The following is a 57,671-nucleotide window of genomic DNA, read 5'->3' as shown; positions in this document are numbered from 1 at the left end:
GATTGCTGTAAACTGACAGGCTGAATAATTTCCGGATGAAAGGCAACCTTAACGGACTGCGTGGCGTAATTTACCTCTGCCTTTTCAACGCCTTTTTGCGCGCCGATCATAGATTCTACACTGGAGGCGCAAGCGGCGCAGGTCATGCCGGTAACGGGAAAAGTAAGGGTTTGTAATTGTAGTGCTGCCATGTCTTTTGTTTAACAGCACAAATTTACGGACGGTTTAGACTTTGAATTTTACAGGATTCGAGAGAATATTTATATAATTTGGTGGACTTATCGCTTTTTCTCGATCAAGCTGAACTAACGATTAGCACTACTAAATTTACGCATCATTCAAGGCCTATCTAAAGAACAGGCATAGTGTCGTCTCTGGTCAGCTTTCTGCATAGTTGCTTCAGGCTAGATGAACAACCTATTTAAAGCAGCTCAGGTATCCCGGCAGGATTTTTTACAACAAGCTTTGGTGTTCGATAACAAAATTTACGCATCATTTTCGTGTAAAGCTGCAATAAATGAATTTTTGAATGATTTGGAATGGTGTAAGATGGGTGGTGTGAAAACATTGCTGCTTTTCAAAATACATGCTGAATAACTCGCCCAAGCCTTTTTCGGAATATGGCCGGACAGCTAAGCCGCTACACTTTTCCGGACCATCTTCGGCGAAGGTAGCGATCACCGCAAAAGTGCCGGTTTTCAGCGACAGGTTTACTTTGTCCAGATAGCTTCGCACATCTTTAGTGTCAGTGAGGAAATGGAAAGCCGCCCGGTCATGCCACAGATCATAGACTTTTGCAGGTTTGAAATCTAATACATCGCTAACGATCCATTCAACCTGTTGTGCTTTGTTCGCCAACCGGAGTTTGGCTCTTTCGATCGCTTTGGCAGAAATATCAAGTACGGAAATATTGGTATATCCCAGTGCTAATAAATGATCCACCAAAAAACTGTCACCGCCGCCAATATCGATTATCGCTGAATTTTTTGGTAAATTCAAGTCTGCGATAAGGTTTAGGGACGCTTCAGGTCTTTCTTCATACCAGCTTACTTCTGTAAGTAGTTTCTGTTCATAAACGTTTTCCCAGTGTTCTTTCTTTGCTATCATAGGATCAGTTGTTGGCTGCTAGCATTGTCAAGTAATTTATAAATTTTGAATTGGTATAATCAGCGGCACCCTCATGATGAAAAACCAACCGTCCTTCCTTATCCAATATCACCGTTGTCGGGAGCGAGCCGTTGTATATACTAGCCGGAACGTTACTGGTGGCGGCATAAACAGAAAGGCCATATTGATGCTTCTCCATAAATGGTACAGACTTATTAAAGGCATGGTCTGCGTCTACCATTAGAAAAATAATGTTTTGATCCGCTTTGAACTGTTGGTGTAAATCATTGATCGATGTCATTTCCGCTATGCATGGCGGGCACCAAGTGGCCCAGAAATTAATAAAAACCACTTTCCCTTTTAGCGTGGAAAGACTGATCGTTTTGCCTTTACTATCTATAAAGCTGATATCGGGTACTGCTGGATTCCTGGTGGTAGTTACCCCCGGCTGGAACAGTCCAATCTTCATCAAACCTCGTATCACCAGCACCTTTGCTGCCGGATTAAAAAGCACCAGTAACAGCGCAGTAAAAAACAACCCGTTGAGTAAGTTACGAACCGTCAACCAATTTTTCATGCTGCTAAATATTGAAGATTTGCTCATGCTAGTATAAATTGCCTGATGGACTCTCCCAGGTCATACACCTTGGTTTTAAACCGCAATGCGTTTCCAATGATGCTGCTGCCAGCCGCGCTGCGGTAACCGCCGGCACAATGTACTACAATTGGTTTATTAAATGGGATTTCCAATATGCGCTCCCTAAGTTCAGGTAATGGTATATTAATCGCTTCAGTAAAAACAGGCTGCGCTTGAACTTCAGATGCGTTTCGGATATCGACTACAGTGTATTGAGTTGAGGCCGACATGAAGTTGCCCAAATCTAACGGCTCTGTTTGTTCACTACCTGCTTCAATAACAAAAGCTGCTTCTATAAATATTTCATAACCGATCTTGGCCGCTTTACTGACCAGTTGCTTCAACATTTCATCACTTGCAGCGACAAGGTAAAACGCTTCCTCGGGACCGATAATACTTCCGAGCCACGTTTCAAACTTACCGTCGCTCTGGATATTAATCGAGCCGGGCAAGTGGCCTTTCTTAAAATCCTGCTCAGGACGAGTGTCGACGATAAAAAGCTGGCCATTGATCTTAGCCGGTTTCCCTATGGGAACGTTCGCTAATGAGCCTTGCAGCGCGGCTGCACCACGTTTGTTTACGGCGACATCATATTCAAAATATTTTGGCATGAAAGGTTGATCTTCCAATAAGGCCTGAATGAATTGCACTTCGCTCATTTCCTGTAAAGACCAATTGCTCACCCGTTCAGCACCTATGGTGCTGCGGCTGGCGTCACTTAGGGCCTTACCGCACAAAGTACCTGCGCCATGCGCCGGATAAACCGATACTTCGTTAGCTAATACCAGTAGCTTTTCACGTAGCGAATAATACATTTGCCTGGCCAGTTCCTCGCGCTTGGAGGTAATGTTACCTGCCTGTTCCCGAAGGTCCGGTCTGCCGCAATCACCGATAAATAAGGTATCACCTGTAAACACCGCTTTGTCCACTCCTTTATGCTCCAGTACGATACATATACTATCCGGTGAATGACCTGGTGTGTTTAAGGCTTTAAGCTTGATCTTACCGAATTCCAATACCTCTCCATCATCAAATGTTTGATGCGGATATTCAGCACCTAATAGTTTAGAGCAATAAATGATAGCCCTGGTAGTTTGATGCAGCTCCAAATGGCCGCTTACAAAATCGGCATGAGGATGTGTTTCGATCACGCCAATGATTGTAGCTTCATTTTTTTCAGCATAAGAAAGATAGGGCGCAATATCTCTCGCCGGGTCGATCAGTACTATTTTACTTTCGCATTCGCTCAGGATCGCATACGAATAATGCGCCAGTCCTTTGTCTTCAAATTGTTCTATTTTCATAACTCAATGAGGTAGTCTTTCACGTAATAAACCATATACCCATGTTCCAGCGATGGCACTAAATAGGGTGACGATAATCACCAAAAATCCGCCGCCGATCTGTGCAAATAAGGGGCCGGGACAAGCCCCGGTAATGGCCCAGCCTAATCCAAAGATCAACCCGCCGTATACATTGCCCCAATGGAATTTTTTTTTGGGGATCACAATAGGTTCCTGGCTGATTGTTTTAAGTCCGAAACGTTTGATCAGCCAAACGGAGATCATCCCGACAATGATAGCGCTGCCAATCACCCCATACATATGAAATGCCTGTAAGCGAAACATCTCCTGGATGCGAAACCAGGAAACCACCTGAGACTTGACCAGCACGATACCGAATAAAAGGCCGACGATCAAAAATTTAATATTCTTCATAACTGTAATAGATAAGGTAAGATAAGCCAGGTCATGATAAAGCCCCCGATCATAAAACAACAGGTGGCTACTAATGATGGCCATTGCAGCGAGGATATACCCATAATGGCATGGCCGGATGTACAACCACCGGCATAGCGGGTGCCAAAACCTATCAGGAAGCCACCTAGTACGATAAACACAAACCCCCTTAAGGTAAATAACTGACTAAAGCTGAAAATATCGCCCGGCAACAAGCCGCTAAAATCTTTCACGCCTTGATGTTGTAAGGTGGCAACGGTTTGTGGGTTGAGGTTGACTGAACCTGGTACTGATAATAAGTATGTTGCTATAAAACCACCTGCTATAATGCCAGCTGCAAAAAACAAGTTCCAGCTTTCTTTTTTCCAGTTGTATTTAAAAAAGGAAATATTTGCAGGAACACATGCCGCGCAAATGTGGCGAAGCGAAGAAGATATACCGAACGCTTTATTCCCTAATATTAGCAAGGCAGGGACTACCAGTCCAATCAGCGGGCCTGCGATATACCAGGGCCAGGGTTGTTTAATGATTTCCATATTATTTAGTCAAAGTGCTTACCAGTACAAAAATTCCCATGATCAGTACGAACCAACCAAAAGCAGGCTTTAGTTTAGCATCATTTATATATTTAGTGAGATAGCTTCCTGCAATGATCCCACCAACAGCAAAGGCAGAAAACAGTATTAAGAACGAATAATCGATAGCAGCATGCCTTGATACATCGCCCAGAACGCCTAATAGTGAACTGATCGTCATCACCATCAGTGAAGTACCCATTGCTTTTTTCATTGGCAGCCCTGCAAATAATACTAAAGATGGGATGATGAGAAATCCGCCGCCTACACCAACAAATCCGGTAACGATGCCTACTACTAAGCTTTGAAGGACTAATTTTAAGTAATTTGTGTGATGCTGGCAGTCAGGTGCTGTTTTTTTCTTACGGATCATCGATATTGATGCACAAAGCATTAAAGCGGCAAATACCAGCATCAACAAAACACTTTTCGTCAATTCAAAATGCCCTATTGTTAATATATGGTGTGGCATGGCAGGCATAACCCATTTACGCATGACAAATACCGCGATTAATGACGGAAGACCAAATACCAAGGCAATTTTAGTATCTACATTTCCTTTTTGATAATGGCTGATGGCACCTACAGAACTAGTTAGCCCGACAACAAACAAAGAATAGGTGGTGGCAAGTACAGGATCAATAACAAAAAAATAAACTAAAATAGGAACTGTTAAAATAGAACCGCCACCACCTATCAAGCCTAATGACAAACCAATTAAAACTGAAGCTGCGTATCCTACTATTTCCAAAACATTACTATTATGGAACAAATGTACCGATGCACGAACCGAAAGTTGGTGACCTATGTTACAGAGCGGAATTTAAAGTGATTTTATTCCGGGACAAGGTCACCATTTGTTGTTTCTCCATCTGTTTTAATAGCCTGGAGATCACTTCCCGGGTCGTGCCTAATTCTTCAGCAAGTTGCTGATGGGTAATACTGAGTTCGTTGGATTGGTAAACGCTCGCCTTTCTCTTCAACAAGCTAACGATGCGGTCGTCTAATTTCTGGAATGCAACGGCATTAATCACATCAAGTAATTCTTCAAAACGTTTATGATAAAGTTTAAAGATAAAGTCAGCCCATTCCGGATAAACTTTCACCCATTCGCTGGCCTTTGCTACCGGGATCATCAACACTTCTGAATCCTCCTCAACAACTAATTTTACTTTACTTGTATCTTCATGTATCCCTGCTAAGAATGACATAATACAGCTTTCTCCGGGTTTAATATAATAAAGCAAAACCTCCCGGCCGTCGTCATCTTCCCGCATCACCCGCATACTGCCCGAGAGCACTACCGGAATGGAACGGACGTAACTATTGGATTGCATCATCACCGTTCCCGCAAGCAGCATTTTTCGCTGGCTGTTGGATTGTACTTCTTGTTCAAGAATATTACCGAATAAATTCATATACCAAAGATAATTGTATTAAGCCTAAATACGATAGTTGGTATTTTCAAAGTTGCTGACGATGGCTTCGGAAGCAACGGCTGCACTACCGATGTGCCAATACTGATATCACCTCCACCCTACTGTACCTTTACTTATTTGCTATTATTTAGTTATTATTTTAGTTGATATAAGGCTTTTAATTTAAAAAGAAGTGGTGTATATTTGACTTAACAATTAGAGTAAACTTGCTATTTGCGTCATTCGTAGAGTAAGGAACTTTTTAAAATGTAACCTACTGACAATTAGCATATAAGAGCCATGGTTCTGAACCCTAGCTCTCCGCTGATGACATTAACAAAAAGGTCAAAAGCCCCTTAATTGCGAAATTAAGGGGCTTTTTCTTTTACACGCTGCCAAAACCGCAAATAATCGCAAAACTCTATAGCGTCATTCGTACCAAAACCCACCTAAGTCAATGTGGCCGGTTACTGTTCGGTTTATGGGACGGCGGGCACTCATCATAGTTGATTCTGTATTTCCACTACCCTTAAATGTGCCGATAAAAAAATCTAAGTCATCCATTTTTGTTGATGGCATTGATACGCTACTTTCAATAGTTTCCATAGCTATAGTAAATTATCGAATCGTTTGGTTACCCTTAATTGGGGATTACACTGAAATGAATTGCAAGTAACTTCCAGCCTTTAGCGTGTTTTGTTAAAACCTCAATATAAGACAGGTGCAGACTCATTTTATTACCGGAGATAGTGACAGCAAATTTTCCTTTGCCAACAACGGTAGCTGTGCCATTTTCGACGGTAGCTGCACTTTCTTCAATGTCAATACTATTATGTACAAAGCCTCCGCTTCTTAAAGTTGTAAGAAATTGCTCTTTCTTTTGAATATCGCCTGTAACACTGACCACCATAAATTTTTGATCATAGATGTTAGCAAGTGAGTCGACCTGGTTTGCAATATCCCATTTGAAAATGGTCTTCGATAATTCGAGAACTTGTACTTCTTGTTTTGATTGGGCAGAAACAGCCCCTGTAATTAATAGCAGCAATGTTGTTATAATAATTTTCATAATGACTTGATTTAATGATTATTGTAAAAAATATAATAAGCTGACCTTTAGCCAGTTGGACGATCCTCAGCGAAATGAGCGACATCACCAATTGCTGTCCTGGTGCATCTCATAATAATATCCTGAAGGTCCGCGCCTGAACTATGCAACGGGTCAATGGCTTTAACTAATTTTGTCCGTAAGGTAAAAAGCTCCTCCCTGTTGAATTTAGTTGACTCTTTAACCAATTCCAGTTTCATTCGCTCTTCCAGTTGATCTTGTTTGGGGTTGAAAATGCCATTCAATTGGCTGCACTGATCGCAAACACCATTTTTGTTCACCAAAGCACATCTGTTGTCAAAAACAGTGGTCAATGTATCTCTGGATGAGTTCAGCAAGTGTTTTACAACACTTTCTGTCTTCTCCAGAATGAGGCAAATTTCTTTGGTTTGAAAATCGTAAATATCTTTTAAGATCAGCGCTACCTGGTTTTCTATGGGTAAGGTTTTTGAGATACATGTGAAACAAAAATCGATATGCTCCTTCATTTCATAGGCCCCGGCATTAGAGGTCTGGCTAACAATTCCAAAGGCTTGTTGGATGTCTGTAGAACCAATCGCTAGCGCCCCGCCCTGGTCCTGAGCATCGGCCGGCCATCTTTTCAGCTTTCTTAAACGGTCGTAGGCCAGGTTGGTCGCTATTTTAAAAACCCAGGTTTTGAGCGAAGACTCCTGATTGAAGGTGGACATCTTATCAAATGCCCTGATAAAAGTATCGTGTGTTAGATCATCCACTTCATTCCGATCGGCGAATAACCTGTAAAGGTAAGTTTTCAATTGGTTTTGAAATTCGGCAAATAGTGTTTGAAACGAATTAATATCGCCAGCCAAAGCATTTTTAAGTATTCCTTCTCTTTCCATTTAATCAATTTTATATTAGTTAATAAAGCGGATTGCAGACATCAAAAAAGCCACAATCCAATAAATATATTATAATAAGTTCAGTTTGCCGTTGTCAACATCAACAACATGACTATTGAATACTACCCCGTTTTCCGAAACCAAAAAGGCAGCCGTCTCGCCTAATTGTTTCAATGTAGGCCCTGATTTAAGAATATCAAATCTTGTGTAGTTCTTAGCCATTTCTTCACGGGGAATACCTGCGAATCAGAAAAATCATTGATCATTCCCTGAATTTTTCTGGTTTCCATTATAGCGCCCGAGCAAATGCAGATCGCCTTGATGCCATGCTGGCCAAACTCTGCAGCTATTACTCTCGTTAACCCTTCTACGGCCGCGCAGGCGGATGCGAACCCTGCCATATTAGGGGTCTTAGTCCTGCTCATAGATGCTGTTAATAGTAAAATGGTGCCTTCAGATCCGGATTGGATCATATACCTGGCGGCGACCCTCGAGGTAAGGAACTGCGAGCCACAGATCCTTTGTAAAGGATTCATAAATTGCTCGAAAGTGGCCATTGTCGTCGGTGTGCCGCTACCCGCATCTCTGTAATAACTACCGATACCATTAAATACCATATCCAGTTTCCCGTTCTCAGCAACCACCATTTTTAAATAGTTGTCAATCTCCCTTTCGTTCAAAGCGTCAACTTTTCCCGCTTCGGCACGTCCACCGTTGGCTTCGATCTCCTTAGCCAATGCTTTTACTGAATTTAGGTTAATTGCCGTTATGTAAACCTTTGCCCCGTGTTGAGCGAATGATCTGCCTACTGCTCCGGCAATTTCGCCAGATGCAGCAAATACAACCGCAATTTTGTCTTTTAAACTTTCCATTTTTATCCGTTTTTTATCTTTTGACGAATGAGCGTCGCAAAACGATCGGGATTTTGTAATAATTTAAAAAGATTCAGTAATCCGCGAAAATTATCTTGTTTTAATATTTCGCAACATTTACACTCTCTCTAAGCACGTTTGGACGGGGGGAGACCAATTAAGCTAACAGTTATGATATAAAACCACGGATTTCCATATCTTTAAATAGAACGATTTACAGTTATAGGGAGGTGGCTGCTGCTGCAAAATGATAATTGCTATTATAGACAGGTGGAGTAAATGTTTTGATTATTACCGTTTTTTATTGCCGTGGCAACAGCGTGGCAATGAAATTTAAAACATGATAACTAATTGATTTACAAAACCTAATTTAGTATGGTTCGAATCCATCGCTCTCCGCTTAAATAAAAAGGCTACCTTAATAAGGTAGCCTTTTTCTGTTTTAACGGCATTATGACATTGACTAATATAAGTCCTCAATAAACCCACCCTTACATCAACGAGAAGTTGCAGGTCTAAAATGAATGTGCTGACAACTGCCGCGAAAGCATCTCTAGCAACTGCGCGCCTTTTAAAAAGCCAGTATGTTTTACCGGCTCGTCAGTAATTTTGTTCGCAATAAAATTATCTAAGTTATTTAGTGCACTGGTTATATTTTCCGTATCTAAAAGCCGCCCGGATAAAAAAAGCGAAATTATTACCGCGTTTATTCTGTAATTGAGCACTTGAATATGCAGCAAACGGCTCAGGTCGCCTTTGGTGGGTTCCAGGCCCGCAAATCCCAAACCCTCAGACAAATGTGCTAGCTTTACATGCGCATTTTTGCGCGCTAACCAAACTTCATTAACCGGCCTTTGCTTTGACACTGTCTGCAAAAAGTCTCTATTGGCCTTTACCGCTTGTACGACCAAAGCTTCCAAACCCGCATGGCTCCATATCGGAAATACAAAAACACCCAGTACCGCCAGCGCACAACCCCATAAAGAATACCATACCCTGGCCGATATCAGTAATAACACCTCGCCCCTGTAAACACTTAGGCTTAGCAGCACGCAGACGGTTATTGCGGATACGCTCCAGCCGTAACGCGGCCTATTCCACGCAAAAAAGCCAAATAATCCTAAAGCGGCTAACGCCAGCAGGGCCACAGTATTTGGCAGCCACCAAAGTGCTAATCCCGCTATTAACACGCCGATAAACGTGCCGATAAGCCTTTCTTTGTTGCGCTGCCAGGTTACCGCCAACCGAGGACGCGCAACGATAACAACGGTGAGCAATAACCAATAACTATAATTATCGTCAGCAAATAGATGTACTGCTGCGTACCCAATAGCTAATAACACGGAAATTCGCATTGCAAAGCGTAACACCGGCGAGCTAAAACGCAGTTGAGATTTCAGTTTCTCCCGGTAATTTCCGCTATCAGGCAAAAAAGCCTCAGCATCCTGTGGTACATTCACTGCTTGCCTAACGCCAGTATTGCCTATTTGGTCGAGGGTTAAATTTATAGCCGTCACATTTTTTGCAATACCACGAATTATTGGTGCATCTTGTTTACCCATGTTATCAGCTTGCTGTTCAAGCTGCATTAAAAGCGCCGAAAATTTGTTATCAGCTATAGCGTCGCCCTTAGCTTTTTTTGACAGATAGACAATTAATTCTCCGCTAATGTCTAAGGCGCCGGTACTGCCAAGCCGTTCACGTACTACTGCATAATCATAATGCATTGCCGTAACCTGCTCATATAATGACATTACGAGCATTGCCCGGCTGCTTAAAGTCTCTATCTTGGTTCCGCCTTTACGTATGGCTACCTTATCGCTGATCAATAACTGGCGCACCAATTCCTGTTTCTCGGACACCCGTAAATGCAGCGCAATCGTTCTGCTGTAGCCTTCATCCAATGGCACTTTTATATCATAACAAGCTGCCTTGGCCTCTAAAAAACGGCCTATGGCGAATAATGCTTCGCGTAATGCCTGTCGCAATGACCGGAACGGAAACAAAAACACCTGCACTAAAACTACTCCGTAAAACCACAAACCACCCAGCATAATGTATGCGCTAAATGCCCACGGTTCTGCCGGGCGCAGACCTAACAAAAAAACCATCAATGCCACCCCCATCATTCCGGCAGCTGTCGACCGCCCCCCTAAAGCCGATAGCATAGATAAAATAAATGTAAGCGCTACTAAGACAATACCTGTTAACACTGTGCTATGTAAACTGGCCGAGAAAACCAGGGTCACCAAAAAGAAAATAGATATACATTGCAGGGCACTGCGTGTTTTCGCTCTGCGGTTACCCGGCAAATCAGTCAAACTAATCAACAAAGCGCCCACAGACATACCAACTGCCATTTGCGGCAACTTACTATAAAGCAACAACAGCGGCAGCAATACAGTTAACGTATTGCGAAGAGCGTCTGCAGTGTTTTCTGATAATTTCATGTCAGGCACAATTTAAGGATATTAGATGGGGCTTAAGCATATTTTTAATAATTGCCCATATATAATAGTCAGTTTTGTCTATTCAAAGCCATATCCGTTTCAAAGCGCCACGCCTTACTTATCCAGCAAGGTTAGTTAGTATCTTTGCACCTATATCTCTAACTAATAACTTATGAAAAAGATAGGTTTTCTATCATTCGGTCATTGGTCTGATCATCCCGCTTATAAAACCCGCACCGCGGCTGATACGCTGCTGCAATCTATTGACCTGGCTGTTGCTGCCGAAGAAATAGGGGTTGACGGCGCATACTTTAGAGTGCACCATTTTGCCGCTCAATTGGCGTCGCCTTTTCCTTTGCTAGCGGCAATAGGCGCTAAAACAAGTAAGATAGAAATTGGCACCGGCGTAATTGATATGCGGTACGAAAACCCGCTATATATGGTTGAGGATGCCGGGGCAGCCGACCTCATATCGGGTGGGCGATTGCAACTGGGTATCAGTAGAGGATCACCCGAACAAGTGATAGAAGGCTGGCGCCACTTTGGCTACGAACCGGGCGAAGGTGAAACTGACGCTGAAATGGGCCGTAACAAAGCGATGCAATTTTTAGAAAGGTTAAACGGTGAAGGATTTGCCACGCCTAACCCCTATCCAATGTTCCCTAATCCGCCGGGTTTGTTACGTTTAGAACCTTATGCTAAAGGCCTGCGCGATAGAATATGGTGGGGCGCAGCATCTAACGCTACAGCAGTTTGGGCTGCAGAAAACGGCATGCATCTGCAAAGCTCTACGCTGAAGTTTGACGAAAGCGGCAAACCGTTCCACGTACAGCAGGCCGAACAAATCAGACTATACAAGGAGGCATGGAAAAAAGCCGGGCATCAGCGCGAACCGCGGGTTTCTGTAAGCCGGTCCATCTTTGCCTTAGTTAATGATGAAGACCGGTATTTATTTGGACAACAAGCTAACGGATCTGATAAGTTTGGTTACATAGAGGCTGACAAACGCGCCGTCTTTGGCAAAAGTTATGCAGCAGAACCAGACCAACTTATAAAAGAGTTAGCTAATGATGAAGCTATACAAGAAGCAGACACCATACTTTTAACCATACCCAATACCTTAGGGGTTGATTACAACATACACGTACTATCTTCTATTTTAACCCACGTTGCTCCCGGGCTGGATTGGCGATAGTGTTTAAGTACTTACCACCAAACTTTTGCCCGATTGCAATAACTCGCGGGTGATCTCGCGGGTATAGCTTTTAATCTCTTCCTGAAACTCAGTCACAGAGGCGCCGGAACGTATTTGTTCCAGGCGTTTTTCCCAGTTCCCGGTAAGTTCTGCCTGGGCTATCCGTTGGTGTTTTACAATTTCATAGACAGCCAGGCCTGTTTCAGTTGGTACAAGGTTTTTTTTCTCGCGGAGGATATATTTCCGCGTAAGCAGCGTCTCTATGATATTGGCACGGGTTGCGGGTGTACCCAGGCCGCTTTCTTTCATTGCTTCGCGCAACTCCTCATCCTCTATCTCTTTACCGGCGGTTTCAAGTGCTTTCAGCAAACTAGCTTCGTTGTATAGTGGTTTGGGCTTCGTTTGTTTTTCTAACACGCCGCTGCTACTAATTACCAAATCTTCACCTGCTGTCACCTTGGGGAGCGTAGCGTTTTCTTCGTCCTTTTTCTCTTCATCTTTATCGTTAAATACCGCGCGCCAACCCGGTGTTTGTATAACAGTACCGCTGGCGGTAAATTTTGAGCCCGATGTAAGTACGATCCTGGTAACCTCTTTTAAACAATCGACGTGGAAAGCTTCCAACATTCGGCCTGCAACCATGTCATAAATAGCTTGCTGATCCGGCCCCAATTGGTACGGTTTTTCACCGGTTGTCAGTATCGCATGGTGATCGGTCACCTTTTTGGCATTAACACTCCGCTTATTTAATTTAGCCGCGCTCAATACAGTGGCTTGCTTGCCGAAATCAGGGTGTTCTTTAAGTTTACTGATCAGGCCGGGCACCTCTGCAAATACGTCATCGCCAATATAACGGCTGCCTGTACGCGGATAGGTTACCAATTTACCTTCGTATAAATTTTGCAATAGACCAAGCGTTTGGTCGGCCGTAAAGCCTTTGCGTTTATTGGCTTCCTGCTGTAAGCTACTCAGATCATGCAGCAATGGTGGCGGTTCTTTACGGGGTTTAGCTTCAACAGATGCAACCTTGGCGGTGGTTGTTACCAAAGCAAGTATTGCCTCTGCTTCCTCGCGGGTTTTATAGTTCTTTTCGGATACGGCTTTAAATGCCTGTTCATCTTTCACAGGCTGGATAACCACCTGGTAAAATAGCTGCGGCACAAAGTTCTTATTTTCGAGATAGCGTGCACAGATCATTGCCAAAGTGGGGGTCTGAACGCGCCCTAATGACAACACGCCTTTGTTACCCGAGGCAAGGCTTAAAGCTTGTGTAGCGTTCATCCCCACCAGCCAGTCACTTTGTGAGCGGCAATGTGCCGAATTGAATAAAGTATCGTAATCGGTCCCAGGCTTAAGGTTGCGGAATCCGTCCTTAATAGCGGAATCTGTTTGAGACGAGATCCAAAGCCTTTTGAAAGGCTTTTTACATTTGAGAAAATAATAAATATAGCGAAATATCAATTCACCCTCCCGCCCGGCATCTGTTGCAACTACAATCTCCGTAGCTTCATCAAAAAGCTTAGCAATAACATCCAACTGTTTGCGAGCGCCAGCATCTTCTTTTCCGTTTGATTTGCGTACCGACAGTTTGAACTTAGCGGGCAACATAGGCAAATTCTGTACGTTCCAACCGTAATAACCATACTCTTGCGGAGCAGCCAACTGCAAAAGGTGGCCAAAAGCCCAGGTAAAGGTGTATCCTTTACCTTCAATATACCCATCATGTTTAGTTGTAGCGCCAAATACCTTAGCAATCTCGCGGCCTACCGATGGTTTTTCTGCGATAATTACTTTCATAGCACAAACGGGGTTTAAATAGCCCCTAAAAATAGGGCATTGACAATCGCCTGCAAAAAGAAGTTTTGCACACTACCAGGATGGCCGCCCGAAAAAACGGCCTTTTCTATTAATCTGACTAATGTCTTTTTATTGCAACATTGTTGCAATAAAAAGACAGATCGTTATATTTGTCGAATAAATACGATCTATGAATAACATAAAAAAAGCTGAGGTAATAATTATCGGCGGTAGTTATGCGGGTTTGTCCGCAGCGATGGCATTGGGCCGTTCCTTACGGACTGTGTTGATCATCGACAGTGGTCTGCCGTGCAACAGGCAAACCCCACAATCGCATAATTTCATCACCCACGATGGTTCTGCGCCTGCTGAAATTGCCCGTCAGGCCAAAGCGCAGGTACTAAAATATCCAACCATAACATTTGTGACTGATTTGGTCATTACCGGACGCGAAACCGGTAACGGATTTGAAGTTATTACACAATCGGGCCAAAGTTACGAAGGCCAGAAATTAATCTTTGCTACCGGTATAGCCGACCAAATGCCCGACATTACGGGTTTCGCAGCGTGCTGGGGCATTACCGCTATACATTGCCCGTATTGCCATGGGTTTGAATTTAAACAACAGGAAACCGCAATTATGGCTAATGGTGAGCGTGCCATACACTTGGCCGGTTTAATTAATAACCTTACCCCTAACCTTAGCATTATAACATCCGGCACGTCAGAGTTTAACGATGAGCAATGGCAAAAGTTGCGCGATCATAGTATAACGGTGATAGAAAAACCGGTAAAGGAAGTGGTGCACACAAAGGGGCAGATCAGCCGAGTTATCTTTGCTGATGGAAGCACTATAAAGGTTACAGCTCTTTATGCCGCATTACCGTTTAAACAGCATACGGACATACCAGAAACATTAGGTTGCGAGCTTACAGAACAGGGCTATATAAAAATCGATCAGTTTCAAAAGACTACGGTTAAAGGCATTTTTGCCTGCGGCGATAACTCAGCGATGATGCGGTCTGTGGCTAACGCTGTCTACACCGGTAATTTAACCGGCGCTATTGTTAACAAAGAATTAGTTGATGATTCTTTTTAAAAGATATCGGTATATGCTCAACTAACTGCGGTTACCAAACCAATAACCCAAAAGTAGTCCGACTAGGATCGCTGCGCTTAAAATGTATATTAAAACCTGTTTTTTCTCGACAGCTTTCTTTAAATCTAATAGTTCTGTTTGGTAAGCCAGTTTCTCGTTTTGCAAGCGCATGTTTTGCTGCTGTAATTTGGCAAGGGTGCCCCCTACTTGTTGTGGTTTCGATTGTTCACTTAGGTAACGCTTTGCAAAGCCGCCTTCTTTTAAAAACTTTTCGCCTTTAGGTTTCAGTACCAACTTGTCGGGCAACTCGTAATGGCCGGGCTTACCTGCTTCGGCAACCAGGCCTTCGCGGGCAAGTGCTTGCACCATGGCATAAGCCATAGCTTCGTCATTGTCGAATAACTGTAGTAGTTGCAAGCGGGTTAGACTATCAGGTACGCCAAACGCTTCCAGCACAGCATCCAGCATTTCGCACTCATATTCGTTCAAATCAGTCATGCCTGCAAATTTGGGATAAAATCTTTATCATATATGGCGTTTATGCTAAATTTTAAATAAAAATTATAAACAAGAAGGGCGGCTCTTTATGGAGCCGCCCTTTTTTATAAAATTCAGTTGCTTATTCAGCAACAGCTTGCTCGTTAATCGCTGTTTCTGCCAGCTCAGTAAGCGCAACATCTGTCGCCTTTTCGTTTTCTAAAGTTTGAGACAGTAAGTCAGCAACTTCTGCGTGGCCCATATTAGCGGCAAACACACGCAAAGTACCGTAAGTAGCTATCTCATAATGCTCTACCTTCTGAGCAGCCAATATTAATCCGGCATCGCGAATCATGGTGCCTTTTTCGGTATCGGTTATAATACCATCAGCTTCTGCTAATAAGCCTTCCATAGCATCGCACTTTTTAGCAACTGCTTTCTCTTCAAGCAATTCAAATACTTTTTCAAGTGTTTCGATGTGCATTTGAGTCTCTGCAGTATGCTTGTCAAAAGCAGCTGCCAGTTCGGGACTTGTTGCGGCCTTTTTCATTTTCGGCAACGCTTTCACCAAGTGTTTTTCTGCCCAATAGATATCCTTTAATTCGTCTACAAAGAATTCATGAAATTCAGAGTTTTCCATTTTACCGGTCTTTGCCGGTTTTGCTGTTTTAGTTGCCATTGTTTGTTATGTTTAATATAAGTAAATAGATAATTGTTGCTTGTTGTTATGGGTTACCAGCACCGCCCGATGCGCCATAAACCTGCCCTGTTGCATAACTTGCAGCAGGATCGGCCAATTGAACGTAAATAGAAGCCAACTCAACCGGCTGGCCCGGCCTGCCCATGGGCGTTTGGGCGCCAAACTGTTTTAATTTTTCCATGGTGGCGCCCCCGCTTACCTGTAATGGCGTCCATATCGGTCCGGGTGCTACACCGTTTACCCGTATACCTTTAGACGCTAACTGCTTGGCTAAAGATTTTACGTAACTTGTCGTAGCCGCTTTTGTTTGCGCATAATCATACAAATCGGGCGATGGATCATACGCCTGTTCTGATGTAGTTCCAATGATAACCGAGCCTGGCTTTAAGTGCGGCAGCGCGGCTTTTATTGTCCAAAACGGGGCATAAATATTCGTCTTCATTGTTTGGTCAAACTGTTCATTAGTAACATCCAATATTGACTTTTGTGTGGCTTGTTTGGCAGCGTTATTAATTAAAATATCCAATCCGCCCAATTGCCTCACTGCCTCGGCAACCATTTTCTGACAGAATGCCTCTTCGCGCAAATCACCCGGAATAGCAACGGCTTTTACGCCTTCTTTTTTCATCAAAGCGATAACTTCCTCCGCATCCGATTCCTCGGCAGGTAAGTAGTTAATTGCGACATCGGCCCCTTCCCGGGCATACGCAATTGCAGCGGCACGGCCCATGCCAGAGTCGCCGCCGGTTATTAACGCTTTACGTCCCTTTAGTCGGCCCGAGCCTTTATAGCTGGTCTCGCCATGATCTGGGCGCGGGTCCATTTTTCCAGCCAACCCCGGCCACGGTTGCATTTGCTCTTTAAATGGCGGCCTTGCATATTTTGTTGTTGGATCTTCTAACGGTTGTGCTTCCATATTATGTTGTTTTACAGCGCCCAACGCAGGGGCCGCTACTGCAGCAACCAGCGTAGTGCCCAGACCGGCAACTACCTGCCGGCGACTTAATTTTTTATTATCTTCCATATCGGCTTCTGTTTGCAAATACTTTACTGGTCTACAGGTTTTTGCTGTTCGTACATGGTATGGGCTACGGCGCTATCAGGCATCAAGTTGGCTGCCCCGACCTGTAATTTATTTTTTAAACCCGATACTATCCTGTCTTCGCCGGTCATCAAAGCTTCGTAACCGTCTTTCGCTACATCAGCCGGATCAGACATGGCCTCCTTGTCCTGAACAATTTTGCTGTCATTCATATCAGCCTTATTAAAAAAGTCAGTATCGGTGGGGCCAGGCATCAAAGCTGTAAACGTAACGCCGCTATCTTTTAACTCTTCGCGAATAGCAGTTGTAAACGAAAGCACGAATGCCTTGGTAGCATGGTATACCGCCTGCCACGGTCCTGGTAGCTTACCTGCTACCGACCCAACATTAAGCACCCTTCCAAAACCGCGCTCCACCATTTTTTTAACAAAATGCTTAGTTAATATAACGGTTGCACCGATATTGAGATTAATAATATCAAGCTCGCGCTGCAAGTTATTATCTGTAAATAATCCGTACACACCCTGCCCTGCATCATTCACCAATATTTCTATAGGCACAGTAACTTCCTGACAGAGTGCCTGTACATCTTCAGTTATTGAAAGGTCTTTAGATATCGTAATCACTTCAATACCGGTAGTCCTTAGTTCAGTAGCTGTTTGGTCTAATTCAACCTGATTGCGGGCTACGATGACAAGATTATACTGATCTTTTGCAAATAGTTTGGCTAACTCTTTACCTATACCGGCGGTACCGCCGGTAATTAAAGCCCATTTATTATTGTTTTCCATGATATGATGTTTATGGTTTAAGCACTACTTTTACGCAGTCGTCCTCTTTTTCGTCAAATATCTTATAAGCATTTGTCACCTCACTTAATGGCATTGTGTGGCTTATAATATCGTCAAGCACCACTTTTTCCTCGGTTACCAAATCAATTAAATGATCTATGTAGTTAAGCACCGGCGCCTGACCCATTTTAAGGGTGATACCTTTATCAAAAATGCGGTGCAACGGAAAGTTGTCATAAGTGGATCCGTATACACCCACTATGGTGACGGTACCATTACGCCGAACCGCTTTAAATGCCATTTCGAGTACTTTCATGCTCCCTTTTTCAAAGTTGATAGTTGCCTTCAGCTTATCAAAAAAGCTACGCTCGGGCTCAAACCCTACCGCGTCAACGCATACATCAGCACCACGGCCGTTGGTCATTGCCCGGATAGCTTCAACTACATCAACCTCATTGGGATTTAGTGTATCAGCTTTGTTCACCATTCTCGCTTTATCCAGGCGATAGTTTAATGGGTCAATAGCGATAACCCTGCTGGCACCGTTTAGCCAGGCAGCTTTTTGCGCCATAAGCCCAACCGGGCCCGAACCAAATATGGCAACTACCTCGCCGCCCTTCATTTGTGCCCAATCAATAGCCGACCATCCCGTTGGGAAAATATCAGTAAGGAACAACACTTGCTCATCAGTCAAATTATCAGGCACTTTACGGGGGCTTACATCCCCGTAAGGCACCCTTACATATTCGGCCTGACCACCAGAATAACCACCGTACAAATCGGTATAACCAAATAGCGCCGCGCCTTTGTTATCCAATAGGTCGCCATCCGGCCCATAATGTTCATAATTTGAATTTTCGCAAGCCGGCGATGCGCCGTGCTGACAAAAAAAGCATTGTCCGCAGGCAATCGGAAACGGAACCACAACGCGGTCGCCCTTTTTAAGATTTTTAACCTCGCTGCCCACCTCCTCAACAATGCCCATAAACTCGTGGCCCATAATCATAGGCTCCGCTTGTGGCACGCCACCGCTAAGGACGTGAAGATCTGACCCGCAAATAGCAGTCGAGGTTACCCGCAGGATAACGTCTGTTGCCAGTTCAATCTTAGGGTCGGGCATAGTGTCATACCTGATATCGCCCGGTTTGTGAAATACTGCTGCTTTCATGTCTGTAGATATAATTTCTGTTATAAATGTTAAAAACCAAAACCCGACAGCAAGGCAAAAACCAGCCTTTAACACATATTGCTATGGGAATTATTCGGATCGAGAAATTTTTAGAGCGGCAAATAGGCCAGGTAAACTGGCATGGATCGATTGTTATTTAGTTATAAAGCAATAAATTTCGTTATTGTTTAAACTAAAGTAAAAATTATTGCATTTATAGGCCAGGGGGCCTCAGCTACTTACCTGATTAACGCGGTACCGAGAAATCGGGCTATGTTATCCGCAGAGATTAAAATTGTACTCGTACGGCTCAACCTGGCAATATTAATGCCGACAAAATTGCCGTCAATATCAAAGACAGGACCGCCGCACTCCTGAGCTTTAATGGTAGCATCCTGAATAAGTACGTGGTCGAAGCCATCACGCCTTATACTTTTGCCGCCTGCAAAATGGTCGCCGGGTGATTACTTAATTTTTGTGGGGGATATTTTAAAACAGTAAGTTTACTAAAGCTATTGCCATTGCGCGAACCCTTTATAGCAACAGTATCCCCTGCAGAAAGCTTGCGCAAGGACTTTACTAAATCAAGCTCATCTTCTACTCTAACGTCAGCCACTGCGTCAATTAGGTCGTTGGTTTTCATTCCGGAAATGTCAGCGGCTCCACCCGGCAATCTTTGGTTAACTACCAGTTTATCATCCTTTAAAGCCGTTGTAGCCCCAATGAACCCGACGCCACTTTTGTTAGGCAGGTTTACATAATTAGCTGATAAAACACCGGTGCGCGGCAAGGTATCAACCATTGCTGATATCAAAAAGGTTCCTAACGTGCCTAACTGCGGATTGACAGCGCCCAACTTAACTCCCTTCCCAACGCTTTCGCGAGGCCCAGTATAACCAGATCATCTTTACGGCTTTGGGCAATTATGGTGCATTTAATAAACTGTCCATTAGCAGTAACAATTACAGGGTTTTCGCCTACCATTGAGCTTTTGCTTATAACAATTTGTTTAGAGGAGAGCCTCATCTTTAGCTTCGGGTCATCAGTAGCTATTATTGTACCTATGATGGTTTGCTCTTTTCCGTCAACAATGCTTTTTATTTTTAAACAGCTGCCACTTAATTTTTGACCCATTTTATTCAGCATTGTTTTTTGGACACCGACAGCAGTCTCGGTTATCTGCCCGGCACCCGTATCTTCGGTTACAAGGTCGGTATCAACGGGCATAGCCTTATAGTTTTCGGCTTTGTTTAGTGCCGACCAATATTTACGATAAGTATCTACAGGCACTTCATAGTTAACATCTTCGGGCGCCTGGATGCCGCTATGGATACCTATTACCCGTCCATACAGGTCAAACAAAGGACCTCCTGAGTCGCCAGGTTCCATGATACAACTTGATTCTACAAATCCGTATTGGTTTTTGAGTATGGTGATTTTCCCAAACCTTACGTTAGGCTTTCGTTGCTCAACACTTTCTGGATAAGCTATGCTGATACAGGGCCATGAGCGCGGAACCGTGTCAAGCGGATATGGCAGCGACTTTGCCAAATAATTAAAGCTGATTCCGTTAGTCGTTGCAGAAACTTGAGTGACGTTGCAATTTTCTGCTTTTAAAACTCTTCTATCTGGCCCGTATATGCTGATATCTGCTATTTTACCAGCCAATCCCTGCGCTTTCAAAAACAAATAAGCCATCACTAAATGGCCGTCATTATCCGGATGGGTCTTGTCGTTCGGCGTTAAACTATAGGTGGAGTCGTTTGCTTGCTCGCGTTTGTTTATGGCCTCCATCGGATGGTAAAAATCTACAAAACCCCGTTATTTACTTTGGCAGAGTTTGCTGATGAGCTATGATCGTCGAGAAAAAGGCACTCTTGCCGGGGTAGCTATTTTGTTTATTAAATCTTGTAGTTTCATCATAAGGCGAACCGCCAATAAGTATTTTACGGATTGATGGTAAGGCTTTTAGCTTACTTTCAAGCCCCGTATAGGTCTCATAACTTTTTGCTATGCGTTTATCCATAAAGTCTTGCGAATCCTTACGAAACCATTCAAAATAACCAGAGTCGTTCATACCCAGGTAAGCGTGACTAAATTTGGTTTCTTCGCTAACACATCATCATCAAACCTATCCACTATATTGCTTATTGCATCGCCCCCTATACCTGCATTAAAACAAGTAATCCGCATGGCAGGAAAACGCGTCATGTAATACAACCATATGTAAGAGTGGTAATGCCCGCCATCGGTTCTGCTGTTACCAACAAAAGCTACTCTATCTCCCGCTTTAAAGGGGGCTATATTTTGAGATAACGTTATTATTACCGAGACCCAACGCTATTGAAACTATAAATATTATCCTTCTAAATATCGATTTCATATTCTAGTTTAATGGGGTTATTTCAAATTGATGAATCACTGGTTTGTTAATGATATACATTTCTCTGGTAAGCATATCAATGTCTTTTTGCCAGGCATCGCGTACGCTTTTAAACCTGGCTTTACGATAAGTTGGCAAAGTAGCTCCCACGAAGAAATCTCGTCGGGCATATTTTTCAAGCGAGTCTACAGTCGCGTCGCTATCATTAAACAGCAGGCCCTTAGGCTTCAATATGGAGTAATGTACCCAATAATATTCTCGCAGCCTACGTTCTACCTCCCAGCGCTCTTCGTTAAGCTGCATTACTGCCAAAGCCTGTTGATATTGTGGTGTAATATTGATGACCGCCAGGTTGATGCCCCTTTCTAAATCGCCCGCTTTAAAACTACCTATTGCTTTACCGTCAATTTTTAAGGCATAATTGCCTGATCTTAGCCCTTTAACCACCAGCACCTCTTGGTTAAATTCTTCTGTAAGCGGAATGACCTTTAAGGCGTCGCGTTGTGACTTTTTTGGGTTGCCCCAACCTGTAGGAATGGTATCTGTGGGATAAGGCAATGATTTAGCCAGGTAGCTAAATTTAATGCTTGTCGGCGCGAACGTCGTATTTGAAACAGTACAATTATCAGCCAACTCGATAGCCTTGGTTGCAGTATTTACAACCATTTTTGCTACATTTTTATTAGCCAGTCCCTGCGCCTTTAAAAACAGGTAGGCCATAACCATTTGCCCGTCATTAGTGGGATGAATCCGGTCGCCGTTTTGGAAGCTAAACGCAGAATCTCGCTGCTGCTCGTGCCTTGCAATTTGCACCATTGGATTGTTGAGATCTAAAAAAGCCCATTTATGCGCTGTTGCCGCTCTTTTTTGATCATCGGCAATTTTGAGCATGGCATCATTCTTCCCTGCAAAAACAATGTTTTTCAGTTTAGATGTTTCGTCATACGGCGACGACGCAATCATGATTTTTTTTACTTCCGGATGCTGATTAAGCTTATTTTCAATCAACTTAAAACTTGCCAATGATACCGCCACGCGCGCTTTATAAACCGAGTCGGCTTTTGCGCCTTTCAGGTTTTGGTAGCCGGTATCATTCATTCCAAAGGTCAGCGTCACAATATTGGGTTGGTGTCCAAAAATGTCCGTATCTAAACGCTCATACATCTGCTGCGCGACATCGCCACCAATACCTGCATTAAATATGCTGATATTTCTTTCAGGGTAATGCGTTAAATAATATAACCAGATGTACGAATGATAATGCCCACCATCGGTAATACTGTTACCGGTAAACACAATTCTGTCGCCTTGTTTAAATGGCGCGATATTTTGAGTCTGTGCAAACACGGTAATACTGCAGCCCAGGAGGAATAATAATAATAATAGCTTCATAAATGGTAATACGACACGCTAAATTGGTTTAGCAAATAAAGCTTAATAATCACTAATATCCAAAATCTGCTCAAATAAATATAGCGACGTTGTTAATTGAATTTTGCCTCCCAATTTTATATATTCGCGTAATTATTAACGATTATCCTAAACCTTAAAATGAAATCAATTCTCTACTCACTGGCCTTTATGGCCTTGCTGCTAACATCTTGCTCAAAAAAGAAGGAAGAAGCCCCGGCTCCTTATCTAATAAATACCGAAAGCAAAGCACTGCACTACGACGAAACTCACCAGTTTACTGTTAGCCAAGGTGGCATTGAAGTAAATGCGAAAACTATTACATGGTCGACCACAGACGTAAACATAGTAAATGTCGATCCTAACGGGCTGGCGGGCGGAAGAAAGATCGGTACGACAACCCTTACCGCAACCATCGCTGGTAAATTCAGTATTAAAAGCACTATTACTGTAATACCTTACAGTACACTATGCAAAGAGCCCTTTTTTGAGGATGGCGCAAGCGTGGCAACAACCAAAGGCAAAGAATTCAGAGCGTTGGAAAACGAGTCGGCGACAGCATTGTACTTTACCGGCGAAAATGCGAAGCTTAGATACTCGGCTTATATATTTAAAGATGGTAAAATGACCTCGGCCGCACTGCTATTTGCCAACAGCCAGGCTGTTGTTAGCGAAGCGCAAAAATTTTACAACGAAAGATATACCGCTTTAGGCACTGAAAATAATGTAATTTTCTATGGCGATGGCAACAGTTTGCTGATTGGTATATCTGTAGATGCCAATATTGGTTTTAACGCCATTTATTTTAAAGGCAACGGCAAAACGCTGAGCGTAACTGATCAAACAGTGTTGCAGTTTAATAATGTTAAAGCTAACTTATTAAAGCAAAAAGCAATATTATAATCCTTTTATGTCACAATATTTAAAGCCTAAAATCTCCGTCGGGATTTTAGGCTTTTTTGTTTTCACATTAATAAAACCCGAAGGCTTAAAACTGGTTTACTGTATAACTTAATAATCCACACAACGAGGTGCTTTGCATTTATTTTTTACATATTTGATCATAAATTAAAACCTACTACACAATGCAGGAATTAGATCCATCCATATTAGCAAAAGCCAACGCCTGGCTTGAGGGAAATTATGACGCTGATACCAAGGCCGAAATTAAACGTCTTATTGATACTAACGCAGTTACAGAATTAACCGACTCGTTTTACCGTAACCTTGAGTTTGGTACCGGCGGATTGAGAGGTATTATGGGTCCCGGTTCAAACCGAGTTAACAAATACACCATAGGTTCTGCAACGCAGGGCTTGGCTAACTTCTTGAAAAAGACCTACCCCAACGAAAAGGTTAGCGTAGCTATCGCTCATGATAGCCGTAATAACTCAGACGTGTTGGCCAATATTACCGCTGATGTGTTTTCTGCAAACGGTATACATGTTTACTTTTTTAGCGCGCTGCGCCCTACGCCCGAACTATCATACGCTGTGCGTAAATTAGGATGCAAGAGCGGTGTAATGCTTACCGCGTCGCATAACCCTAAAGAGTATAATGGCTACAAAGCCTATGGCGACGATGGTGGCCAGTTTGTATCCCCTTATGATACAGCTGTAATGGACGAGGTTGCGGCTATATCAAGTATTGACGAGGTGAAGTTTGACCGCATCGCTGCTAATTTCGAGCTACTTGGCGAGGACATTGACCATGAGTATATAGAAAAAATAACTGCGTTGTCGGTGTCTCCCGACGCAATTAGGCGCCAGAAAGATCTGAGTATTGTGTTCTCTCCTATCCATGGCACGGGTATTACGCTTGTACCGCCGGCGTTAAAGAGCTTCGGCTTCGAGAATGTCACTGTGGTTGAAGAACAGGCTACGCCAGATGGCAACTTCCCGACGGTAGTATATCCAAATCCGGAGGAAAAGGACGCGTTATCGCTGGCAATCAAAAAAGCTACCGAAATTGATGCCGACCTTGTATTGGCTACAGACCCCGATGCCGACCGCGTAGGTATTGCGGTTAAAAACACCGATAACGAGTTTGTGTTGCTTAACGGCAACCAAACCGGTTGCTTATTGATCAATTACCTGTTGACTGCGTGGGAAGAGAAGGGTAAGCTTACCGGTAAAGAGTACATTGTTAAAACCATTGTAACTTCAAATCTTATTGAAGCTATCGCTAAGGCTAAGAATGTTACTTACTACAACACCCTTACCGGCTTTAAGTACATTGGCGAGCTGATGACCAAGCTTGAAGGCAAACAAACCTTTATAGGCGGTGGCGAAGAAAGCTACGGTTATTTAATTGGTGAATTGGTTAGGGATAAAGATGCAGTAGTATCTGCCGCTTTTATTGCTGAGATGACCGCGTTTTATAAAGATAAAGGGTCCAGCCTGTTCGAGGCTATGATAGACATGTATGTTGAATACGGTTTCTATAAAGAGAAGCTGATCTCTATCACCAAAAAAGGCAAGTCAGGTGCCGAGGAGATCAAGGCAATGATGGAGACCTTCCGTACTAACCCGCCGGCAACTTTGGGTGGCTCGAGTGTTGTTACGGTTAAGGATTACGAGCGCCAGATTGAGACCGACATTGCATCTAAAACAAGTTTAGTTATTGAATTACCTAAGTCAGACGTGTTGCAATTTATCACCGAGGATGGCAGCATCATATCTGCAAGGCCATCGGGCACCGAGCCTAAAATTAAGTTTTACTGCAGCGTTAATGGAAAACTGGCCAGCAAAGAGGCTTATAAAACAACTGAATCAGCTTTGGATGCTAAGATCGATGGCATTATAAAAGACCTGGGCGTTTAATATAGCCTATGCATAAAATAAATCCCGGCACTTGTAATAAAGGCCGGGATTTTATGTTTTACAAAAATTACTTAATCAGTCGTACTGCCCTGTACATGTTATCTGTTAATTGCAGAATTTTGGCTTTAAGCTTGGGGTTATAGTTGGGATTATTGTTTAAGAAGCTACTTACAACAGCTGCTGCCGCAGGTGTTTGATACCAGGCAAATGTAGCCTGCAGCCATGCCTGCGGAAAAAAGATATCTCCGGTGCGCTGAATGTCTGCCAGCCAGTCTAAGCTTTCTGGCAGATATTTTTCTGATTGCGCCAGCCGCAACGGGTGATGCATATTGCCCAGCGCTGTTGCCACCCACGACTCTTTAGCCCTATTGGCTCTATCTTTTAAAGACGCAAAAAAAGCGTCGCGCACCGCAACATCATTGGATAGAGATGCCATTAAAAACTGTAATCGATCCTTACGGTCGGCGTTCTGTATGCGGGCTAATTGCTCATTTAGGATGTCCTGATAATTAGTGTAATTTCTGATCGCCAAACCGGTAGCCAGCGATGTGTATTCATCTTCTGCCAGGGTAACGCCGGCTGGGCCTCTTTTATCTCTCCAAACTTGATATACTTTATCCTGCGCACCTTTAGACAAGGCAATACCAGTATAAGCCTTAAACAATAGCTTTTTCGTATTAGCGGTGCCTGCTCTTTCCATAGCCTGCCACAAGGTGCTTTCTATATCCGCAGCTAAACCCGGGCGTTTATCCGCAGGAATAAATCGCCAAAAAATAGCGTTTATATAATCGGCTAGTATGTTCAGGTTCAGTTCTTCTTTTTCTTTTAGGATAGCAGCCCGAACAATATTTAACAAGCGCTGCGGTGTCATCCCCTGCCCGCTCAACATGTTTTCGTATAAGTTTATGTAAGCCGACGCCCTGGTGACCGGATCTTTTATAGAAATAATTTCGGCATTAACATCTACAGGGAACACGCCATACCCCTCGCCCGATGAATTGAAGATGATTACATCAGGTTTAGCTTTACCAACCGCAACAGTTATTGTCGCCTGCTTCATATTAACAGGTATGGTTTCTACATGATCATTATAAATAAAAGCCATTTCAAAATACTGCGGCCAAAAACGTTTGTTCCCGTCTTCACCTAGCTGGCTTATCATCAGGGCAGTTATTTTACCATTATCAGTTTTGAGCTGATGAGTAAACTTTGGCCGCCCGGCCTCATTTCCCCAAACCTTGTTCCAGGCCAACAGATCAACTGGTGTGCGGGCATCCAAAATACTGATCAGATCCGGCCAGGTGGCGTTACCGTAGGCGTATCTTTTCAGGTATTGGCGCAGGCCCTCCTGAAAAGCTTTCTCGCCCATCAGGCGTTCCAATTGGCGCATCATAATTGGCGCTTTGTGGTAAATAATATTGCCATACATGGAGCCAGCGTCCTGCAAGTTACCCAGTTGCTGGCGTATAGCGTTGGCTCCCGGCGTGCGGTCTACGCCATAAGCTAAAGGATAATGATCTGTTAAAAATTTCAGCGTATAGTTATTATCCTTTAGCGTGATGTTGCTAATTCTATCTGCCATAAAATTGGCAAATACTTCTTTCATCCACACATCGTTAAACCAGCGCATGGTAACCAAATCACCAAACCACTGGTGCGCGGTTTCGTGGGCTAAAACATTGGCCCGTGCTATCAACTGATCGCGTGTGGCGCTGGCATCTAAAAACAAAGCCGCTGCCTTGTACTGTATAGCCCCCACATGCTCCATACCGCCATACTGAAAATCAGGAATAGCAATGCAATCAAACTTTTTAAAGGGATATTTAATAGCCGTATAATCCTCCATAAATTTCAAGGCATCAGCCTGGATATCAAATATCGGGTCGATGCTCGCCTTCAGTTTAGCCGTATCCGTTTCGCGATGGTAAAGGTTAATGTTGCCCTTGCTAACCTTATAAAATTTGCCCGCCACAAAGGAGAAAAGATAAGTACTCACTAAGTCCGATCGGGTAAATCTAACCGTTTTAACACCCTTATTAACTACAAAATCCTTAACCGGCGCATTACCTACCGCCTGCCAGTCTTTAGGCACGTTTAAAGTAAGCGTGTACATTGCTTTCAGATCGGGTTGATCAAAACAAGGAAATACCGTGCGCGCCCTGTCCGGCACCAGCAAAGTGTACATGTAGTCGCGGTTGCGGTTCATGGATGAGCTTGCTGTGGTGTAGCTTAATTTAATTCGGTTACTACCTCTTATCAGGCTCTTTGCGCCGATAATTAAATGTTCATTTATAAAGTTGGGTTTAATGGCTTTACCGTTTACGTTAACCTGAGTTATGGTATTCGTTTTAAAATCGATTTGGAGCGTTTGCGCTATGCTGCTTAATTTAAAATCCAGTACTTCGGTAGCTAGCACCGGGGCTTTCTGATCGGCCGGGATGGTAAAGTTTAACGCATAGTGGATGTTGGATATCGTTTTAGCTCTATGCTCGGCCAACTTAGCCGACACACCCGGTTGAACCGGCAAACCTAAAGCAAACAGTACAGTAGTAAGTATATTCATTGCGCTGTAAGATAGCCAATATCTTAAAATATGTTAAAATATCCGGTAATTTGAAATTAAGAATTAACTTGCTTACAGTAATTATAACCTTTAAACCTACACAATGAAATACGCGTTCAGTATCATAGCTATGTTGCTTACTATAAGCACATTGGCCCAAAAACCTAAGATAAAAGCAGTTACAAAGGTGCCGGCTGCTAAACCCGCCATACAGCCTGCAAAATCCACCGGCTTCGCGCTTATTAAAGGGCACATCAACAATAATGACGGCGACTTTCTAGACTATGGCTTAGAAAAACTGCTGGGCTATACCGTTGGCTCCATCCCTGTAGACAAAAATGGCAACTTTGAAAGGTTGATCCCCATAGATGAAAAATATAGCCAGATCCATTTTAGAACCAGCGGCATGGGCGTAATTTTATGGCTGGCTGATAAAGATACCGTTACCGTTAACTGGGATTACAGAGATCTGCAAAACACTTTAAGTATAATAGCATCTAAGCCGGGCCGTACAGAAGAGTTGGTTAAAATAGATGCTCACCGCAAAAAGTTTATGCAGCCTGATTATGACATGCAGGTTGCATTGAATGATGAGGCAATGCCCGACTCTGTAAAGTTTGCCCGCATAAACGCCATGTATAATCAAGAGATCCAGTCGCTGTTGTCGGGCCCGGTTTATGAGGTGTCTTTAAGAAAGGCTATAGATGTTTACTTTCATTATGCTAACACCATGTCAAGTTACAGGCTATTAGGCAAGTACGACCTTTATATAACCAACCTCACTACCGAAACCAAAATGGTGCCTGTAGTTAATGAGAAATTGGCGTATAAAACAGAATCAATGGAGTATTATAAAGCCAGTTCAGAATACCGTGACTTTGTTTTTAATTATCTACGGTTCACCACGCCATTTACCAGCACGGTAACGGCTACCAATGGTGTCGATTACAAGACCTTACCGTTTTCGCCGGGATGGAAAGACTATTACGCGGGTTTAGCAGCTATCAGACTCACCGAACTACGCGATTGGTTTATTACTAAGTCTATCATGACCGATTTTTCGTTCTATTCGTTCGATGATGCAAGCGCCATTTATAAAGACTTTATGGGCAAAGTACAAACACCATTTTTTGCCGACACATTAGCTACCTATTACGATAATGTAAAGCGTCTTAAGCCCGGCAGCCCTGCCCCCATGTTTAACTTAAAGGACGAGAACGGCAAAATGGTGTCGCTTAGCGCTTTTAAAGGTAAAACCGTTTACATTGATTTTTGGGGTGTAGGTTGCGGACCGTGCATTTATGCCATAAAAAACTACGTGCCCCAATTGCATGAAAAATATAAAGACAAAAACATTGTGTTTATAAACATTTGTGTTGACAGCGACGAAGCCACCTGGAAAAGAAGTCTGGCCGACTTAAACCTGCATGGCATAAACCTTATTGCCGAAGGTTGGACGAAAAATGCTACCAACATAGCCTACAACATAAACGCCATACCGCATTACTATTTAATTGACGGCGAGGGCAAAATAGTGAATAACAATGCTAACGGGCCGGGTAAGGGTGTGTATCCTGATTTAGATAAATTGATAAAGTAACGCATCATCACAACAACAAAACTTACATTTATAAATAAGCTTAAGTTGCTTACTGTTATAAGAACCTTTAAACCTACACAATGAAATACGCATTTAGTATCATAGCCATGTTGCTTGCCATAAGCACATCGGCACAAAAAGCTAAGGTAAAACCGGGTATAAAAGCGCCGGCTTTAAAATCCATTGTAAAACCCGGGAAACCTGTAGGCTTCGCTGTAATAAAGGGCCATATAACAAATAACACCAATGAGCTATTAGATTACAATTGGGAAGCCTATCTAGGCTATAAACAAGGTTCGTTAAAGATTGATAAGAACGGCGATTTTATCCAAACAATAAAATTAGACGGCGACATGATGGAGGTTTACCTTGTTGTAAACGACAACGACTACCTTATATTACTACTTTCGGCTAAAGACACAGTTACCTTAACCTGGGACGCTAAAGATTATAAAAAAACATGGGCCATAACAGCTAACAAGCCAGGGCTGGCAGCTGGCATAAAAAAGTGCGACACTCACCGTACGCTTTTTAATGGCGAGATAAGGAAAATGCGACAAGCAATTGCTGACCGAAAAATGCCCGACTCGGTTAAATTTGGAAAGATCAATGCGTTGTATAATAAGCAAATCCAATCACTATTATCCGGTGATGTGTATACGGTTACCATGCAGTTAGCAGCTGATATCTATTTTGAGAACTGCAAATTATTATTATCAAACAACTTGCTGCCGAAGTATGAGCTTTCTTTAAGCAATCCTACTAAAGAGACCGGCTATGTGTCTGTATTAAATGACGTTAAGGCTTATCGGCGTGAATATGAAGAATACTACCGAAATAGTGCAAAATACCGCGACTTCATGTTTGACTATGTTAGGTTTTCGCAACCATTTAGTTATTGGGGCCCTATTGGCGAAACTACAAAAGAAAATTCTTTACCCTTTGCACCGGCCTGGAGGGATTACTATTCAGGCTTGGCCGCATTTCATATTATTGAACTGCGCGATTGGTATTTGACAAAATCTATTATGGAAGACTTTAGCTACTATTCATTTACTGATGCTTCCGATGTTTACAAAGATTTCATCCCGAAGGTAAAAACAACTTTTTATGCTGACACTTTAAAAACTTACTATTCAAACGTACAGCGTTTAAAACCCGGCGGCCCGGCCCCGCAGTTTACGCTGAAAGATGAAAACGGCAAAACAGTAACGTTAGACTCCTTTAAGGGCAAAACGGTTTACATAGATTTTTGGGGTGTATACTGCGGCCCCTGTATTTATGATATTACCAACAATGTACCCGCCCTGCACGAAAAATATAAGGACAAAAACATTATGTTTATTAATATCTGCGTGGATGTAAATGAGAAAGAATGGAAAGAAAGCCTTAAAAAACTAAACTTGCACGGTGTTAATTTATTAGCCGAAGGTTGGACCAAAAATCCTGTAAACAAAGCGTATGGTATTAGCGCAATACCCCATTATTACCTGATAGATACCGAGGGAAAAATTGTAAACAACAATGCTAACGGCCCGGGTGAGGAATTATATCGTGATTTGGATAAATTGATTAAGTAAATTGCCTGGATAATAATGAGGTATACTCTGCTTTTTATTACTTTGATGTTTGCCCCAACCGTGGCAGCTCAAAAAAAAGTTAACCCGGTAGTAAGCAAAAAACCGGCGGCCTTTGCTATTGTAAACATCCATATCGATAAAAACACAAAGCAAACTCTTGATTATTATTGGTTTGATTTGATTGGCTATACTACCGCTGCGGCCCGTTTAAATAAAACCGGCGATTTTGTTTTAAGGTTGAAGATTGAGAACCAGGTTAAAGAAGCTGTTATTGACTGGGGTGACAATGATATTAAATTAGACTTGATAGCTAAAGACACGATAAAACTGAGCTGGGAAGCCAATAACTTTGACAGAACACTGGTAATAAAAGCCACCAAACCAGAGCGCACGACTGAGTTGTACAAAGCCAACGAGCATTATCATAATATCAAAAAAGATGATGTCATGTTGCGCTCTGCTCCTCTAAATAACTTGACTTACAAGGCCTTGTACACAAAGATCAATGCACTGTATAACAAGGCGATTAAGTCATTACTGCACGGCGGCGTTACGCCCGGCGTAAAAAAGACAGCTGTAGATCTTTACTTCAATTATGTAAACCTACTTTCTGGATACGGCCTTTTGCCTAAGCATGACCTGCATCTTATTAACCCTACCAATGAAAGTAGATCTGTACCTATTTTGAACACGCCCTGGGCTTATAAAACCGAACAAACAGGCTATTATAAAATAAGCCGCAGCTATCGCGACTTTATTTTTAACTATGTACGGCTCAATACCCTAACTTTTAATCTATGGAAGACACGTCGGCTTAAATCAGCTGATTACGAGAAATCTTTTGCTTGGAAAGAGTGTTACGCTGGTTTAGACGCATTTAACGTCACAGAAATGCGCGATTGGTATGTAACACGGTGTATTATTGGCGAGGCATTTCAATTCAGAACGTTTGAGGATGCCAACACCGTTTACCGCGAATTTGCCCCACAGGTAAAAACAGCGCGATATTCTGATACGCTGAAGAAATTTTACGCCGCCATCAAACGGCTTAAACCGGGCGGCCCGGCCCCGATATTTACCTTGAAAGATGAAAACGGCAAGCAGGTTTCACTAGCCGACTTTAAAGGCAGGGTAGTTTATATAGATTTTTGGGGTGTTTATTGCGGGCCTTGCATTGGTGCCATCAAAGAGTCGGTACCCGCCCTTCATCAAAAATATAAAGGTAAGCAAGTAGTGTTTATCAACATTTGCATTGACACCGACGAAAAAAACTGGAAGGCTAACCTTAAAAAACTAAATCTTGACGGCGTTAATTTGATTGCGCCCGGCAGCAGCAGAAACCCGGTGGCGAAGGCATACAATATTGACGGTATTCCCCACTATTACCTTATAGACCAGGACGGTAAGATAGTAGACAACAATGCGGCCGATCCTTTTGAAAAGCGACTAAGTCAGCAATTGGATGAGCTACTTAAGATATAATAGATCCGATTAAAGCCGCGGACCACCATGTTAGTCCGGATTTGAATAACGTTAATCAGAATTTGTAATCCCGGACTAAAATAGTCGCGGATTTGCAATCCGCTTACGCACATTTAAAGGTAATACCCCATCTGAAGATTTGGATATCGCGATTACAAATTCCCTGACGAAGTATAAGTGATCCGTCCTCTTCAGCCCTTATTGGTGTTCGGCGCGTTGGCCGTTGTCGTGTCTTATGATAACAACTGAAGCGTGAATCCACTGCCCGAAGTATTCCGCTGTCCGAATGTCGCTGACTGCGTATGACTATACTAAGCGAGCGAAAATGCACGCTCGATTTTGGTGAACTAGTAGCGCCCGCGGCAGAATACAGGTATCGCGAAACATTTTTACACTTACGGATTCCACTTTACTGATAACGGAAACTCCAGCGTAAATTCTGAACCAACGTTTACCTTGCTTTTAACGCTAATGGTACCGCCCAGGCTTTCTACCTGCATTTTTACCATAAACAGACCCACGCCTTTGCCCTCTACACTCCAATCGAAACGTTTGTACAGGCCAAACAGGTGGCTGCCGTATTTTTCAAGATCAATGCCGCGGCCGTTATCCTTAAAACAGATCAGCATCTTATCCGCTGTAAGCTTTGCACTCACCGTAATAATCGGGTCGATGTCTGCACGACGATATTTAATGCCATTGATTACCAAATTTTGAAAGATGCTGTACAAGTAGCTCTTTAAAGTATAAAGCTCATTTAAAGCCTCAAAATCGCCTATTAGGGTCGCTTTATTTTTCTCAATCATTTGGCTTATGCCGGTACGGATCTCGTCTAACATTTCTGGCAGCGATACCCGTTCAATCTGATCATTTACCTGGCTGCGCACCTGCAAAATTTGATTCAGGTCAAGTATCACTTTGTCCAAATTATTAACAGATACCGATAAGGCGTCAAGCGTGGTCATACTTTCAGGCTCTCCCGGCTGCAAGTCGCCCAATAAACCGGCTAAACCCTGTATGTTGGCTACAGGCGCCCGCAGGTTATGCGATATGATATAGGTAAACTGTTCAAGGTCCTTATTACGCTGGGCAAGGTCGGCCGTCATCCGTTCACGTTCCGATTCTATATTTTTCTTCTCCGTAATATTTTTAAAGGTCAGTATCACCCCTACAATTTCATTTTGCTCGTTAAAAACGCCTACCCATTTTATATCAAACCAATCGCGCTCCCCGTCATTGCGCAAAAAGCTGGTTTCGTAGGCGGCAACATGGTGTTTTTTGGCTATGGCTATAGCTTTCCTGATAGAATTTCGCCTGTCTTTAGGGAAATAATTAGTAATAGGCTTGCCAACTTTGGGCCCTTTATCAAACTGCCTTATTAGCGCGGCATTAGCATTGCTGTTGTAGGACACCACATTCATATCAACATCAAAAAGCACTACAGACAGATCAATATGCTCAAAAACGGACCGTAGGTTAGCTTCTGATTTTTTTACGGATGCCTCGGCCAGTTTACGGTCGGTAATGTTAATGTGCAAAATAACCGCCCCTTTTTGCATATGGCTTGCCAGTGGGGTAACTACAATCATAAACCAGTCTTTACCACTTACCGATGCATATTCCATCTCAAACTCTTTGCGACGGCCGCTTATTACATCATTAATGCCTTGCTCTATTTTACCGGTGGTTACCTTATCAACCGCGGTAGCTGTCTCTGATATGGCCAGGTAACTGTAACCTACCCCGTAGTTTGGTATCCCGAGATTGTTGAACAGGGCCAGTTTTTTCCATGATTCGTTAACCGCTATGATCTTACCTTTTTCATTGATAAGCACAATGTTTGGTGGTAACGCGTTTAATATGGCCGCCTGGGTTTCAGATGCTTCCTGGATCTTTTCTTCGGCCAGTTTTTGTTCCGTAACATCTTGTGTAAAACCTTTTATCCGTTTAGGTTCGTTCTGCCCGTCGCGCTCTATCAATAGTTTAGCACGCAGATGTTTTATTTTATCATCGTTTGAAGGCTTGATCCTGAAATTAAGGTTTATAGCATCAACGTTCAATAAGGCGTCATCTATTTCGGCCTCAATCCTTGCCGAATCGTCTGGATGTACTTGCTCTAAAAAGGTTTCTAAAGATGGTCGTACGACACTACTATCAAGACCAAGTATCCGGTATAAACCGGGCGACCATTTAGCATATTGCGTCTGTAGATCGATATCCAAACTACCTATATCGGCAATGTTTTCTGCCTCTTTTAATAACGATTCGTTTGCTATCGTCTCAGCCAAAAATCTTTTTCGTTCTGCTTCTGTCCTGAATTTTTCGAGCGCGTTGGTTATGGCACTGGGTAAGCGCTGGGTACGATCTTTTAAAAGATAATCAGCCGCCCCATTTTTCATGATATCGACAGCGAACTCCTCTGAGATGGTAGCAGTGATCAATATAAACGGCACATTTAAATCACTTTGCTTCAACAACTCAAAAGCTTCTATCGAATCAAACTGGGGTAAGGAATGGTCACACAGAATAATGTCCGGTTCGTACTGTCCAAGCGCGTTTAGATAATCGGCTTTATTATCAACCACTAAGCGATCAAACAACAACGCAGACCTTTTCAATTCGATGCCAATTAACTCGGCATCGGTAGGGGTATCTTCCAGGTGTAAAATCTTAATCTTCTTAATCACGTTATACTATAGACTTATACGGGTGGTTGATTAATAACAAGCCAAAATAATCCCAAATCAGAAATTGCTTTGGCAAAAGCGTCAAAGTTTACCGGCTTTACCACATAACTATTTACTCCCAGGTCATAACTGGTGATGATATCCTGCTCTTCTCTGGATGATGTCATGATCACCACAGGTATCGTTTTAGTCACCGGGTCTGATTTTAACTGTCGCAGCACTTCTATGCCGTCAACCTTAGGCATTTTAATATCCAGCAAAATAAGTTTAGGCTTATCTGTTACTTGTCGGCCTTCAAACTCACCCTTGCCAAAAACAAAATCAAGCGCCTGTTCGCCATCTATTACATGGACTATGTTGTTAGCCAGATTAACCTTTTTTAGCGACCGGATGGTTAGTTCGGCATCGTGTATATTGTCTTCAACCAACAGTATTTCTACTTCTTTTCCGTTCACGATTTGCTTATTTTAACGGGCATACTGAAATAAAACGTCGCCCCCTGCCCTACGGCGGACTCTGCCCAAATTGTACCGCCATGCTTGGCTATTATCCGTTTAGCTAATGCCAGGCCAACGCCGGTACCTTCAAATTCTTGCGCGCTGTGCAGGCGCTGAAAAACGCCAAATAGCTTAGCGCTGTACTTCATGTCAAATCCTACACCGTTGTCTTTAATGTAATATACCCGTTGGTCAGGGTTTTTAATGCAACCTATTTCAATTACCGGATGCGCCGTTTTAGCGCTGTATTTGACAGCGTTACTGACAAGGTTGAGCATTACCTGCCTCAGCAGGTTTAAATCGCCGCTGCATGGTGGTAACTTGTGTAATTTTATTTCGTATTCTTTTGATTGACCCTGCAATGCCTCGCCCAATGCAACGTCCACTAACGCATTCATATCCACCGGCATAATTACCATTGCCTTGCGCCCCATACGCGAAAACGCTAGCAGATCGTCTATCAGCTGGCCCATTAAACGGGCGTTGTTTGTAATGATATTTATTAGGCGGGTGCCCTCGTCACCAAGCTTACCGTTAAAATCTTCTTGCAGCATCATGGCGTAGCCGTTAACAGCACGTAACGGCGCCCTTAAATCGTGTGATACAGAGTAAGAGAACGACTCGAGCTCTTTGTTAGCCGCTTCTAACTGGGTGGTACGCTCGGCCACCTTGCGTTCAAGAGTCTCGTTAAGATGAAGAATTTGTTTTTCGGCTTTTTTGCGGGCCGATATGTCCCTGATAAATATGGACAACCCACCACCCGGAGCCGGGTAAATATGGTTTTCTTGCCAAAGCAACAGCGGCGCGTAATAATCCTCGGCTACAACGTATTGTTTTTTTGTCGCCGCTCTATTAAACGCTTTATAAGTAGCAGAGTTTACCGCATCCGGAAACTCCGTCCAAATATATTTTCCTATCAGCTCTTCCGGATCACGGTGCAGCATCTCGCCAATCCGTTTGTTGGCGTACAAATAACAAAAATCCTTATCAAGAGCTATAAAACCGTCGGTAATACTTTCCAGAATATCTTCTATCTGATCGTTTTTGTGCAGTAGTTCTTCTTCAGCCTTAATACGTTGGGTAATGTCCTTAAAATTGCAAACAATGGCTTTAATATGCTCGTCATTTAACCTATTGGTAAATAAAGACTCTATCCAAATGTAATGACCAAGCTTATGCCGCGTACGATAAGTTGCTAAAATTGGTTTACCGGGATTAGCAAAAATATCGGCAAAAAGTTCTTTAACCTTGTACCTGTCTTGGGGATGGATTAAGTCATTAATTTCTTGCCCGGCACGTTCTTCGTTATTCCAGCCAATAATACGCTCGGCAGAACTACTGCGGTAGACAACGTTCAATCTCGCGTCAAACAACGAGATCCCATCATAACTATTCTCAATAAGCTTCCTGAATCGGATCTCATTTGCAGCAATGGTTGCTGTATTTTCTTGTACACGTTTTTCCAGCTCAGCGGTTATTTCTTCGCTCAGCTCCTCTTTTTCCTTGCGGATGGTAGCATCACGCGTTATTTGGGCAAAACCTACCAGGTGACCATTATCATTATAAACAGTAGTAAAGGCAACGTTGGCCCAGTAAACAGAGCCGTCTTTACGCTGTTTCCACCCTTCCGTTTTGTACTTTCCGTTTTTAAGGGCTGCGTATAGGTTTTCGCGGGGAACATTAGCTTTATTATCATTAATGGTATAAAAAACAGAAATGTGTTGGCCTATAATCTCCTCTTCAGTATAGCCGTTAATCTTTTGTGCGCCCTGGTTCCAGCTCATGATGGCGCCATTTGGGTCGATCATAAAAATAGCATAGTCGCTAATACTGGCCACCAGCAATCTAAACAGCTTTTCGTCAAAGCTGTGGCTTAAAGCAACACGATCTATGTTTTCACTGAGCACACAAATTGAATTAGGTAAGAGGTAAAAAAGACTCACCGTCCAATCCAATATAATGCTTAGCTAAGCGTTACGGATTATTACTTAAGTCTTTAAACTAAAACTATACAATTTACAACAATTTAACAACCCTCGGGAATAAAAATGAACAAACTGAACAGTTATTGAATATGCGCTTTGTTCCATAAATCCGGGCGATCACGGTAATAGGTAATCTGTTCAACAATTAACTCAATTTCTTCAGCAGGCAAATCTTCCTGACCGTCGGCGATATAGTGAAACACCCTCCCCGGGATCTCAAAAGTTATATACCCAAGGTAATTTGGATTTGCTTGCTTTTTCTCGTCATCCTCAGACACTATTATCTTGACGTCGTCACTTTCAGTCTGACGATACAGACTGTACGAATGGGTTAAAATAGGATGTCCGTCCATATAAACCCTCGTTTCGGGAACAATCTTCAAGGACAGTTTTTTATCGATCGTTAAATAGAATATTGACATACCTGGTTTATATTATGATCCAAAAATGCTTTTTGCTTTAATTATTGTCTTCTCTAAATCAATACCTTCTTCTAAAACACCTTTAAACAGGTCCCCGGTTTCTTTTAATCTATCAACGCTGTTATGAATGGTAAAATCGCGCATGGTAAGGCCAGGTTTAACCTCGTCCCAAGCCATTGGCATGGATACGGTAGCTCCCGGCTTTGGCCTTAACGAATATGGGCCGGCTATAGTGGCCCCCGGTCGGTTCTGTAAAAAGTCCAGGTACATTTTTCCTTTACGGTTAGCTATCATTCGCTCCAAACTGGTGTAGTCCGGTATCTGTTTATGCACGATGGACACCACAATTTTGGCAAACATCTGGGATTGATCATAACTATATTTACCACCTAAGGGAACATAGATATGCATGCCGGTTGAGCCGGATGTTTTTGGATAACTCGGCACGTCCAGGGCATCCAATACCTTTTTAACTTCTTGGGCGGCTTCTATCACCTGGTCAAACGTATGTTTGTCGGGGTCAAGATCTATTACACAGTAATCCGGATTATCAGGCGATTGTACCCGGCTGAACCAGGGGTTCATTTCAATACAACCCAGAGATGCCATCCACAATAAATAAGACTCGTCAGACCCTACAAGGTATTCTTTATGTTCTCCATCACCATTTGTGTAAGGGAAAGTTTTAGTGACCCAGTCTGGCGCTTTACCTTTAACATCCTTTTGATAAAAACTTGGGCCATGTATACCGTTAGGGAAACGGTTAAGGGACATTGGCCTGTCCTTTAAATAAGGCAAAATATAATCAGCTACGCGATAGTAGTAATTAAACATATCCCGCTTGGTTATGCCATCTTCGGGCCAATATACTTTGCTCAGATGCGTAAACTTCAAATCATGTCCGCAAATTTTGCGCACCTGTGTTTCGTCTTTAGGGTTAAGCAGCGTTTTACGCTCTTTATCTGCAGGCGGTGTTATGGCACTATGCGTTGTTTTGGCTTTAGCTTTTTTTGCGGTGGGTTGTTCTTCGGTATCAATATCCATATCGATCTCTTCTACCACCGCTTTTGTGTCTGTAGGCGTTTCCAAAATTACGTCAGTAGCCTTCTTGTCTACCCTTAACCCTTTAAATGCTGCCTGCCTAAATATGCCCTCCGTGGTTACTTCGGCAAAATTCACCTCGCCTACTAACTCAGGTTTTAGCCAGGTTGGCTTTGCCCCCATCCTTTGCGGGCGAAAGCGCGACGGCTTATCTACATCCGGCTCTACATCAAAAGGGCTTTTGTCGGTAATTAAGGGCTTAAATTTGGCCATCATCTCTTTCTGTAATTTTTCAGAGAAACCCGTGCCCACCTTACCTACGTAACGCAGTACTTTACCATCGTAAACACCTAATACCAGGGCGCTAAATGCTTTGGCTGTACCGGCGTTTTTGGTAAACCCGGCGATAACTACTTCTTGCCGGCGCTGTACTTTTATCTTTAGCCACTCTTTAGACCTTAAATCGGATGTGTAAAGGCTGCTGGCTTTTTTGGCAATAATGCCTTCCATACCAATCTTCTCGGCAGCTGCAAAAAACTCGGTGCCATTGGTTGCAAATACTTTACTTTGCCTTACATTATCATCTTTAGTTGGCAGTATTTCTTTTAAGATCGCCAACCTATCACTTAGTGGCAGTTCGGTAAGATCTTTACCCTCGTACCATAAAATATCAAACACATAGTATACAAGGTTTCCATCCGCTTCGCTGCGCCAGTTTTGTAAGGCGCCAAAGTCAGATAAGCCTTTATCATTTAAAACCACAATTTCGCCGTCTATCACCGCGTCAATCTTCCAGCTTTTTAACACCTGGTTAATAGGATAATATTTGTCAAAAGGCAGGTTATTGCGTGATATTAGTTCCGTGTCCTTCTTCTTATCAATGATAGCCACGGCACGGTAGCCATCCCACTTAACCTCATAAAACCAATCCGGATCATCAAATGGGGCATCCACCAGCGTGGCTTTCATGGGCTTTATGTTTTTTGGCGCTGCCGATTTTGGTGCAGCTTTCAAGAGCTTCGCAACATCGGGCGCAGCCTTATCCCCTTGTCCCTCAGCCAGGTCTTCACCCATCACTTCCTCAGCCGGCGTTGCCATTTTTTTTTTGCCAGCCGACGGCTTGGTTTTGGGCTTATCCACATCTTCTTCGTGGCCGTTTTGCCAAACTTTTTCGCTGGTTTTTTCCATCGTTTCAATGGTTTTTCCGGATAGTATGGACTTATCTTTTTTGGTAATGTCTGTTGGCGAAGCAAAATCGTCTTTATGCTTGATTAATAGCCAGCCGTTTTCGCCCATGCCGTGTGTTTTAACCAAAGCAAATTCGCCTTCCAGCTTTTCGCCGTGCAGTTTTATTTTTACTGAGCCCTCTTTAAGTTGTTTAAGAAGGTGTTTCTCCTGCGCTTTTTTGCCTTTGATATCTTCAATGGGTTCGTAGGTGCCTTCATCCCAAACTATAACGGTGCCGCCCCCATACTCGCCTTGCGGAATGATGCCTTCAAAGTTGCGATAATCAAAAGGATGATCCTCAACCATCATGGCAAGCCGTTTAACTTTGGGGTCGGTAGATGGGCCTTTAGGTACGGCCCAGCTTTTTAACACACCATCCATCTCGAGCCTGAAATCGTAATGCAAGCGCGATGCATCATGCTTTTGTATCACAAACATCAAATGATCTTTGTCTTTACTTCTACCGGCTTTAGGTTCGCTGGTTTTATTAAAGTCGCGCTTTTCGTTATACTCAGTCAGGCTCATAACGGTTGTTTATTTATTTAAAAATTCTCTTACAGCTTTGGCGGTTGTACCAACTTCTTTCACTGCATCGCGAAGCTTTTCGGCCGATATACCAAGTTCTTTTGTCCAATATTCTAATTCGTAATTTTCGTTCACGTTGATCCTGTCTCTGTCAGGGCTGCCACCTTGATTTTTATCATCCACTATACTTGTTGTTTTAGTTAATATATTATACAATCAATTTAATCATATAGTTTTATAGTTTTACGGCATGCCTTGTAATTTTATCCCGGCAGCCTTTAACTCGTCCATTAATGCTTCTTGTAGCCTAAGCCTCACATCATAAAAACCATGCGCGTTCACCCATACATTGATCATCACTTTATATCCATCCCACTCCATTGCCGATAGGCCAATGCGGCGCTCCGGAGTTTTAAGGCAATCTGTATTATTGCTAATCGTTTTTTCTATTACTGCTTTAACTTGTTTAAAATCTACAGCATTAGGCACTTTAAATTCAATATCCAGCCGCCGGATCCCTTCGCGGCTAATATTTATAATTACATCATTAGATAACTTGCTATTAGGCACGATCAGCATACGATTATCAAAGGTTTTTACCATGGTGTAAAAGATCTGGATATCTATAACTGTACCTTCTAAACCCTGCGTAATGATGTTGTCATCAACCCGGAATGGCTTTAATAGTAAGATTAAAATTCCGCTGGCAAAGTTTTGCAGCGTACCTGATAGCGCCAGGCCTATCGCTACACCAAATGAAGCTACTACAGCAGCAAACATGGTCATGGGCACACCAACTATCTGCATAACGCCTAAGATCAGCATTACACGCAGGACAACCCCTAACACACTTAGTAAGAAGGAGCGCACAGACAGGTCTACCGATTTTTGATGAAGGCTATTATGCAGCCATTTTAGCACCAGGTTTACCAGCCACAGCCCAATAAATAACACTACCAATCCAACCAAAACCTTGGGTCCCTGTGTTATTATCCAGTCAACTATTAAATCGGGTATATCTTCTAATTTTAAAGGCTCTTTTTTAACAACAGGTGTGGCTTGTTGCAATAGTATTGCTATCATAAAAATTTACTAACGTGTATTTAGAAAATGATATAACAAGCGCATGTTAACATGGTTTGAAAATGGTGTTAACAAAAAAAGCCGTCCCCACGGTTGTGGAAACGGCTTTTATACTTTTATGTCGCTTGGTTATTTCTTCAATGAGAATACCCAATCCAATATCTGCTTAGCTTCATCAGATTTTAAGCTCGGGTGGGCTGGCATAACTACATCGCCCCAAACACCTGTGCCGCCATTTTGTATTTTTGACGTAAGCGCCTCGTAAGTCGATCTGCTTTTGTTGTATTTTTTAGCAACCTCGGCAAACGCAGGGCCTATAGACACCTCGCGGGTTTTGTGACAGGCTTTGCAATCCATAGACAGCATTAAGGCATTACCTGCAGCAAACTTTGATGACGGATCAACCGGCTCATCGCTGGCACCTGCGGCAATAAGCGCCGGCTCTTTGCTTTTGCCCCTAGCCAATTTACTGTCTTTAGCCACTACTGAAGCTTTGAAATTACCCGCTTTAGGGTAAGTATATGTTACCGTTGGCACCGTGGTAACCTTAGTAATGCCGTTACCAAAGCTCCAGGTATATGTCATTTTATCGTTTTCAGGGTCGGTAGCTTTGGCGGTTAACTTAACTGTTAAAGGTAAGGCGCCATACGTTTTGCTCGCGATGATGGAAGAAACCTCTGGCGCACGATTTCCTTCATTATAATCTATACGTACAATGCCCGACTCGGGGTTCTTTTTAAACCAGCCATTACCATACTCTAAAACATATATTTTACCGTCAGGGCCCATTTCCATATCAATCATAGAGTTGTAGCGGGCATCCTTCATAAACGGTTCCATACCCAGGTAATTACCTTGTTCGTCCATGGTTACTACTTTTATCCAGCCACGCACAAACTCGTAAATAAATAGCTTGTTGTTAAAATAGGCGGGCAGTTTGCCGGCACCTTTATAATCTTCAAAATGATAAACCGGGCCGGCCATTGCCGTACGGCCACCCTCACCTACTTCAGGAAACTCAGCCGACTTGCCGTATGGGTACCATATAAAAGCGGGTTGAGCATTAGGCAACTGGCGTAAACCTGTATTATTGCGTGAGCTGTTGATCAGGTTTTTAGGATCAAAAGCATTACCTACGTTACCGGTAGCGTAATCATACTCGCGGTAAGCGTAGTTGTTACCTACAAAAAACGGGTAACCAAAGTTACCTGCCTTGCGTGCCTGGTTAACCTCGTCATAACCGCGCGGGCCGTGTGTTTTTAAGCTATCTGCATTTGCATCTGGGCCAACTTCGCCCCAGTATACATAGCCGGTTTTCTTATCAACAGAAATACGGTAAGGGTTGCGGTTACCCATTACGTAAATTTCGGGTTTGGTTTTTTCCGTTCCTTTAGGAAACAAGTTACCTTCTGGTATAGAATAAGTACCATCAAGATTCATTTTTATACGCAGGATTTTTCCGCGCAAGTCATTGGTGTTACCTGAGCCACGACGGTCATCATACTGCTCAAAACCGGGACGGTCATCCAGCGGAGCGAATGAGTATGAGTTTGGCAGCTTTGTACCCCGGGGCATAGGCTCGTCAAAAGGCGTAGTGTTATCGCCCTGCGAAACAAACAGGGTACGGTCTTTACCAAAAGCAATTGAACCACCTGTATGGCAGCAAATTTCGCGGGTGGTAGGTATCTCCAGGATATTTTTTTCGCTGGGCATTACTATTTTCCCGTTCAGGAAAGTAAATCTTGATAGGCGGTTAACATCTTTACCTGTAGGGCTGTAAAAAACGTAAACAAAGTGGTTAGTTTTAAAATCCGGATCGGCCTGTACGCCTAACAAACCTTCTTCGGCGTTTACACCTTTGCCTTTTTCGGTAAGTGTTTTATGATATACATCAAGCTTACCTATCTGCGTTACTTTTTTGGTTAAATGATTATACAGCATAAACTCGCCTTTGCGCTGTACCACTAATATATCCAGATTTGGTAAAATGGTCATTTCGGTAGGCTCGTCAAAGGTGTTTAGCGTAACCTGCACCTTATTAAAGCGATTATCTTCTGGGACAGCCGGTATTTTGGCGTTGCCATATTTTAACGGCGCGTTAGTGCCAATGGCGTACTTTATGCCACCTAAAACGTGTTGCAAAAACAAAGGTTCTGTATACGATTCGTCCGTATGGCCTAAGCCTGTGTAAAATACACGGCCACCCTCAAAGTTGTGGTACCAGGCTATAGGGTGATTAGCACCCATACGGTGTGACAGGTCGTTTTGGTTATATTTTAAAGACGACTCTTCCAGGTTAATCAAAACATGAATATCGGGATTAACCGTTTTGTAATGGTACCATTCGTCTTTACGCTTCCACTCGTCAGGGAGCATACTGGTGGCGCCAAAAGTTTTGTCTTTAACAGTCAGCGTAGCCATTTGCTGGTTTGGGTGATGCTCAAAGTACCCACCTACCATTTTGCCATACCATGGCCAGTTATACTCTGCATCGGCCGCAGCATGGATACCCACAAAACCGCCACCGGCCTGTACGTAACGCTGCAAGGCGTTTTGTTGCATTGGGTTGAGAAAATCGCCGGTAGTGCTTAAAAAGATCAAAGCGGCATATTTTTTCAAATTGCCTTCTTCAATCTTGGTTGCATCGGTAGCGGTGTCAACCGCGATGCCATTTTCGGCACCCAGTTTCATTAGGGCCAATGCACCTTTGGGGATTGATCCGTGCTGATAGCCAGCGGTTTTTTTAAATACCAAAACGCGGGGCTGGCCCTGTGCAAGAGCAGCACCCGCGTTTGTAAGCGCTAATAAAGTAATAGCTAAAAAGCTGTAAAACTTTAATTTCATGTTTATTATGGTTTATTTTGTTTGGTTTTATCTCAGCAATATTTTGTAGCAATAAAAGTATCCAAATTCCGAATAAAACATTAACAAACACTAAAAAAACAACCAACACCATGTAAATAATTTATTACAACGCATAAATCATTTAGCGGCAGGTATTAATCGTTTATTTCCAGCCACCACCAAGCGAGCGATAAAGTTCGGCAACAGCGTTTAATCGTTGGGTTTTAATTGTTGCCAGCGTCAATTCGCTTTGTAAAACATTGCCCTGGGCGGTAATAACCTCCAGGTAATTGGCCATACCGTTTTTAAACAGCTGATTGGCGTTTGAGGTTGCTTTTTGCAAAACAGCTACACGGTTTGCGGCAATATCTTGTTGCTCTTTTAACTTATCAATCCTGACTAAAGCATTTGATACCTCGCCAACAGCATTTAGTACGGTTTGTCTAAACTGTATTACCGTTTTTTCGCGGTTTACCTTCGCAACCTCGTAGTTGGTTTTAAACTCTTTATGGTTCAACAATGGGGTAATTAAACTCCCTGATACTATGCCGAATAAAGACGCTGGGACATTGAACCAGTTACTTGCCTTGAAAGAATTTATGCCACCCTGGGCGGTTATCCGCAAAGCGGGATACATTTGCGCCTGGTTAATGCCTACGTTGGCATTGGCAACCGCTAAAGCCAGCTCACTGCTTTTAACATCAGGGCGGCGGCTAACTAAACCTGTGGGTAATCCGGCTGATAAGTTATCTGCGAAAGCAATATCATTTAAGGTTTTGCTACGCTCTACCTTGTCAGGCAATGCGCCGGTTAATATACGCAAGGCGTTTTCTTGCAGGGCGATATTTTGCTCAAACTGAGGCACTAATTGTGCTGCGGATTGTTGCTGTGCCTCTGCTTGTTGTACCGCTAATGAGGTAACCTGGCCGGCATCAAACTGTAATTTGATAATGCGTAAGGTGCTGTCATTAAGCTTGACATTATTTTGCGCGGTCTGCAGCTGCGCATCCAGCATCAGCAGGGTGTAATAGCCTTGCGATACCGATGATACCAGCGTTGTTTGCACTGCTTTCCGGGCTTCGGTAGTTTGTAAATAGGCTGCTAAGGCTGCGCGATTTTGATTACGGATCTTACCCCAGATATCTGCCTCCCAAGACAGGGCAAGGTTGGCCGAATAATCTTCGATGTGTTTTGTACCTACACCAAACTGGCTCAGGCTTAAACCGTTCAAACTATTATCTGACGGGCGACTGCTGCTTGCGGTAACGTTTAGCCCGACGGTTGGCACATAGTTCCATTTAACTTGCTTAACTACCAGTTGCGATGCTTCGATGTTTTTAACCGCCAACTGCATATCATAGTTTCTTACAATAGCGCTGTCAATCAGCTTTTGCAGCTCGGTATCAGTAAAAAAGCTTTTCCAGGGGATATCAGCAATGCTGGTGGTATCTGTAGTAGTTGCATTTCTGAAAGCCGCAGGCAAATCGGCCTGCGGTGTTTGAACGTCTTTTGATACTTTACAGGCGGCAAGCACCAGTAAGGCCATCAAAAGCGCATATTTATTTATGTTTTTCATGATTGTATTCTTTTATAATTACGCCAGTTCGGGTTCATGAACGGCGGGGATTGGGATGCCATTTTTATGCGGATGGTGATGATCATCATCTTCATGCTCATCACTTTTGCCAAATGGCACGCTGGTAATTTTTTCCTGCAAGCTTTGGAAGATCACGAATAATACCGGGATGATAAACAATCCTAATAATACGCCCGAAACCATGCCGCCTGCTGCGCCAATACTGATAGAGTGGTTACCTTGTGCCGATGGACCTGTAGCGATACTCATTGGGAACAAACCAAACACAAAGGCAAGTGATGTCATAACAATTGGTCTCAACCTTAACTTCGCTGCCTCAATAGCCGAGGTGACGATGCTTTGCCCCGCCTTACGACGCTGCACCGCAAACTCCACAATCAGAATGGCGTTCTTAGCCAGCAAACCGATGAGCATAATCAGCGCTACCTGTACATAGATATTGTTTTCGATACCGGTTAGGCCCAGCACCACAAACACACCAAATACGCCTGTAGGAATAGAAAGTATAACCGCCAACGGCAGGATATAACTCTCGTACTGTGCAGCTAACAGGAAGTATACAAAGATCAGACACATGATGAACACGATAGTCGACTGACCACCTGATCCAATTTCCTCGCGGGTTTGGCCGGAGAACTCATAAGCGAAACCTTCGGGTAATTCTTGCTTAGCTGTCTCCTCGATGGCCCTGATCGCATCGCCCGAGCTGAAGCCCGGCTTAGGTATAGCATTGATCTGGATAGAGTTAAACAGGTTGTAACGCGACGCTGTTTCTGAACCGAACACACGTTTTAGTTTTACAAGCGTGTTTACCGGCACCATTTCGCCGCTGCTGTTTTTTACAAACACACGGTCAATAGCCGATGGATCGGTACGGTCGGCGATATCAGCCTGAACAACCACGCGGTAGTATTTACCAAAGCGGTTAAAGTCTGATGCCTGGGCAGTACCAAAGTAAGCTTGCATGGTAGATAAAATATCCTTAACACTTACGCCCAACTGGTTGGCTTTTTCGTCATCAACCTCTAACTGTAGTTGCGGGTAATCTGCTTTGTATGATGTAAAGGCAAAAGCAATTTCGGGGCGCTGCATCAGCTTACCTATAAAGCCATTGGCAATGCCGCTAAACTTATCCAAACTACCGTTGGTTTTGTCCTGCAGCATCACATCTAACGCTTCCACATTGCTAAATCCCGGCACGGTTGGGAAACTAAACACGAAGAAGGTACCGCCCGGGATACCGGCTAATTTACCCCTTACAATGTTTTGAATGTCGTCGATGTTTTTAACGTCGCCACGCTCATCGTTAGGTTTTAACAATAAGAATATAACACCTGCCGATGGGCTGCTTGATTGCGTAAGGAAGTTAAAACCTGATAAAGCGGTAACAAACCTTTGTGAGGGCAATGTTTTCAGCTGGTCTTCGGCTGCTTTAAATATTTTGTTCGTACCATCTAACGATGTGCCCGATGGTGTAGACACCGCGATAGCCACAAAGCCCTGATCCTCTGTCGGGATAAAGCCTGTTTTTGTGGTACGTACCAGGAAAACAGTAGCTACGATCAGCACAGCCAGGCCGGACATAGCAACCCATTTATTTTTGATCAGCGATTTTACACCAACGATATATTTATCCGTCATGTAGTTAAAGCTGCCGTTAAAGCCCGCGTAAAACTTTTGAGTAAACGTTTTCTTAGGGGCTACGTGTCCGTCGGCAGTATGTTTATTCTTCAGGAACAATGCAGCCAGTGCAGGGCTTAGTGTCAAAGCGTTTACGGCTGATATCAAAATCGCGATAGCCATGGTCAAGGCAAACTGACGGTAGAAGATCCCTGTAGAACCCGTCATGAAACTCACCGGTAAAAACACCGCCGCCATCACCAAAGTAATAGATATAATAGCGCCTGTAATTTCATGCATGGCCTGGGTGGTTGCCGCCCTTGGGCTAAGGCCCGGGTTGTTTTCCATCTTGGCATGTACGGCTTCGACGACCACAATGGCATCATCCACCACAATACCTATGGCGAGCACCAGTGCAAACAGCGTTAGCAAGTTAACCGAGAACCCAAACAGGTTCATAAAGAAAAACGTACCGATAATGGCAACCGGCACAGCGATAGCGGGAATCAAAGTCGACCTAAAATCTTGCAGGAAGATAAATACCACAATAAATACCAGTATAAAGGCCTCTATCAGGGTATGTTCAACCTGGCTGATGGATTCGTCCAGATCTGTTTTGGTACGGTAAAACTGGTTGTATTTAATCCCGACAGGGAAATCTTTCGACGCTTTCTCCAACACCTTGTCAACAGCTATCTGTATCTCGTTAGCATTTGATCCTGATAGTTGGATAACACCAATAATTACACCGTCGTTACCGTTAAGGTGGCTGGCGCTGGTGTACGAGTAAGTGCCCAGCTCAACACGGGCCACATCTTTCAGGTGCAGCACAGAACCATCTGCATTAGCGCGGATAGCGATGTTTTGATATTCTTCGGGCTTGGTAAGCTTGCCTTTGTATTTAATGACATACTCAAACGCCTCTTTACTCTGTACCCCTAATTTACCGGGAGCGGCCTCCAGGTTTTTATCCTGAATAGCGGCCATCACTTCGGCCGGGGTAATTTTGTGGCTGGCCATTTGACTTGGGTTTAGCCAAACGCGCATAGAGTAATCTTTAATACCACCAAACACACTTGCAGAACCTACACCCGGGATCCGTTTAATCTCGGGGATGATGTTGATTTGCGCGTAGTTGGCAACAAAGGTCTGGTCAAACTTTTTAGGGTCTTCGGTATAGATCGCGATAGCGCCAATAAAACTGTTTTGCTGCTTTGTGGTGGTAATACCGTATTGCAACACCTCGGCAGGTAACTGGCTTGAAGCTTGCGATACGCGGTTTTGAACGTTCACCGCAGCCTGGTCAGGGTTAGTGCCTTGTTTAAAGTAAACCGTGATACCCAGGGTACCGTCATTACTGGCGGTAGATGTCATGTAGGTCATGCCCTCTACACCGTTTATGGCTTCTTCTAATGATGGGGTTACCGAACGTAATATCGTCTCGGCATTTGCGCCCGGGTACACTGCAGATACCAATACCGCCGGCGGGGCAATATCCGGGAAACGCTCTAGTGGCAATTTAGTAAGGCCAAGCACACCCACTATCACCAATAATATGGAGATAACAGTTGCCAGTACCGGCCTTTTTATGAATAATTTAAACATGATATTGATTGTTTGTTATGAGTAATTAGTTTTTGGCAACAGCAGCTTTTTGCGGGATGATCTTATTGCCTTCCTGCAATTTGTCAATGCCGCTCAGTACAATCTGGTCGCCGGCTTTAAGGCCGTCTTTTACAATGTAGTTGTCGCCATTTTTACCGTCGACGGTAATGGCTACCTTTTTAACCTTGTTGCTATCCGCCACAGCGAAGACAAAAATCTTGTCCTGCATCTCAATAGTGGCCGACTCAGGTACGGTTAAAGCATTGGCATGGTGCAGGCTCAAGCGAATTTTACCTGTGTTACCAGAGCGGATCAAACCCTGCGCGTTAGGGAAAGTAGCACGAACGGTTATGGCCCCGGTGGTTTTATCAAACTGTCCGTCTATCATATCTATGCGGCCCTTGCTGCCGTACTCGCTGTCATCAGCTAATAGTAATGATACCGGCGCAAGGTGTCTGATCTTGTCTTTAAGGGTTGCTCCTGCGTATTGGTCTTTAAAGCCTACAAAGTCCTTTTCGCCAAGCGAGAAGTAAACATGCACATCATGCACGTCGCTTAGTTGGGTTAAGGCCTCCACATCTTGCGGGGCAACCAAACTGCCTTGTTTTTTCAGCAGGCGACCGATATAGCCGCTCACCGGCGCTTTAATAGTAGTGTAACCCAAATTAATCTGCGCGGTAGCTACATTTGCTCGGGCCGACTCAATATTAGCTTTGGCTATCTGCACAGACGCTTTAGCGGTTTTAAGCTGATAGTCTGACACTACTTTGTTGGCGACAAGCGGGGTAAGCTTATCTACCTCTAACTGGGCATTGCCCTGCGCTGCCTGGGCAGCGTGCAGGCTTGCCAGGGCATTGTTTAATGCCGCGCGGTAGGGCTGCTCGTTAATTTTAAATATTGGTTGCCCGGCGGTTACTAAAGCGCCTTCGTCAACAAATACTCGGTCTAATGATCCGCTTACCTGCGGGCGTATCTCTACGTTAACGGTGCCTTCAATAGATGCAGGGTATTCCTGGTAAGTGGTTACAGATGATGCCTGAACTGATTGTACCGGTAACGACGGCGGCGGTGGTGCTGTTTGCGCGGCGGGCGCAGACGAGCAGCTGCCCAGCAGCAATAGTGCCGACAGGGCTAAAACAATGGCTATAACGCTATTAATTTTTTTAACAGTGTTAAATGGAAGTGAAGTGATTGGAGTTGTCATGGTTATTTATTTTATAGTAGATTAACTTTAATTTAACAGCGTTAGATTTTTTAACACTGTTATTGTTGATGTAAAAAAATTCAGTCTTTTCAGGGACTTTGCTATCCGGTGATAGATTTGATGATACCGCCTATAGCGATCTTTAATATTTCCTGGTTGGTTGCGTCGCTGTTACCGCGGTTAACCATGTTGATAGATATCAGGCCGTGTATAACCGACCAAAACGTGTAATATTTAACACAAACTTCTTCTTCGGTACCTACGTGTGGCAGCATCAGCTCCACTATCACGTCCCATATCAGGTCGGTAGGTAATTCGCTCTCGGGCATTTTTTTAGCCATTTCGCAACAGCTGGTTTCAACGCCGTACATTACCTGGTACAATTCCTTTTCGGCAAAGGCGAAGTCCCAATAAGCCAGCCACATGGCCTCTAACTGTTTGGCCGGTAAGCGGTGCTTGGCTTTAGCTGCTTCCAGTTGTTTAGCTAACAACAAAAAGCCCTTGCGGGTAAGCTCTAATAATATCGCGCCCTTGTTACTGTAGTATTCGTAAATTATCGGCGCGGTATATTCTATCTCGTCGGCTATTTTACGCATGCTTAAGGCATCCCATCCCCCCTCTTTCACAATTTTAAGCGACGCGTCCAGTATGTTACACCTGGTCTCGTCCTTTAAACGTGCTATCCTGTCTTTACTTGCCATGTTGCTTTTGGGCATTAATTTATTTAACACTGTTAAACGATACAAATGTAATGCAGTTTTTAATACACCGTATCATTTATTTGTCATTTACTTAACAGCGTTAGATTTTTTAATGGGTGATATTTTTATGGGCGATTTATACTCAAATCGTGTCATTTCGATCCGTGGGCTAACGGAGAGAAATGACAGCGGGATGCTGGATACCAGCCAAGAATTCAAAGAACAATTATATATATATCGATGCGCTCGTCAGCGCAGGTAATGTTATTAATTAAAAGCCTGCCTGAACTCGAGCGGCGACTGGCCGGTTTTGGCTTTAAACAGCCTGCTGAAAGACTGCGGATGATCGAAACCTAATTCGTACGAGATCTCACTGACCGACAGCTCCGTGGTAGAGATGATCTCTTTAGCCTTCTCCAGCATCTTGTCCTGTATATGCTGCTGGGTGTTACGGCCGGTAAGTATTTTCAGCGAACTGCTTAAATAATTTGGCGATATATTCAGCTTATCAGCCACGTACTGCACACTGGGCGAGCCATGTGCCAGCAGATCCTTGCCGTTAAAGTAATCGTTCAGCAGGTCCTCCAGCTTATCCAGCATCTGGTTGTTCTCAATTTTATGGCTCAAAAACTGGCGGTTATAAAACCTGTCCGAGTAGTTAAGCAGTGTTTCTATGTGCGATATAATAATATCCTGGCTAAACCTGTCCATGTTGGCGTTATATTCCGTTTGGATGTTTTGGATGATGCTGATCATCGTCGCCTCTTCCTTTTCCGTCAGCGCCAGCGCTTCGTTTACAGCGTAGTCGAAATACTCGTAACGACGGATCTGCTTGGTCAAGGGCGTGTTCCACAAAAAGTCTGGATGAATGTACAGGCCCCAGCCGGTGGTTTTGTTATTTTCGTCGTAAGCGGGTGGCGGACCAAACACCTGCCCCGGTGCCATAAAATACATAATACCGCCCTGCGTTTGGTATTGCTGCTGCCCGTACCTGAAGGCGTTGCCGCTGTGCCGTTTTAAGGTGATACAATAAAAATCGACTGTGCGGCTTTGCGGCGGATCCATCAGTACCCAACGCACATCGGCCATGTTGACCACGCTAACCAGCGGATGCTCAGGGCGGGGCAAACCAGCCAGGTGATGGTATTCTTCAATTGTCCGGATACGGTATGGTTCTGTAGCTGACATAGGATGTGTTTGATATTGATCTGTAATTAATCTTTCGACAATACAAATGTAAGGGCATAAACCAAAATTAAATTAACCGGATACACGGATGTTGTAACAAAATCTATGAAAGTAGCGAGAGGGCGGTAAATAGACACACGCGGCACGCGTGCGCCAGCTGAATACAACACCGCACGGGCTGACGGCACCTGTTTTTTTTTTACAATAATTAACAAAAAGGGCGAAGTGCAAAACATGGCTGAAAAAGGCAAGTGGTGGGTTAAAGATGGTGTTTTTTACGAACTACATTTCAACACAGACAAAACCGATACCTACACCTTTGAGGTAATAGACGAAGAACATATAAAATTTAAGCTGAAGTCGACCGATGTTGCTTTTGCCGATAGCAATTATGAATTTATAGATACTAAGTTAACAGACTTAGCGGAGTAGACCTATTTGCCTTCGGGATGTAGCGTAGCCTGGTATCGCGCCACATTTGGCATGTGGAGCGCGCCGGTTTGAATGTTTCCATCCCGACTCCCCCAAGAGTGGTGACATCTTCAATTACAAAAGCCTCTTAAGCGATGACTTAAGAGGCCTTTATAATTAAGTATCAATACTAATGTATTTCGAAGGCCATAGATACGCCGCCATTTCTTACGTGGTTTGGGTTAGGATAGACGTCGGGTTTGTCGGTACCATCTAATACAATATAATAAACACCAGGGCTAACTGTATAACTGATAGCCCCGCTAAGCGGATAAGAGCTTCCATAAGCAGCGGGATTATCATCATTGTACTCAAGGTCGTAAGAACGGGTTGAGTTTACCAAATGTATAGCGTTATCATAAGGGTCGTAACCAGAAGTAGTGCCACTAAATACGGTTAAGGTGCTGGTTGTGGTGATAGTAAGCTTGATCCAACAGTCGTTACCACTGTTCGACGCGCCCCAATTATTAGACATGCCTGATTGATCGTTGTAAAAAGAATTATAGTAATACAAAGAACCGTCATAATCAGATACATCCCATACAAACTCATAAGGGTCATCATAGGTACCGGAACCTGTAGTTTGAGCCTTGGTTGATAGGGAACTGGTAAGCAAAAATAACGCAGCGCATAAACTGTAAAGAAATTTCATGTTTACTGTTTTAACAGCATTTGGCATGGTAGCCTTTTCGATGTTTAAGTTTTTCATGTTTTTAATATTTGGTTTACCAATAATAACCAAAAAGCAAATCGGCGTTTATATTATTACATGAAGAGCAAGTTTGGCCTGACGAAATGGCTTTCTGCTTACACCAAACCTCAAAAAGCGTTAATAGCTAAAAGTTTTCCACAAGTTGGTTGTAAATGGTAAAACGCATTCACAAAAAAACTGACAGTTAACGCGTTAAATCCCCTTGATTTCCCTTCATAGTAACCTTGTTAAAAAATATCCGTATAATGGGCGACCTAAACATCTAAACCACTTTTACAGATATGATACATCAACTCTCTAAAAAGGAAACTTTTTCGTTGTACGTTATTGAAGAAAGCGCCACAGTGAAAAGCATAGCCAACCACTTGCCCCAGCATGCAGATTTTATACTGGCGGGCAGTCAAAACAATCCCAATATTGCTTTAGAAGAAATTTTAAGAAAAAACCGGTTTCCTGATGCGGTAATCCTAAACGTCGAAATGTGCGCGGGCCATCAAACTAATCTGCCCGAATTGCTAACCAATCATACCTCACTGATTATAACCTCCCGATCGGCAGAAGATGCGGTGCAGGCATTCAACTATAAGGCTGTCGATTTTTTGATTAACCCGACAGACTTAACTCACCTGGACCGCACTTTGGATAAAGTGAGATGTTGCAAATACCCGGTTGCTTTTAAGGACCCGGCGCGGCATTTTTATATACAAAGCGAAGCAAAAGGGAAGATGATTCGCCTACATCATGACGATATCTTTCATGTAGAGGCTTGTCAAAACTATGTGACCATCCATCTCGAGAAAAGTAAATACATGACTTATTTAACCATGAAGGAGCTGGAGGAAAAGTTTTCAAACACGTCGTTTCTACGCATTCACAAATCATATTTTGTCAACGAATCAAAGATCCACTCGGTAGATGGCGATTATGTGATTTTAGAAAATAATCTATTTTTAAAGATCGGCGCCAATTACAAAGACAGTATGTTAGCAACACTTCACCCAAATTTTTTTATTTCGAAGCGTGGTGGTCTCCGGATGGCAAAATAGTTGGCCCCCTCGCTACCCAAGCGTCCCGCTTGTAATATATCATAAGTAAAAGATGGACGAGCAAATCGTTTATAAACTTACCACCAGCGAGACGCTTTAGATAGCGATGGAAATTAACCTCATTTAATCCCTAAAAAACCGTGAAATAACCCGCAAAAAACCCACCAGCAACAGCCATTCGGCGGCAATTTAGTGTTGGTAAGCCCGGAGCGTAGAGCCTATCGAAGCGATTAGAATACGCGGGGCTTGTGCTACGGGAGACGCACGCATTGCTTCTCTACGGGTTGCCCCACTACTGGCGCACGCGTGCCGCGTGTACAACCTTATTAACTTAAGTGCTTCGTTTAGTTAAACGCTTATGACTGACTGATAGGCGAAAGTTTTAATGCGAGCATACTGTCCACCCGGCGAATAAAATGACGAAAAATGCACACGAACAAAGTGCATATCTTCCGGCTTTATTGCTGGTCAATATGCACTTTGTTCAGTGTGCATTTGCGAATTGAAAACGACAATGCAAAACTGGAGGCTTGATTAACAGTTTTATTCAGTTTTTTCAACCCTGGTTGTTGTAGTAGTGGTTTTAGCCGGGACAACCGGTGCTGCCACAGTTGTTCTGGTAGAAGCGCGAACCGAACGTGCCGGTTTACGAGCCGCTGTTTTAGTTGCTGTAACCCGATGCGTGGTAGCAGCCTTAACCGCAACGGGCTTGGTTTCTGTAGTTGTAGTTACCTGGGTTGTTGTAGTTCGCGGAGTAGGGCGTACAACATCCCGAACCACCGTTACTTGCGGACTTGCCGGTGGGGTTACCACGACAGGCGGAGTAGCGGGTTTTGCTTGTGATGGACTGCTTGTTGCATTACTTGCGGGCTCACCTATCGCAGTAGGCGTTCCCTTCCCGGTCATCTTAACTTTTGTTACTGTTGTCCCGTTAGCCCTTTCCCTTACCTTCTTTTTAACTTCGACTTTGTTTTTTTGTCGTATCAAGCGTTTGTGCTTCTGCGGTTTGGACTATCCAACCCAAACTTGCTGTAAATAAAATTAAACTGAGCTTCTTCATGATATTTGTATGTTTTATTTGTTTGTAACAAAAAAGTGGCCAAAACCACTACTTCCTTTAATTTAAATTAAAATTTTTGATTAATGATGCCGCTGCCCGTGGTAATTTTTGCTAAAACTGTCGTTTTATAGGTTCAAGTCCCCCGGTGCCGGCGCATGTACCTATAAAAGACAAAGGCCACCGCGCAAACGAAAATGCAGAATCTCATTAGCAGGACGTCAGAAAAAAAAGCTTCGGGTGAGGGAAGATAAAAACTGATGGCCTTGAGCGTGGGCAAAGGGCATTGGTAATTTTGCCACGCGAGGGCGGCAAGAGCGCAGGCGGCAAAAGAACCCGGCCTGTGGTTTTTATCTGCCCTGCCGGGCAAAGGCCTTGCGCGCAAAGAAGCCTCTTTTCTGACTTGACTTTTGGTTCTTTTTGTCAAGAAAAAGAACAAAGCCATTCCGCGGCAATTGAGCGGAGGCAAGCCAGGCGCGTAAAGGCCTATGGGAGCGATAAGTAAACGCGTAGAACCCGCGCTCGTTTGTTGGTGATAACACACAACAAAGGCGGACGCACGGATTCCTCCCGAATGTCATTATGAACTTGCTTAAGTAACTCACAGGACAGGTTGCCGTCATTGTGCCAATCCAGAGAATAAGATCCGAAGCTTTGACAACTTTAGAAAGTTGTCAAAGCTATTGCATATCCAGAAAAAAGAACGAAGCCATTCCGCGACAATTGAGCGGAGGCAAGCCAGCGCGTAATGGCCTAACGAAGAGACAAACTGCCCGTTTAATCCCCTAAAAAACCGTGAAATAACCCGGAAAAAACCCAGCAGCAACAGCGATTCGGCGATATTTAAGTGGGGGCAAGCCCGGCGCGTAGTGGCCTGACAAAGCCGTTCTGCGGGAGACGCAAAGCATTGCGTCTCTACATCATTGCCTGGAATGTTGCCGGCGCATTTGTGTCGCGGGTGCAGCAAACGGCGACGCAGAGCAAAGGCTACTGCAATCAAATCCGGGACTTTCTTCGCGCTAAATGCGCTTATTTGGCCGGTTTGGTTTCAAAATTTCAAAAACTACACGTTTTGCAAAACCTTGATTATCAATGTGACTTGTCCTGAAATAGGTTTACACATTAAAGTGTAAACGATGAACAAAATTAAAGAAGAAAAGATCATTGAGGATCATTTAAGCGAAGGAATAAGTTTTCGTAGTTTAGCATTGAAGTACGGTATATCTTATAGCCGTGCCTACCGAATAGTGAAATCTCATAAATCAATATTCAAAGAAAAGGCAG

At 43.5% G+C, this 57,671-nt stretch carries 48 protein-coding genes and 1 tRNA gene (1 of these 49 running past the window's edge); 10 read left to right on the top strand and 39 right to left on the bottom strand.

Annotation, left to right across the window (positions count from 1 at the left end; genetic code table 11):
- The 13 genes from ACFSYC_RS17010 to ACFSYC_RS16950 form a co-directional block, all read right to left on the bottom strand.
- Positions 1 to 191 carry the start of a heavy metal translocating P-type ATPase gene (locus ACFSYC_RS17010; RefSeq protein WP_377130000.1) on the bottom strand. It extends 2,044 nt beyond the left edge of the window, so 191 of the gene's 2,235 nt are visible here — the first part of the coding sequence; the start codon lies at positions 189 to 191; its stop codon lies beyond the left edge, outside the window.
- A 301-nt stretch (positions 192 to 492) separates the two neighbouring features.
- On the bottom strand, positions 493 to 1,107 hold the full coding sequence (locus tag ACFSYC_RS17005) for a class I SAM-dependent methyltransferase (protein ID WP_377129998.1): 615 nt from the start codon (positions 1,105 to 1,107) through the stop codon (positions 493 to 495).
- A gap of 4 nt (positions 1,108 to 1,111) precedes the next feature.
- Positions 1,112 to 1,711 carry a TlpA family protein disulfide reductase gene (locus ACFSYC_RS17000; protein ID WP_377129996.1) on the bottom strand — a complete coding sequence of 200 codons (600 nt, stop codon included), beginning with the start codon at positions 1,709 to 1,711 and terminating at the stop codon, positions 1,112 to 1,114.
- Entirely contained in the window at positions 1,708 to 3,048 is a 1,341-nt protein-coding gene (locus ACFSYC_RS16995; RefSeq protein ID WP_377129994.1) for an MBL fold metallo-hydrolase, read from the bottom strand. The genes ACFSYC_RS17000 and ACFSYC_RS16995 overlap by 4 nt, the downstream gene beginning before the upstream one ends.
- A gap of 3 nt (positions 3,049 to 3,051) precedes the next feature.
- Complete coding sequence (locus ACFSYC_RS16990; protein WP_377129992.1) at positions 3,052 to 3,462, bottom strand: DUF6691 family protein; 411 nt, start codon at positions 3,460 to 3,462, stop codon at positions 3,052 to 3,054.
- Positions 3,459 to 4,019 (bottom strand): YeeE/YedE family protein, encoded by a 561-nt coding sequence (locus ACFSYC_RS16985; RefSeq protein ID WP_377129990.1) that lies wholly within the window; start codon positions 4,017 to 4,019, stop codon positions 3,459 to 3,461. Before ACFSYC_RS16985 ends, ACFSYC_RS16990 begins: the two co-directional genes overlap by 4 nt.
- A 1-nt stretch (position 4,020) precedes the next feature.
- Entirely contained in the window at positions 4,021 to 4,809 is a 789-nt protein-coding gene (locus ACFSYC_RS16980) for a sulfite exporter TauE/SafE family protein (RefSeq protein ID WP_377129988.1), read from the bottom strand.
- Positions 4,810 to 4,867: 58 nt separating this feature from the next.
- Positions 4,868 to 5,476 (bottom strand): Crp/Fnr family transcriptional regulator, encoded by a 609-nt coding sequence (locus ACFSYC_RS16975; RefSeq protein WP_377129987.1) that lies wholly within the window; start codon positions 5,474 to 5,476, stop codon positions 4,868 to 4,870.
- 429 nt (positions 5,477 to 5,905) lie between these two features.
- Positions 5,906 to 6,082, bottom strand: coding sequence for a hypothetical protein (locus tag ACFSYC_RS16970; protein ID WP_377129986.1), 177 nt, complete (start codon positions 6,080 to 6,082; stop codon positions 5,906 to 5,908).
- Between the two features lie 34 nt (positions 6,083 to 6,116).
- The gene (locus ACFSYC_RS16965) at positions 6,117 to 6,545 is read right to left on the bottom strand and encodes a nuclear transport factor 2 family protein (protein ID WP_377129984.1); all 429 of its coding nucleotides are present in this window, start codon (positions 6,543 to 6,545) and stop codon (positions 6,117 to 6,119) included.
- Positions 6,546 to 6,592: 47 nt separating this feature from the next.
- On the bottom strand, positions 6,593 to 7,444 hold the full coding sequence (locus tag ACFSYC_RS16960) for an RNA polymerase sigma factor (RefSeq protein ID WP_377129982.1): 852 nt from the start codon (positions 7,442 to 7,444) through the stop codon (positions 6,593 to 6,595).
- Between the two features lie 170 nt (positions 7,445 to 7,614).
- Positions 7,615 to 8,316, bottom strand: coding sequence for an SDR family NAD(P)-dependent oxidoreductase (locus tag ACFSYC_RS16955; protein WP_377129980.1), 702 nt, complete (start codon positions 8,314 to 8,316; stop codon positions 7,615 to 7,617).
- 515 nt (positions 8,317 to 8,831) lie between these two features.
- The gene (locus ACFSYC_RS16950) at positions 8,832 to 10,766 is read right to left on the bottom strand and encodes an FUSC family membrane protein (protein ID WP_377129978.1); all 1,935 of its coding nucleotides are present in this window, start codon (positions 10,764 to 10,766) and stop codon (positions 8,832 to 8,834) included.
- A gap of 172 nt (positions 10,767 to 10,938) precedes the next feature.
- On the opposite strand from ACFSYC_RS16950, the gene ACFSYC_RS16945 reads away from it, so the two are divergent.
- A complete protein-coding gene (locus ACFSYC_RS16945; protein ID WP_377129977.1) occupies positions 10,939 to 11,961 on the top strand; it encodes an LLM class flavin-dependent oxidoreductase in 1,023 nt (340 codons plus the stop codon).
- A 3-nt stretch (positions 11,962 to 11,964) separates the two neighbouring features.
- Here the strand turns inward: ACFSYC_RS16945 and ACFSYC_RS16940 are convergent, their stop codons facing one another.
- Complete coding sequence (locus tag ACFSYC_RS16940; protein WP_377129975.1) at positions 11,965 to 13,758, bottom strand: DNA topoisomerase 3; 1,794 nt, start codon at positions 13,756 to 13,758, stop codon at positions 11,965 to 11,967.
- A gap of 190 nt (positions 13,759 to 13,948) precedes the next feature.
- On the opposite strand from ACFSYC_RS16940, the gene ACFSYC_RS16935 reads away from it, so the two are divergent.
- Positions 13,949 to 14,857 carry an NAD(P)/FAD-dependent oxidoreductase gene (locus tag ACFSYC_RS16935; protein ID WP_377129973.1) on the top strand — a complete coding sequence of 303 codons (909 nt, stop codon included), beginning with the start codon at positions 13,949 to 13,951 and terminating at the stop codon, positions 14,855 to 14,857.
- Positions 14,858 to 14,878: 21 nt separating this feature from the next.
- Here ACFSYC_RS16935 and ACFSYC_RS16930 read toward each other — a convergent pair whose 3' ends face one another.
- The 9 genes from ACFSYC_RS16930 to ACFSYC_RS16890 form a co-directional block, all read right to left on the bottom strand.
- Complete coding sequence (locus ACFSYC_RS16930; protein WP_377129971.1) at positions 14,879 to 15,355, bottom strand: hypothetical protein; 477 nt, start codon at positions 15,353 to 15,355, stop codon at positions 14,879 to 14,881.
- Positions 15,356 to 15,476: 121 nt separating this feature from the next.
- Positions 15,477 to 16,013, bottom strand: coding sequence for a YciE/YciF ferroxidase family protein (locus ACFSYC_RS16925; RefSeq protein ID WP_377129969.1), 537 nt, complete (start codon positions 16,011 to 16,013; stop codon positions 15,477 to 15,479).
- Positions 16,014 to 16,059: 46 nt separating this feature from the next.
- The gene (locus ACFSYC_RS16920; RefSeq protein WP_377129967.1) at positions 16,060 to 17,058 is read right to left on the bottom strand and encodes an SDR family oxidoreductase; all 999 of its coding nucleotides are present in this window, start codon (positions 17,056 to 17,058) and stop codon (positions 16,060 to 16,062) included.
- Positions 17,059 to 17,081: 23 nt separating this feature from the next.
- Positions 17,082 to 17,867: an SDR family NAD(P)-dependent oxidoreductase gene (locus ACFSYC_RS16915; protein WP_377129966.1), complete on the bottom strand. Its 786-nt coding sequence runs from the start codon at positions 17,865 to 17,867 to the stop codon at positions 17,082 to 17,084.
- Between the two features lie 10 nt (positions 17,868 to 17,877).
- Positions 17,878 to 19,035 (bottom strand): zinc-dependent alcohol dehydrogenase, encoded by a 1,158-nt coding sequence (locus ACFSYC_RS16910; protein WP_377129965.1) that lies wholly within the window; start codon positions 19,033 to 19,035, stop codon positions 17,878 to 17,880.
- A gap of 427 nt (positions 19,036 to 19,462) precedes the next feature.
- Positions 19,463 to 19,837 carry a PDZ domain-containing protein gene (locus tag ACFSYC_RS16905; RefSeq protein WP_377129963.1) on the bottom strand — a complete coding sequence of 125 codons (375 nt, stop codon included), beginning with the start codon at positions 19,835 to 19,837 and terminating at the stop codon, positions 19,463 to 19,465.
- A gap of 29 nt (positions 19,838 to 19,866) precedes the next feature.
- Positions 19,867 to 20,829 (bottom strand): S1 family peptidase, encoded by a 963-nt coding sequence (locus tag ACFSYC_RS16900; RefSeq protein ID WP_377129961.1) that lies wholly within the window; start codon positions 20,827 to 20,829, stop codon positions 19,867 to 19,869.
- Between the two features lie 31 nt (positions 20,830 to 20,860).
- A complete protein-coding gene (locus ACFSYC_RS16895; protein WP_377129959.1) occupies positions 20,861 to 21,112 on the bottom strand; it encodes a hypothetical protein in 252 nt (83 codons plus the stop codon).
- Positions 21,113 to 21,421: 309 nt separating this feature from the next.
- Complete coding sequence (locus ACFSYC_RS16890) at positions 21,422 to 22,810, bottom strand: SGNH/GDSL hydrolase family protein (protein WP_377129957.1); 1,389 nt, start codon at positions 22,808 to 22,810, stop codon at positions 21,422 to 21,424.
- 159 nt (positions 22,811 to 22,969) lie between these two features.
- Between ACFSYC_RS16890 and ACFSYC_RS16885 the strand changes: the two genes are divergently transcribed.
- Positions 22,970 to 23,731, top strand: coding sequence for an Ig-like domain-containing protein (locus ACFSYC_RS16885; protein WP_377129955.1), 762 nt, complete (start codon positions 22,970 to 22,972; stop codon positions 23,729 to 23,731).
- 182 nt (positions 23,732 to 23,913) lie between these two features.
- A complete protein-coding gene (locus ACFSYC_RS16880; protein WP_377129954.1) occupies positions 23,914 to 25,650 on the top strand; it encodes a phospho-sugar mutase in 1,737 nt (578 codons plus the stop codon).
- Between the two features lie 67 nt (positions 25,651 to 25,717).
- Here the strand turns inward: ACFSYC_RS16880 and ACFSYC_RS16875 are convergent, their stop codons facing one another.
- Positions 25,718 to 28,213: a M1 family metallopeptidase gene (locus ACFSYC_RS16875; protein WP_377129952.1), complete on the bottom strand. Its 2,496-nt coding sequence runs from the start codon at positions 28,211 to 28,213 to the stop codon at positions 25,718 to 25,720.
- A 103-nt stretch (positions 28,214 to 28,316) separates the two neighbouring features.
- Between ACFSYC_RS16875 and ACFSYC_RS16870 the strand changes: the two genes are divergently transcribed.
- The 3 genes from ACFSYC_RS16870 to ACFSYC_RS16860 all read left to right on the top strand — a co-directional run bounded on the left by ACFSYC_RS16870 (position 28,317) and on the right by ACFSYC_RS16860 (position 32,875).
- Positions 28,317 to 29,813 carry a TlpA family protein disulfide reductase gene (locus tag ACFSYC_RS16870; protein ID WP_377129950.1) on the top strand — a complete coding sequence of 499 codons (1,497 nt, stop codon included), beginning with the start codon at positions 28,317 to 28,319 and terminating at the stop codon, positions 29,811 to 29,813.
- An 80-nt stretch (positions 29,814 to 29,893) separates the two neighbouring features.
- Positions 29,894 to 31,393, top strand: a complete 1,500-nt coding sequence (locus ACFSYC_RS16865; protein ID WP_377129948.1) for a TlpA family protein disulfide reductase — start codon at positions 29,894 to 29,896, stop codon at positions 31,391 to 31,393.
- Positions 31,394 to 31,408: 15 nt separating this feature from the next.
- Entirely contained in the window at positions 31,409 to 32,875 is a 1,467-nt protein-coding gene (locus ACFSYC_RS16860; RefSeq protein WP_377129946.1) for a TlpA family protein disulfide reductase, read from the top strand.
- Positions 32,876 to 33,270: 395 nt separating this feature from the next.
- Here ACFSYC_RS16860 and ACFSYC_RS16855 read toward each other — a convergent pair whose 3' ends face one another.
- The 13 genes from ACFSYC_RS16855 to ACFSYC_RS16795 form a co-directional block, all read right to left on the bottom strand.
- Positions 33,271 to 35,562 carry a PAS domain S-box protein gene (locus ACFSYC_RS16855; protein ID WP_377129944.1) on the bottom strand — a complete coding sequence of 764 codons (2,292 nt, stop codon included), beginning with the start codon at positions 35,560 to 35,562 and terminating at the stop codon, positions 33,271 to 33,273.
- Between the two features lie 14 nt (positions 35,563 to 35,576).
- Positions 35,577 to 36,017, bottom strand: a complete 441-nt coding sequence (locus ACFSYC_RS16850) for a response regulator (protein ID WP_377129942.1) — start codon at positions 36,015 to 36,017, stop codon at positions 35,577 to 35,579.
- On the bottom strand, positions 36,014 to 37,966 hold the full coding sequence (locus ACFSYC_RS16845; protein ID WP_377129941.1) for a PAS domain-containing sensor histidine kinase: 1,953 nt from the start codon (positions 37,964 to 37,966) through the stop codon (positions 36,014 to 36,016). The genes ACFSYC_RS16850 and ACFSYC_RS16845 overlap by 4 nt, the downstream gene beginning before the upstream one ends.
- A 158-nt stretch (positions 37,967 to 38,124) precedes the next feature.
- Positions 38,125 to 38,466 (bottom strand): hypothetical protein, encoded by a 342-nt coding sequence (locus tag ACFSYC_RS16840; protein ID WP_377129939.1) that lies wholly within the window; start codon positions 38,464 to 38,466, stop codon positions 38,125 to 38,127.
- 12 nt (positions 38,467 to 38,478) lie between these two features.
- On the bottom strand, positions 38,479 to 41,259 hold the full coding sequence (gene ligD, locus ACFSYC_RS16835; RefSeq protein ID WP_377129937.1) for a DNA ligase D: 2,781 nt from the start codon (positions 41,257 to 41,259) through the stop codon (positions 38,479 to 38,481).
- 9 nt (positions 41,260 to 41,268) lie between these two features.
- Positions 41,269 to 41,442: a DUF3606 domain-containing protein gene (locus ACFSYC_RS16830; protein WP_377129935.1), complete on the bottom strand. Its 174-nt coding sequence runs from the start codon at positions 41,440 to 41,442 to the stop codon at positions 41,269 to 41,271.
- Between the two features lie 60 nt (positions 41,443 to 41,502).
- On the bottom strand, positions 41,503 to 42,342 hold the full coding sequence (locus tag ACFSYC_RS16825; protein WP_377129934.1) for a mechanosensitive ion channel family protein: 840 nt from the start codon (positions 42,340 to 42,342) through the stop codon (positions 41,503 to 41,505).
- A gap of 129 nt (positions 42,343 to 42,471) precedes the next feature.
- A complete protein-coding gene (locus tag ACFSYC_RS16820; RefSeq protein WP_377129932.1) occupies positions 42,472 to 45,186 on the bottom strand; it encodes a ThuA domain-containing protein in 2,715 nt (904 codons plus the stop codon).
- Between the two features lie 163 nt (positions 45,187 to 45,349).
- Entirely contained in the window at positions 45,350 to 46,762 is a 1,413-nt protein-coding gene (locus tag ACFSYC_RS16815) for an efflux transporter outer membrane subunit (RefSeq protein WP_377129930.1), read from the bottom strand.
- An 18-nt stretch (positions 46,763 to 46,780) separates the two neighbouring features.
- The gene (locus ACFSYC_RS16810) at positions 46,781 to 50,008 is read right to left on the bottom strand and encodes an efflux RND transporter permease subunit (RefSeq protein ID WP_377129928.1); all 3,228 of its coding nucleotides are present in this window, start codon (positions 50,006 to 50,008) and stop codon (positions 46,781 to 46,783) included.
- A 25-nt stretch (positions 50,009 to 50,033) separates the two neighbouring features.
- Positions 50,034 to 51,212: an efflux RND transporter periplasmic adaptor subunit gene (locus ACFSYC_RS16805; protein ID WP_377129926.1), complete on the bottom strand. Its 1,179-nt coding sequence runs from the start codon at positions 51,210 to 51,212 to the stop codon at positions 50,034 to 50,036.
- 101 nt (positions 51,213 to 51,313) lie between these two features.
- Entirely contained in the window at positions 51,314 to 51,913 is a 600-nt protein-coding gene (locus tag ACFSYC_RS16800) for a TetR/AcrR family transcriptional regulator (protein ID WP_377129924.1), read from the bottom strand.
- A gap of 267 nt (positions 51,914 to 52,180) precedes the next feature.
- Entirely contained in the window at positions 52,181 to 53,101 is a 921-nt protein-coding gene (locus ACFSYC_RS16795; protein ID WP_377129922.1) for a helix-turn-helix domain-containing protein, read from the bottom strand.
- 234 nt (positions 53,102 to 53,335) lie between these two features.
- Here ACFSYC_RS16795 and ACFSYC_RS16790 point away from each other — a divergent pair, with 234 nt between their 5' ends.
- Entirely contained in the window at positions 53,336 to 53,533 is a 198-nt protein-coding gene (locus ACFSYC_RS16790) for a hypothetical protein (RefSeq protein ID WP_377129920.1), read from the top strand.
- A gap of 13 nt (positions 53,534 to 53,546) precedes the next feature.
- Positions 53,547 to 53,620, top strand: a tRNA-Pro gene (locus ACFSYC_RS16785).
- A gap of 82 nt (positions 53,621 to 53,702) precedes the next feature.
- Here the strand turns inward: ACFSYC_RS16785 and ACFSYC_RS16780 are convergent.
- A complete protein-coding gene (locus tag ACFSYC_RS16780; protein WP_377129918.1) occupies positions 53,703 to 54,281 on the bottom strand; it encodes a hypothetical protein in 579 nt (192 codons plus the stop codon).
- A gap of 284 nt (positions 54,282 to 54,565) precedes the next feature.
- Here ACFSYC_RS16780 and ACFSYC_RS16775 point away from each other — a divergent pair, with 284 nt between their 5' ends.
- Entirely contained in the window at positions 54,566 to 55,330 is a 765-nt protein-coding gene (locus ACFSYC_RS16775) for a LytR/AlgR family response regulator transcription factor (RefSeq protein ID WP_377129916.1), read from the top strand.
- A 543-nt stretch (positions 55,331 to 55,873) separates the two neighbouring features.
- Here the strand turns inward: ACFSYC_RS16775 and ACFSYC_RS16770 are convergent.
- Positions 55,874 to 56,236, bottom strand: coding sequence for a hypothetical protein (locus ACFSYC_RS16770; RefSeq protein WP_377129914.1), 363 nt, complete (start codon positions 56,234 to 56,236; stop codon positions 55,874 to 55,876).
- Positions 56,237 to 57,671: the final 1,435 nt, after the last annotated feature.

This window comes from Mucilaginibacter antarcticus, from assembly GCF_042686155.1.
GTDB lineage: Bacteria > Bacteroidota > Bacteroidia > Sphingobacteriales > Sphingobacteriaceae > Mucilaginibacter > Mucilaginibacter antarcticus.
Note: the sequence above shows the minus strand (reverse complement) of the source record. Positions and strands in the feature narration are given on the sequence as shown.

Coding starts and splice junctions, on each gene's coding strand:
- ACFSYC_RS17005 (WP_377129998.1), bottom strand. CDS start 1,107: ATGATAGCAAAGAAAGAACACTGGGAAAACGTTTATGAACAGAAACTA.
- ACFSYC_RS17000 (WP_377129996.1), bottom strand. CDS start 1,711: ATGAGCAAATCTTCAATATTTAGCAGCATGAAAAATTGGTTGACGGTT.
- ACFSYC_RS16995 (WP_377129994.1), bottom strand. CDS start 3,048: ATGAAAATAGAACAATTTGAAGACAAAGGACTGGCGCATTATTCGTAT.
- ACFSYC_RS16990 (WP_377129992.1), bottom strand. CDS start 3,462: ATGAAGAATATTAAATTTTTGATCGTCGGCCTTTTATTCGGTATCGTG.
- ACFSYC_RS16985 (WP_377129990.1), bottom strand. CDS start 4,019: ATGGAAATCATTAAACAACCCTGGCCCTGGTATATCGCAGGCCCGCTG.
- ACFSYC_RS16975 (WP_377129987.1), bottom strand. CDS start 5,476: ATGAATTTATTCGGTAATATTCTTGAACAAGAAGTACAATCCAACAGC.
- ACFSYC_RS16970 (WP_377129986.1), bottom strand. CDS start 6,082: ATGGAAACTATTGAAAGTAGCGTATCAATGCCATCAACAAAAATGGAT.
- ACFSYC_RS16965 (WP_377129984.1), bottom strand. CDS start 6,545: ATGAAAATTATTATAACAACATTGCTGCTATTAATTACAGGGGCTGTT.
- ACFSYC_RS16960 (WP_377129982.1), bottom strand. CDS start 7,444: ATGGAAAGAGAAGGAATACTTAAAAATGCTTTGGCTGGCGATATTAAT.
- ACFSYC_RS16955 (WP_377129980.1), bottom strand. CDS start 8,316: ATGGAAAGTTTAAAAGACAAAATTGCGGTTGTATTTGCTGCATCTGGC.
- ACFSYC_RS16950 (WP_377129978.1), bottom strand. CDS start 10,766: ATGAAATTATCAGAAAACACTGCAGACGCTCTTCGCAATACGTTAACT.
- ACFSYC_RS16945 (WP_377129977.1), top strand. CDS start 10,939: ATGAAAAAGATAGGTTTTCTATCATTCGGTCATTGGTCTGATCATCCC.
- ACFSYC_RS16940 (WP_377129975.1), bottom strand. CDS start 13,758: ATGAAAGTAATTATCGCAGAAAAACCATCGGTAGGCCGCGAGATTGCT.
- ACFSYC_RS16935 (WP_377129973.1), top strand. CDS start 13,949: ATGAATAACATAAAAAAAGCTGAGGTAATAATTATCGGCGGTAGTTAT.
- ACFSYC_RS16930 (WP_377129971.1), bottom strand. CDS start 15,355: ATGACTGATTTGAACGAATATGAGTGCGAAATGCTGGATGCTGTGCTG.
- ACFSYC_RS16925 (WP_377129969.1), bottom strand. CDS start 16,013: ATGGCAACTAAAACAGCAAAACCGGCAAAGACCGGTAAAATGGAAAAC.
- ACFSYC_RS16920 (WP_377129967.1), bottom strand. CDS start 17,058: ATGGAAGATAATAAAAAATTAAGTCGCCGGCAGGTAGTTGCCGGTCTG.
- ACFSYC_RS16915 (WP_377129966.1), bottom strand. CDS start 17,867: ATGGAAAACAATAATAAATGGGCTTTAATTACCGGCGGTACCGCCGGT.
- ACFSYC_RS16910 (WP_377129965.1), bottom strand. CDS start 19,035: ATGAAAGCAGCAGTATTTCACAAACCGGGCGATATCAGGTATGACACT.
- ACFSYC_RS16905 (WP_377129963.1), bottom strand. CDS start 19,837: ATGGTTGATACCTTGCCGCGCACCGGTGTTTTATCAGCTAATTATGTA.
- ACFSYC_RS16900 (WP_377129961.1), bottom strand. CDS start 20,829: ATGGAGGCCATAAACAAACGCGAGCAAGCAAACGACTCCACCTATAGT.
- ACFSYC_RS16895 (WP_377129959.1), bottom strand. CDS start 21,112: ATGAACGACTCTGGTTATTTTGAATGGTTTCGTAAGGATTCGCAAGAC.
- ACFSYC_RS16890 (WP_377129957.1), bottom strand. CDS start 22,810: ATGAAGCTATTATTATTATTATTCCTCCTGGGCTGCAGTATTACCGTG.
- ACFSYC_RS16885 (WP_377129955.1), top strand. CDS start 22,970: ATGAAATCAATTCTCTACTCACTGGCCTTTATGGCCTTGCTGCTAACA.
- ACFSYC_RS16880 (WP_377129954.1), top strand. CDS start 23,914: ATGCAGGAATTAGATCCATCCATATTAGCAAAAGCCAACGCCTGGCTT.
- ACFSYC_RS16875 (WP_377129952.1), bottom strand. CDS start 28,213: ATGAATATACTTACTACTGTACTGTTTGCTTTAGGTTTGCCGGTTCAA.
- ACFSYC_RS16870 (WP_377129950.1), top strand. CDS start 28,317: ATGAAATACGCGTTCAGTATCATAGCTATGTTGCTTACTATAAGCACA.
- ACFSYC_RS16865 (WP_377129948.1), top strand. CDS start 29,894: ATGAAATACGCATTTAGTATCATAGCCATGTTGCTTGCCATAAGCACA.
- ACFSYC_RS16860 (WP_377129946.1), top strand. CDS start 31,409: ATGAGGTATACTCTGCTTTTTATTACTTTGATGTTTGCCCCAACCGTG.
- ACFSYC_RS16840 (WP_377129939.1), bottom strand. CDS start 38,466: ATGTCAATATTCTATTTAACGATCGATAAAAAACTGTCCTTGAAGATT.
- ligD (WP_377129937.1), bottom strand. CDS start 41,259: ATGAGCCTGACTGAGTATAACGAAAAGCGCGACTTTAATAAAACCAGC.
- ACFSYC_RS16825 (WP_377129934.1), bottom strand. CDS start 42,342: ATGATAGCAATACTATTGCAACAAGCCACACCTGTTGTTAAAAAAGAG.
- ACFSYC_RS16820 (WP_377129932.1), bottom strand. CDS start 45,186: ATGAAATTAAAGTTTTACAGCTTTTTAGCTATTACTTTATTAGCGCTT.
- ACFSYC_RS16815 (WP_377129930.1), bottom strand. CDS start 46,762: ATGAAAAACATAAATAAATATGCGCTTTTGATGGCCTTACTGGTGCTT.
- ACFSYC_RS16810 (WP_377129928.1), bottom strand. CDS start 50,008: ATGTTTAAATTATTCATAAAAAGGCCGGTACTGGCAACTGTTATCTCC.
- ACFSYC_RS16805 (WP_377129926.1), bottom strand. CDS start 51,212: ATGACAACTCCAATCACTTCACTTCCATTTAACACTGTTAAAAAAATT.
- ACFSYC_RS16800 (WP_377129924.1), bottom strand. CDS start 51,913: ATGGCAAGTAAAGACAGGATAGCACGTTTAAAGGACGAGACCAGGTGT.
- ACFSYC_RS16795 (WP_377129922.1), bottom strand. CDS start 53,101: ATGTCAGCTACAGAACCATACCGTATCCGGACAATTGAAGAATACCAT.
- ACFSYC_RS16790 (WP_377129920.1), top strand. CDS start 53,336: ATGGCTGAAAAAGGCAAGTGGTGGGTTAAAGATGGTGTTTTTTACGAA.
- ACFSYC_RS16780 (WP_377129918.1), bottom strand. CDS start 54,281: ATGAAAAACTTAAACATCGAAAAGGCTACCATGCCAAATGCTGTTAAA.
- ACFSYC_RS16775 (WP_377129916.1), top strand. CDS start 54,566: ATGATACATCAACTCTCTAAAAAGGAAACTTTTTCGTTGTACGTTATT.
- ACFSYC_RS16770 (WP_377129914.1), bottom strand. CDS start 56,236: ATGACCGGGAAGGGAACGCCTACTGCGATAGGTGAGCCCGCAAGTAAT.